The following is a 43511-nucleotide window of genomic DNA, read 5'->3' on the forward strand; positions in this document are numbered from 1 at the left end:
GGCCCAGGACATGCCCGCAGCCAGCGCAGCGGTTTCCAGCATGGAAGCTCCTCGCGACCGAGCGCGCGTTCAACTTCCGGTGAGTGTAACGCCAGCGGCGGTCAGGGGCCTTCCTTGCCGTCCGGGCCGTACCAGGGCAGCGCCTCCTGGGGTGTCAGGATGCCCGTGGGCTCGGCCGCCCGGTAGCCGGGCAGCTGCTCCAGCCGGCGCGCAAAACCGGGGTCGGACAGCAGCGACAGCAGCCCCTGCATCCACGGCGCGGTCTGGTCGTTCTTGCGGATCGCCAGGTAGTAGGCCTCGTGCGTGAGCGGCACGAACGTCAGCCCGCGTGCCTCGGCGTTCATGCGCAGGCCAAAGCCCACCTGGGCGCGCCCGGCGTGTACAGCTTCGGCCACCTTTTCGTTGCTGAACTCGGTTTCCTCGTAGCCCGTGATCTGGTCGGGATACAGGCCATGCGTGGCCAGCAACTGGTCGAACAGCATGCGCGTGCCCGAACTGCGCTGGCGGTTCACAAAGCGCGCGCCGGTACGCGGCAGGTCGCGCAGGTCGCGCAGTTCGCGGGCCAGGTCGGGTGCCACGATCAGCCCCTGCTCGCGCCAGGCCAGGCGCACCAGCCGCACGGTGGCCGGGCGCAGCCACTTGCGCAGCGTCACGTGCGCCACCGAGCCGGCGGTCTGGATCGGCGACACATAGAAGCCGGCCAGTTCGGACTGGCGCTCCTGCAGGCAGACCAGCGCCTCGACACTGCCGCAGAACACGGTATCCAGCTGCAGCGGCATGGGCTTTTCGCGCAGCGCCGCCGACAACGTTTCAACGGCCGGATCGTGGCTGCCGGAAAAATGCAGCACCGTTTGCGGCGCCGCCGCATCGTCGAGTTCGCTCAGGAATTCCGCCATGGCCCGCTGCATGGCCGGATCGATGGTTTCGCGCAGGCGCAGTTCGGCCCGCAGCAGGCGTTCGCCAAAGCGCGTCAGCGATGCCCCCCGGCCGCGCTCCATGTCGAGCATGGGCCGGCCCAGCATGTCTTCCCAGGTGCGCATCACGCCCCAGGCGTGACGATAGGACAACCCGATTTCCTGTGCCGCGCGGTGCAGCGACCCCGTTTCGCGCACTGCCTTGAGCAGCTGGAACACCTTCCCGTTGGCACGCGGGTTGTCATCGGCGGCGATCACCGGAAACAGGTCGAAACGGAATGTCATATGTTCTGCCTTGCATAACTGCGCGACTATGTGGCTCGATGACAAGCGTTTGCCCCGGTTTCCACGACGATTCCGGGCATTCTCCACGGCAATCGTCGCGATGGCAATTATGATACGTTCAGCATAAGTACAGACGCACGGCGCCAGCGCAAGTACAGCGCAAGGCACATCGGCCGGCTTAGCTGGCGGGTGCCGATTCCAGGCGGGGAAGCTGGGGCAGGTCGGAGGCCACCTCGGCAATCATGCGGCGCAGCCACATCACGTCCGGGGCGGCATGGCAGCGCTCGTGCCAGAGCTGGTAGAAGCGCATGCGCGGGAACTGCACCGGCGACGGCACCATGCGGATCGGCAGGTACTGCGCATAGTGGGCGGCAAACTGGCGGCCCGTGGTGAACACCATGTCGGTTTTCATCAGCACATAGGGCACCAGGCCAAAGTACGGCAGCGTGACCTGGATATTGCGCTTGTAGCCCTGCTCTGCCAGCGCCTGGTCGATCATGCTGCGCTGCATCGACGCATACGGCGCGGGCGCCAGGTGCGGCATTTCCAGGTAGTGGCGCAGCGTCAGCCCGTGGCGCGCCAGCGGGTGCTGGGCGCCCAGCATGCAGACCACCTCGTCGTCGAACAGCGGCGAGATGTGCAGGTGCTCGGGCGGCGACAGCCAGTTGCCCACCACGATGTCCAGATGGCCCTGCTCCAGCGCATCGAGGAAATCCGTCGACTGCGTCATCGGATGCACGAACAGCTTGGCGCCGGGCGCCAGCCGGCGCACGCGCTCGACGATATTGGGCAGGAAGAACGCATCCAGGTAGTCGGGCGCGCCCAGATGGAACGTGCGCGTGGTGGTGGCAGGATCGAACTGCTGCGGCGGGCGGGCGATGCGATCCATCGCCGCCAGGCTCTGTTCGGCCAGCAGCAGCAGTTCGCGGCCGCGCTCGGTTGGCACCATGCCGCTCTTGCCGCGCACCAGGATGGCGTCACCGGTGATTTCGCGCAGCCGCTTGAGCGTGTTGCTGATGGCCGGCTGCGACTGGCCCAGGCGGACGGCGGTGCGGGTCACGCTCTGCTCGGTGAGCAGGGTGTGCAGTACCCGCAGCAAATAAGTATCGAGATGGTCGCGTCCGTGCATGGCAGATGCCACCGTGCTCTTTTGGCAGGCGCGGGTGGCGTGGGGGAAGGGAACGGCGCATAGTGTAAGACAGCCACCCCGGATGCGGTCAAATCCGGCCTCTCGTCCGGATGCACTACGGGTAGACCCGTAGATCGGCGCCAGGCCGCTCCGGGGCAGCGATTGCGGGGATGCGGCGCCCGCCGGCACGCGCCTTGATGGGGCATATCACATGGGCCAAATATTGCAGGAAAAGACCCGGTGCTATGTTTCCGCCATCCCCGAAAGAGAGAAGACCATGGAGACGCAAACCATCCGCTTTTTCCACCGCGGCCAGGTCCAGGAAGTATCCGACGCCCCCGTGACACGTACCGTGCTGCAGTACCTGCGTGAAGACGTGCGCTGCACCGGCACCAAGGAAGGCTGCGCCGAAGGCGACTGCGGTGCCTGCACCGTGGTGATCGGCGACCTGAAGGCCGACGGCAACGTCGAATTCAAGGCCGTCAACGCCTGCATCCAGTTCCTGCCCACCCTGGACGGCAAGGCCCTGATCACCGTCGAGGACCTGCGCCAGGCCGACGGCGCCCTGCACCCGGTGCAGGAGGCGATGGTCGAGTGCCACGGCTCGCAGTGCGGCTTCTGCACGCCCGGCTTCGTGATGTCGCTGTGGGCGCTGTACCAGCAGCACACGCCCGGCGGCGAACCGCCGGCACGCCAGGAAATCTGCGACGCGCTGACCGGCAACCTGTGCCGCTGCACCGGCTACCGCCCGATCGTGGACGCCGGCCAGCGCATGATGGCCCTGCCCGCCCCGACGGCCAGCCGCCTGAACCCGAAGCAGATCGCCGACACCCTGCGCAACCTGAAGCGTGGCGAGACGTTCCACTACAACGTGAAGGGCCAGCACTTCTACGCCCCGCGCACCGCTGCCGAATTCGGCGCGATCAAGGCTGCCGAGCCCAATATCCGCATCCTGGCCGGCAGCACCGACGTGGGCCTGTGGGTCACGAAGCAGTTCCGCGAACTGGGCAACCTGCTCTACGTGGGCCAGGTGGAAGACCTGAACACGATTGCCGAGCGCGATGGCTTTGTCGAGATCGGCGCCGCCGTGACGCTGGAAAAGGCCTACGCCGCGCTGAACGTTGCCCATCCGGAGCTTGAGGAATTGTGGAAGCGCTTTGCGTCGCTGCCGATCCGCAATGCCGGCACGCTGGGCGGCAACGTCGCCAACGGCTCGCCGATCGGTGATTCGATGCCCGCCCTGATTGCGCTGGGCACCGAGGTGGTGCTGCAGCATGGCAGCGTGCGCCGCACGATGCCGCTGGAAGACCTGTACCTGGCCTACCAGAAGACGGCCATGGTCGAGGGCGAATTCGTGGCCGCGCTGCGCGTGCCGGTCAAGGGTCCGCAGCATTTCCGCACCTACAAGCTGTCGAAGCGTTTCGACGAGGACATCTCCGCCGTGTGCGCCGCGTTCGGCATCACGGTGGAGAACGGCATCGTCACCGCCGCGCGCATCGCGTTCGGCGGCATGGCAGCCACGCCGAAGCGCGCCGCACTGGCCGAGGCTGCGCTGACCGGACAGCCCTGGAACGAAAGCACCGCCCGCGCCGGCATGACCGCGCTGGGCCAGGACTACACGCCGCTGAGCGATATGCGTGCCACCGCCGACTATCGCAGCCGTGGCGCCGCCAACCTGCTCTATCGCTTCTGGCTGGAAACGCGCGATGGCGCGCTGCCCGCCGCCATGGTCAATGTCCGCGCAATCGGGGCCGGAAACCCCATGGGCGCCGCTGAAACCGTGAGCGCCTGAGGAGAGCCCGCATGAACAAGCAAACCGAACCCTTCCTGCTCGACGCCAGCGTGGCCGCCGAATCCACCCCGGTGGTCGGCATCTCGCGCCCGCACGAATCGGCCCATCTGCATGTGGCCGGCACCGCCACCTATACCGACGACATTCCCGAGCTTGCCGGCACGCTGCATGCCGCGCTGGGCATGAGCACCAAGGCCCACGCACGGCTGAAGACGGTCAACCTGGACCGCGTGCGCAAGGCGCCCGGCGTGGTGGCCGTGCTGACCGTGGACGACATTCCCGGCGTCAACGACTGCGGCCCGATCATCCACGACGACCCGATCCTGGCAAAGGACGTGGTGCAGTTCATCGGCCAGCCAATCTTTGTGGTGGTGGCGTCGTCGCATGACGCCGCGCGCCGCGCCGCCCGCCTGGCCGACATCGACTACGAAGACCTGCCCCCGGTGCTGACACCCGAGGCCGCCCATGCGGCCGGCAGCTACGTGCTGCCGCCGATGCACCTGACGCGTGGCGAACCGGTCAAGCACCTCGATGGCGCCAGGCATCGCGACAGCGCGAAGATCCATCTCGGCGGCCAGGAACAGTTCTACCTGGAAGGCCAGATCGCCTACGCCGCGCCGCGCGAAAACGACGGCATGCACGTCTGGTGCTCGACGCAACACCCGACCGAGATGCAGCACGCCGTGGCCCACATGCTGGGCTGGCACGCGCACCAGGTGCTGGTGGAATGCCGGCGCATGGGCGGCGGCTTCGGCGGCAAGGAATCGCAGTCGGCCATGTTCGCTTGCTGCGCGTCGCTGGCGGCCTGGAAGCTGCTGTGCCCGGTCAAGCTGCGTCCGGATCGCGACGACGACATGATGATCACCGGCAAGCGCCACGACTTCACGTTCGACTTCGACGTGGGCCACGACGACGCCGGCCGCATCGAGGGCGTGCGCGTGGAGATGGTGTCGCGCGCCGGCTTCTCGGCCGACCTGTCGGGCCCGGTGATGACCCGTGCCATCTGCCACTTCGACAACGCCTACTGGCTGCCGAACGTGCAGATCGACGGCTACTGCGGCAAGACCAACACGCAGAGCAATACCGCCTTCCGCGGCTTCGGCGGCCCGCAGGGCGCGTTTGCCATCGAGTACATCCTCGACAACGTGGCGCGCAACGTGGGCAAGGACTCGCTGGAAGTGCGCCGTGCCAACTTCTACGGCAAGGGCGAGCGCAACGTCACGCCGTACGGCCAGACCGTGGAAGACAACGTCATCCACGAACTGATCGACGAACTGGTGGCAACGTCCGAATACCAGGCCCGCCGCGCCGCCACGCGCGAATTCAACGCCAAGAGCCCGGTCCTGAAGAAGGGCATCGCCATTACGCCGGTCAAGTTCGGCATCTCGTTCAACGTGGCGCACTACAACCAGGCCGGCGCGCTGGTGCACGTCTACAACGACGGCTCGGTGCTGGTGAACCACGGTGGCACCGAAATGGGCCAGGGCCTGAACACCAAGGTGGCAATGGTGGTGGCACACGAGCTTGGCATCCGCATGGAACGCGTGCGCGTGACCGCCACCGATACCAGCAAGGTTGCCAATACGTCGGCCACGGCGGCATCGACCGGCGCCGACCTGAACGGCAAGGCCGCGCAGGACGCCGCGCGCCAGATCCGCGAACGCCTGGCAGCCTTCGCCGCCCGCAAGGCCGGCGTGGCGCCCGATGCCGTGCGTTTCAACGACGACCTGGTGATCGCCGGCGAACTGCGCCTGTCGTTTGGCGACCTGGCCCGCGAAGCCTACGTGGCTCGCGTGCAGCTCTGGTCGGACGGCTTCTACACCACGCCCAAGCTGTACTGGGACCAGAAGGCGCTGCATGGCCGCCCGTTCTACTACTACGCCTACGGGGCTGCGTGCTCCGAGGTGATCGTCGATACGCTGACCGGCGAATGGAAGCTGCTGCGCGCCGATGCGCTGCACGATGCCGGCAAGTCGCTGAACCCGGCCATCGACATCGGCCAGGTGGAAGGCGCGTTCATCCAGGGCATGGGCTGGCTGACCACCGAGGAACTGTGGTGGAACCAGAACGGCAAGCTGATGACGCACGCCCCGTCGACGTACAAGATCCCGACGATCAACGACTGCCCGGAAGACTTCAACGTGCGGCTGTTCCAGAACAGCAACGTCGAGGACAGCATCCACCGGTCCAAGGCCGTGGGAGAGCCGCCGCTGCTGCTGCCGTTCTCGGTGTTCTTCGCCATCCGCGATGCCATTGCGGCCGTGGGTGACTACCGGGTCAATCCGCCGCTGCGCGCGCCCGCCACCAGCGAAGCGATCCTCGATGCCGTGGAAGCCGTGCAGGCCGTGATGGCTGCGCAGGCCGCCGGGACCGAAGCCGTACCCGCCTGACGCCAGTCAGGCCAGACAGTCAGCCAGAGAGACACCATGCAGGACGCCCCGCTCAAACCGTTCCGCTTCGCCGATGCCTCCCGCTGGGTGCGCGCCGGCGTGCCCGTGGCGATGGTCACCATCGTCGACGTCAAGGGCTCCGCGCCGCGCGAGCCGGGCATCCGCATGCTGGTCACGGCCAGCGACCTGGTTGGCACCATCGGCGGCGGCCATCTGGAATGGCGCGGCATGGATATCGCGCGGGCGATGCTGGCCAACCGCCATGTGCGCGGCAATCCCCTTCGCCGCATCGAGCGCATTCCGCTGGGCCCGGCGCTGGGCCAGTGCTGTGGCGGCGTGGTGAAGCTGGCATTCGAGGTGCTGGGCGAAGCCGACCTGGCCTGGCTCGACGCCGTCGAAGCGGCTTTCCGGGCCGGTCGCGCGCTGCAACGCACGGTGCCGCTGGCTGGTGCGATCACGGTGGACGCCAGCCGCGCGCTGCTGCCGACGGCAGTGCTGCAGGCCGACGACAGCTGGACCGACACGCTGGTGCCCGACGAAATGCACGTGGTGCTGTTCGGCGCCGGGCACGTGGGCCACGCGCTGGTCAAGGTGCTGTCGACGCTGCCTTGCCGCGTGCATTGGGTGGACGAACGCGACACGCTGTTCCCGGGCGGCCTGCCCGACAACGTGGCGGCCGAAGCCACCGACACGCCCGAAGCCGTGGTCGACCAGGCGCCGCCCGGTTCGTACTTCATCGTCATGACGCACAGCCACGCGCTGGACCAGCAGCTCTGCGAGCGGATCTTCCGCCGCACCGATTTTGCGTATTTCGGGCTGATCGGCTCGAAGACCAAGCGCGCCCGGTTCGAGCACCGCATGGTGGAGCATGGCGTGGACCCGGCGCGCCTGCCGGAGATGACTTGCCCGATGGGCGTTGCGGGCATCACCGACAAGGCTCCGGCTATGATTGCGGTTGCCATCGTCGCCCAGCTTTTGCAGGTTCGCGAGCAGCGCATCGCCGCGCTGCGCGCCAACCGGCTGGAGACGGTGCTTCCGTAACAGCACAGCCGCGATCCGGCTGTCAGTCATAGAAAAGAGGCCCCATGACCATCGATGCCGCGCTGGCGGACAAGATCCGCCGTACCCCCAAGGCCGAACTGCACGTGCATATCGAAGGCACGCTCGAACCCGAGCTGATCTTCCGGCTGGCCCAGCGCAACAGCGTCAAGCTGGCCTACCCCGACGTGGAGGCGCTGCGCGCGGCCTACGCGTTCACCGACCTGCAATCGTTCCTGGACATCTACTACGCCGGCGCCAGCGTGCTGCTGACCGAGGAAGATTTCTTCGACATGACGATGGACTACGTCAAGCGCGCCGTTGCCGACAACGTGCGCCATGCCGAGATCTTCTTCGATCCGCAGACCCATACCGAGCGCGGCGTGCCGATCGGCACCGTGATCGACGGTATTTCGGACGCGCTGGCGCAAGCCCGCACCGAATACGATTTTTCCAGCAGCCTGATCCTGTGCTTTCTGCGGCACCTGCCCGAAGAAGACGCGTTCGCCACGCTGGAGGCCGCGCTGCCCTACCGCGACCGCTTTGTCGGCGTTGGCCTGGATTCGTCCGAACGCGGCAACCCGCCGGAGAAGTTCGCGCGCGTGTTCGCCAGGGCGAAGGAACTGGGCCTGCACCTGGTGGCGCATGCCGGAGAGGAAGGCCCTGCCCAGTACGTGACCGACGCCCTGGACATCCTCAAGGTCGAGCGCATCGATCACGGCGTGCGTGCGATCGATGACGCGGCGCTCGTGCAGCGCCTGGCGCGCGAACGCATCGCCCTGACCGTGTGCCCGCTGTCGAACCAGAAGCTGAAGGTCTATCCCGACCTGCGCGACCATTCGCTGAAGCAGCTGCTCGATGCCGGCGTGGCCGTGACGCTGCACTCGGACGATCCGGCTTACTTTGGCGGCTACATGAACGCCAACTGGGAAGCCACGTTCGACGCGCTGCCGCTGGACGCGGCCGATGCCCACAAGCTGGCCCGCAACAGTTTTGAAGCGGCCTTCCTGCCCGACACGCAGAAGGCCGAATTCCTGGCGGAGGTCGACCACTTCTGGTCGGCCACGCCCATGTCCCCGCCCGCAACGGCTCACGTGAGTACCACGAGCTAAGCGGGCGCATATCCAGAACGCCGGATGCCGCGCCCGCTGCCTGCATGGCACGGGCGGGGCGCCGGCCGCCCCGAGACAAGACGATGACGACGACTTCCCCCGCTTCCCGCACCAATGGTGCCGTCACCCGCGCCATCCGCGGCCGCATCCTTCATTTCCTGCGCGACCCGCAGTTCCATGACGATGCCTATCAGTATTGGGAAGACGGCCTGCTGATCGTGACGGCCGGCCGTGTTGCCGCCGTCGGTTCGTACGACAGCCTGGCGGGCGAGATGCCCGCCGACGCCGAGGTGATCGACCATCGCGGCAAGCTGATCGTGCCGGGCTTCATCGACACGCACATCCACTATCCGCAGACCGATATCATCGCGTCGCCGTCGCCGGGCCTGCTGCACTGGCTCGACACCTACACGTTCCCCGAGGAACGCCGCTTCAGCGACGCCGCCTACGCACGCGGCGTGGCCGACTTCTTCACCGACGAACTGCTGCGCAACGGCACCACCACGGCCATGGTCTGGAGCACCGTGCATGCCGCCTCGGCCGACGGCCTGTTCGCCGCCAGCCAGGCGCGCAACATGCGCATGATCACCGGCAAGGTGATGATGGATCGCAACTGCCCCGAATTCCTGCGCGACACGGCCGAGTCCGGCGCACGCGAGTCGGCCGACCTGATTTCGAAGTGGCACGGCAAGGATCGCCTGGCCTACGCCATCACGCCGCGCTTTGCGCCGACGTCCACGGAAGCGCAGCTGGCCGCCTGCGGCGAGCTGGCCCGTGCCCACGACGACGTCTTTATCCAGACCCACGTGGCCGAAAACCGCGACGAGGTGAAATGGGTGGCCGAGCTGTTTCCCGACGCCCGCAGCTACCTGGACGTCTACGACCGCTACAACCTGCTGCGCCCGGGCGCGTTCTACGGGCACGCGATCTACCTCGACCCCGAGGATCGCCGCCGGCTGGCCGACAGCGGCGCGGCGGTGGCCCACTGCCCCACGTCGAACCTGTTCCTGGGCAGCGGCTTTTATGATTTCCACCAGTCCGACGCCAACCGCCTGAACGTGACACTGGCCACCGACGTGGGCGGCGGCACGTCGTTCTCGATGTTCCGCACGATGAACGCGGCCCACAAGGTGGCGCGCATGGGCGGCTATCACCTGACCGCCCTGCGCATGTTCTACCTGGCCACGCGTGCGGCGGCCGAGGCACTGGGCTGGCAGGACCGCATCGGCAGCTTCGAGCCGGGCTGCGAGGCCGATTTCCTGGTGCTGGACCCCGAGGCCACGCCGCTGATCGCGCGCCGCAGCCACCGCTCGGAAACGCTGGAGGAACAACTGTTCGCGTTTGCGATGCTGGGCGACGACCGCGTGATCGACAGCGTCTACATCATGGGCGAGGAGACGGCCGACGTGCCGGTGGCAGCCTGACCACACGGCCTTGCCGGCAAGGGGCTTTCCGGGCGCATGCGAACGGAAAGCCCCTTTTAGAGGCCATGTATTGACCGGAATCAACACAATCGTCATCAAACCCTTCTAGCCTGTCGCATCCGTGCGCCCTCAAGACTGGGCGCCACCGCATTCCGACTCGCTGGACCATCGATGACTGCCCGATCCGACACCCTTTCCGCTGCCGATGCCCAAGACATCGGCGCGGCGGCCGCCCCCGGCCAAGCCCGCCAGACTCACCAGAACCGCCCTGCCGGCAACGTTCCGCTGCCGGAACCCATCGCCTTCGAGGCACCGTTCCCCAATCGCAAGACCATCCGCAGCTGGCTGATCCCGCTGGGCCGCCGCAGCACGCCACGCGCGCTGATGCTGTTCGCGTTCGACTACGCGCTGTTCGCGGCCGTGCTGGCCGGCGTGGTACTGCTGTCGGCGTGGTGGGCCAAGGTGGGCCTGGGCGTGCTGGCCGGCCTGATCATCGCGCGGCTGTTCATCATCGGCCACGACGCCTGCCACCAGAGCCTGACCGACAACCGCAGCCTGAACAAATGGCTGGGCCGGCTGACCTTCCTGCCCTCGCTGACGCCTTACAGCCTGTGGGAAGTGGGCCATAACGTCGTGCATCACGGCTACACCAACCTGAAGGGTTTCGACTTTGTCTGGGCGCCCTACTCGCTCGAGGAATTCCGCGCGCTGCCGCGCCGCCGCCGTGTGATGGAGCGCATCTACCGCAACGGCGTTGGCGCCGGGCTGTACTACCTGATCGAGATCTGGTGGTTCAAGCTGTTCTTCCCGAGCAAGCGCCAGATGGCCACGCGCCGCCCGATCTTCATGTGGGACTGCACGCTGGTGGCCGCGTTCGGCGCGCTGTGGATCGGCGCGCTGGCCTGGCTGGCCATCGCCACGGACCAGTCCGTGCTGCTGATGATCGGCACCGGTTTCGTGCTGCCATTCCTGGTCTGGAACACCACGGTCGGTTTCGTGCTCTACGTCCATCACACGCATACAAGCGTGGCCTGGTACGACACCAAGCCGATGTGGGCCAAGGCCCAGCCGTTCGTGTCGACGACCGTGCACCTGCGCTTCGGCATGGGCATTGGCGCGGCGCTGCATCACATCATGGAACACACGGCGCACCACGTGGACATGAGCGTGCCGCTGTACCAGCTCAAGCGCGCGCAGGCGCTGCTCGAACACGCGCTGCCGGGCCGCATCATCATCGAGAACTTCTCGTGGCGCTGGTACTTCCAGACCGCCCGCCGCTGCAAGCTCTACGACTTCAAGGCCCTGTGCTGGACCGATTTCCGCGGTCGCCAGACCAGCGAGAACAGCCCCGTGCCGGCCTGAGAATCATTCGCAAAGACATCGCAAAAAAGCCAGATTGATGGACATTACCCATCGGTCTGGCTAAAATGCGGGCTTCCATTGGGGAGTAGCCGCCCTGATCTCACCGCGCCGCGCAATGCGGCACCCGGAAGACAGGGGCGTACGTCAACAGACTTGACCAAATGCCGGTTCGGCAGGCGGTTATGGCGTGCGCAGCCCAGGACCTTGTGTCCGGCGCCTGGCGAGACCGATGACCATACCTTTCTGGCCGGGCCGGGAAAGGTATGTGTCATTGGCATCTCGCGAGATGCGTTTGCGGCCCGGTTATTGCACCTATAAAAATGGAATCGTTCCTCGTCTCCACAGGTATCGTCGCACTCGCCGAAATGGGCGACAAGACGCAGTTGCTGTCGCTCGTGCTGGCCGCGCGGTATCGCAAGCCTCTCCCCATCATCCTTGGCATCCTGATCGCCACCCTGGTCAACCACGGCTTTGCCGGCGCGCTGGGCGGCTGGATTACCGGCGTGCTGGGCGCCAACCTGCTGCGCTGGATTCTTGGCCTTGGCTTTATTGCGATGGCAGGCTGGATGCTGATTCCCGACAAGCTCGACGACGCCGAGGAAGCCAAGCCGGTCAAGGGCGCGCTGGGCATCCTGGGCACCACGATCGTGGCGTTTTTCTTTGCCGAGATGGGCGACAAGACGCAGATCGCCACCGTAGCCCTGGCAGCGCGCTTCCATGGCGAAGTGCTGGCCGTGGTTGCCGGCACCACGTTCGGCATGATGCTGGCCAATGCACCGGCCGTGCTGCTGGGCGACCGCTTCGCCAACAAGATGCCGATCGCGCTGGTCCACAAGATTGCGGCGGCCATCTTCCTGGTGCTGGGCCTGCTGGCGCTGTTCAACGTGGGCGGCTGATGCCACATCGGCAGCACAAATAAAAAAACGGGGCCGAAGCCCCGCTCAAACCCTCGCCGGTCCGGTACAGCCGGCTGCTGACTGCGCAGCCTCCGGACCGTCGATCACCGATGCCCGGTCAAATTAGTTGGTCGTCTTTGCGCCGCCCTCGAACCACTGGCCCAGCAGGGCACGTTCGTCGTCCGTGATCTGGGTGACGTTACCCAGCGGCATGGCCTTCTGCTGCACGGCCTGCTGGTAGATCAGCTGGGCGTGCGACTTGATACCGTCGGCGCTATCGAGCTTGATGCCCTTGGCGGCCGTCGGCATCATCTTCGGCTGCTCGGCATGGCACTGCACGCAGCGCGTGTTCATGATTTCCTGCACCTTCACGAAGCTCACGGCCGTTGCGGCGGCGTCGCCGTCAGCGCTCTTGGCGACTTGCGGACGCGGCTGCGGGGCGATCAGGAATGCCACCAGGCCCAGGCATGCCACACCGGCGGCCGGCCACGCGATGTTGATCTTGCCCTTGTGCTTCAGGATGAAGAACTGACGGATCATCACGCCAGCCAGCATCACCATGATCAACACCAGCCAGTTGTTCTTGGCCGCGTACGTCATGCTGTAGTGGTTGGACAGCATCGCGAACAGCACCGGCAGCGTGAAGTACGTGTTGTGCACGCTGCGCTGCTTGCCGCGCTTGCCGTGGATCGGGTCCACCGGCTGGCCGGCCTTCAGTGCCGCCACCACCTTGCGCTGGCCCGGAATGATCCAGAACAGCACGTTCGCGCTCATGATCGTGGCGATCATCGCGCCGGTCAGCAGGAATGCCGCACGGCCCGCGAAGATATGGCAGGCCACGAAAGCTGCCACGGCCACATACACGGCCACCAGGATGCCCACGGTCCGGTCGCTCTTGCCGAAGATGCGGCAGATCGCGTCATAGACCACCCAGCCAACGATCAGGTACGTCACGGCAAAGCCCACGGCGGCGCCGGGCGACATGTCGTAGACGTTCTTGTCGATCAGGAACGTGCTGGCGTTGAACAGGTACAGCACCACCAGCAGCGCAAAGCCGCTCATCCACGTGGAGTACGACTCCCAGTAGAACCAGTGCAGGTTCTCGGGCAGCGACTTCGGTGCGGTCAGGTATTTCTGCGGGTTGTAGAAGCCGCCACCGTGCACGGCCCACAGTTCGCCATCGACGCCCTTGTCCTTCAGGCCGGTATCGATGGGACGCGTCAGGCTGTTGTCCAGCCAGACGAAATAGAACGACGAACCGATCCAGGCGATCGCCGTAATGACGTGCAGCCAACGCAACAGCAGATTGGCCCAGTCGAGAATGTAGCCTTCCATGACTTGTCTCCTTGTTCCCGTCCGCCTTGACTCAGCTGCCGCGGTAGGTCGAGTACGACCACGGCGACACCAGCAGGGGCACGTGGTAGTGCGCGTTCGTGTCGGCAATGCCGAAACGCAGCGTCACCACATCAAGGAATGCCGGCTCGGGCAGTTTCACGCCCTGGGCACGGAAGTAGGCGCCAGCGCCGAAATCGAGTTCGTAGACGCCAGGCTGCAGGTCGGCCCCATCCAGCAGGGGCTGGTCGGCACGGCCGTCGTGGTTGGTCTGGATCGACTTCAGCGTCTCGCGACGATTGTCGACAATTTTATGCAGGGTAACCGACATGCCGGCACCGGGCGTACCGGCGGCAGTGTCGAGAACGTGAGTGGTCAAGCGTCCCATCCTGTTCTTCCTTTGGAGTGTGGGTTGTGAGGGGCGCCGCTGCCTTCACTAGCACCATTTGTGGGAAATGGTGCCCGCTCGGTACGTGTTTCAACGCATCCCGGCGCTGGATTGGTGCGAGGCGACAATGCGCCTGCCCTATCCTGATGACAACTCGGTAAATACCCGTAGTTGTCGGAAACCTGGGTCGGTTTTGTTGACAATGGTGCTTGCATATCCAAATAATTGTCAACAATTTTTAGATCGGCGAAGCCAAATGATCGATATCAAGACCCTTGATGTTGATGTGTGAACGGCTCGTTACGATCGCTGACCATCGCCTCTCCTGCTTTTACGAGTGCCCAGCATGTCCAAGAATCTCAAGCTGATTGCCGCCGACGCCCTGCCCGCGCCCACCGATAACAAGCCCGCCCGCAAGGGGTCGGTGGAAGAGCGCATGTATCACGAGATCTACGACGCGATCATGGAGCACCGGCTGCCGCCCCGGACCAAGCTGACCGAGCATTCGCTTTGCGAAATCTATGCCACCGCACGTCACACCGTGCGCAAGGTGCTGTCGCGCCTGGCCGCCGACGGCATGGTCGACTTGGAGCCGAACCGCGGCGCGTTCATTGCCAGCCCGTCCACCGACGAGGCCCATGACATGTTCGAGCTGCGCCAGATGCTGGAACGCGCGGTGCTGGAAAAGCTGGCCGCCATGCCCAACGTGCGCAGCGTGATCGCCCCGCTGCGCAAGATGGTGAACGACGAGCGCCAGGCCTTCCTGACCCACGAGCGCCCGACCTGGATCCGCCTGTCGGCCGAATTCCACACCGCGCTGGCCGAGCTTTCCGGCAACGAACTGCTGGTGACGATGATGCGCCGGCTGGTGTCGCGCACCACGCTGATGATTGCCAGCGTGGAAGCCCCGGGTCACAACGCCTGCTCGTTCGACGAGCACGACGACATTCTCGACGCACTGGAACAGGGCGATGCCGCACTGGCCCAGTCGCGCATGGCGCACCACCTTGGCGCCTGCGCGGACCGCGTGCAGCCGGACGAGCCCGGCAACTTCGATCTTCGCACCGTGCTGGGCCGCTCCACCTAGCACGATGTTCCCGCCGCCGGGCAACAGAGTCCCCTGTTGCCGATGCAGGCCCACCGGTTTTCCGTCGCTGATCAAGCCCGCCAGAGGCGCGACTGAAACCGGACAAGAACCGCCAACAATCGCCCACGACAAGAGGCGACGACAAGGCGGTCAAGGGTGGAACCCGGCGCGCGTTCCCATCGAAACCAAAGGAGAGGAGACACACCCATGAATTCCGCAAGCACCACGGTCCCCACGGATCTGACAAACGAGCGGCTGCCCTCCGGGCGGTTGCTGGCGCTGGGCCTGCAGCACGTGCTGGTGATGTATGCCGGCACCGTTGCCGTCCCGCTTATCGTCGGCGGCGCGCTCAAGCTCCCGAAGGACCAGCTGGCCTTCCTGATCAATGCCGACCTCTTCGCGGCGGGCCTGGCAACGCTGATCCAGGCCTTCGGATTCTGGAAGTTCGGCATCCGCATGCCCGTGATGATGGGCGTCACGTTCGCATCGGTGGCGCCAATGATCGCCATCGGCAACGATCCCAACGTGGGCCTGCTCGGCATCTATGGCGCGGTGATCGCGTCCGGGGTGTTCGGGATACTGATTGCGCCGATGATGGGGCGCATGCTTGGACTGTTTCCGCCCGTCGTCACGGGTACGGTGATCACGCTGATCGGCGTGTCGCTGATGCGCGTGGGCATCAACTGGGCCGGCGGCGGCCAGCCCACCACCCGCGCCGTGATCGACGGGGTGGTCAAGGAGGTGCCGAACCTGGCCTATGGCGATCTTGGCAACCTTGCCATCGCCGGCCTGGTGCTGGTGGTGGTGCTGTTGCTCACGCGCTTCGGCCGTGGCCTGGTGGCCAACTGCGCGGTGCTGCTGGGGATCATCATCGGCACGCTGGTGGCCATGGCCATGGGCAAGGTGTCGTTCGAAGGCCTGCATGAAGCCAGCTACGTGGCCGTCATCACGCCGCTGCACTTCGGCATGCCGACGTTCCAGCTGACCGCCGTGCTGTCGATGTGCATCGTCATGCTGATCACGCTGGTGGAATCCACCGGCATGTTCCTGGCCCTGTCGGACATCACCGGCCGCAAGCTGAGCACCAGGGACCTGACCGCCGGCCTGCGCGCCGACGGCCTGGGCACCGTGATCGGCGGCGTGTTCAACACGTTCCCGTACACGTCGTTCTCGCAGAACGTGGGCCTGGTCACGGTGACCGGCGTGCGCTCGCGCTACGTGGCGGCGGCCGGCGGCGTGATCCTGATCGCCTTCGGCCTGTTCCCGAAGATGGCGCACGTGGTGGCTTCGGTGCCGCAGTTCGTGCTGGGCGGCGCGGGCATCGTGATGTTCGGCATGGTGGCAGCCACGGGTATCCGCATCCTGGGTGCCTGCGACTTCAACCGCAACCGCCACAACCTGTTCATCGTGGCGATTTCGATCGGCTTCGGCATGATCCCGACCCTGTCGCCGACGCTGTTCCAGTACCTGCCCAAGTGGACCGACCCGTTCACGCACAGCGGCATCGTGCTGGGCACGATCGTGGCCGTGGCGCTGAACCTGTTCTTCAACGGCATCCAGTCGGCCGAGGAAGCCATGCGCAGCGCCGCCGCGAACACCCACGGCACGGAGTAACGCCGCTTGCGAACCAGGAACAATTAACCCTCGACAATCGGACTCGACAATTTCGCGCAGACAATCCGCAACGCTTTGCGCGCCGTTTGTCAAGTCCTTCGGCGGAACTCTGGCACGCGCTTTGCGTAAGCCAGTGCGCTCCGGGTTCCGGCCAGGCCCTCGCCCGATCAAGCGGGTCGGGGGCAGCAGTTTGGATTTCTCTCCTGAAGCAGACACAACGAGATGACACACGATAACTATCCACGCGATCTCATTGGCTATGGCGCACAGCCACCGCACGCCCGCTGGCCGGGCGGTGCGCGTATCGCGCTGCAGTTCGTGCTCAATTACGAGGAAGGCGGCGAGAACTGCGTGCTGCACGGCGACGCCGCATCCGAGCAGTTCCTGTCCGAGATCGTCGGCGCCGCGGCCTATCCCGCCCGGCACATGAGCATGGAAGGCATCTATGAATACGGCTCGCGTGCGGGCGTCTGGCGTATCCTGCGCGAGTTCGAACGCCGCAAGCTGCCGCTGACGATCTTCGGCGTGTCGATGGCCCTGCAGCGCCATCCCGAGCTGACGCGCGCGTTCGTAGAGCTGGGCCACGAGATCGCCTGCCACGGCTGGCGCTGGATCCATTACCAGAACCTGGACGAAGCCACCGAGCGCGAGCACATGCGCATCGGCATGGAGATCATCAAGGAACTGACCGGCGAAATGCCGCTGGGCTGGTACACCGGCCGCGATAGCCCCAACACGCGCAAGCTGGTGGTGGAGCACGGCGGCCTGCTGTACGACGCCGACTACTACGGCGACGACCTGCCCTTCTGGACCGAAGTGGAAGTGACCGGCGGCGAGAAGAAGCCGCACCTGGTGGTGCCGTACACGCTCGACTCCAACGACATGCGCTTTGCCACGCCGCAGGGCTTCAACACGGGCGAGCAGTTCTTCCAGTACCTGAAGGACGCGTTCGATGTGCTGTACGCCGAAGGCGACCCCAGCGGCCAGGACCAGCCGAAGATGCTGTCGGTGGGCATGCACTGCCGCCTGCTGGGCCGCCCGGGACGTTTCCGCGCGCTGCAGCGGTTCCTGGACTACGTGCAATCGCACGACAAGGTATGGATCTGCCGGCGCGTCGACATCGCGCGCCACTGGATCGACACCCACCCGTACCGGAGCCAGGCATGAGCCAGAACACCTACACCATCACCCAGCTGAATGCGATGCCCGAAGCCGAGTTCATCAAGGTACTCGGCGGCATCTACGAACACTCGCCGTGGTTTGCCGAAGCGGTCGCGAAGCAACGCCCGTTTGCCAACGCCGCCGAACTGGCCGCCGCGCTGCGCAGCGCGGTCGACGCAGCCGGCCAGGACGCCCAGGTCAAGCTGGTGCGCGCCCACCCGGAACTGGCCGGCAAGGCCGCGGTGCGCGGCGAACTGACCGCCGAATCCACGCGCGAGCAGGCCGGAGCCGGCCTGGACCAGTGCACGGCCGAGGAATTCCAGCGCCTGCAGGACCTGAACACGGCCTACAACCGCAAGTTCGGCTTCCCGTTCATCCTGGCCGTGCGCGGCTACGACCGGCACGGGATCATCGACGCTTTTGCAAGGCGTATCGAGAACGAGCCGGCGGTGGAGTTGCAAACATGCATCAACCAGATTCACCGCATTGCGCAGTTCCGCCTGAACGACTTAGTATCCGCCTGAAAAAAAATCCACGGCAGTAAAGAGAGAGAGAAATTCAGGAACGTTCAGCGACTCAGCATCGCTGTAAAACAGGTACCTCGGCCGCGCCGGTTCGCACTGCACCGGCAGACTTCCGTGCACGGCCGGGGTACCACGCAGAAGAAGACCCCGTCAGGGTCCCGGCACACAAGAAAACGTTCTGAGCAGCATCACAACCACGGAGGTCTTACATGACGAAGCAGTACAAGCCGGCTCTCAAGCTGGCGGCAATCGCGGCTACCCTTTTTTCCGGCGCAGCCATGGCCCAGTCCAGCGTCACGCTGTACGGCCAGGCTGATATGTTCGTCGGCGGCATCAAGAACCCGGGCAGCAATGACCGTGCGTTCGTGGCCAACTCCGGGGGCATGCAAACCTCGTACTGGGGCATCAAGGGTACCGAGGATCTGGGTCTGGGCACGAAGGCCATCTTCGACCTGAACGGCTTCTTCCGCACCGACAGCGGCAGCGGCGGCCGTTTCAACGGCGACTCGATGTTCAGCCGTAACGCCTACGTCGGCCTGCAGAACGACCGCTACGGCGCCGTCAAGCTGGGCCGCAACACCACGCCGTACTTCGTGTCGACGATCCTGTTCAACCCGCTGGTTGACTCGTACGTCTTCAGCCCGATGATCTTCCACACGTACTTCGGCGCCAACAACGGCACCGTGTACGACCCGGGCATCATCGGCGATTCGGGCTGGAACAACTCGATCGTCTACTCGACGCCGAACTTCGGCGGCCTGACCGCCAACTTCATCTACAGCTTCGGCGAATCGGCCGGCAACTCGAGCAAGAACAAGTGGGGCGGCAACGTGACCTACTTCTCGGGCCCGTTTGCGGCAACGCTGGCCTTCCAGCAGGTCAAGTTCGACAACACCCCGTTCGACCTGACCAACCCGCCGACCACGCCGAACGCGAATACGCCGTACATCGTTGGCTTCGACAAGCAATCGGCCGTGCAGGCTGGCGCGTCGTATGACTTCAAGATGCTCAAGGTCTTCCTGCAAGGCCAGTACATCAAGACCAACGTGAACGCCAACGCCAACGGCGACATCAAGCACATCGACGGCCAAGGCGGCGTTTCGGTGCCGGTGGGCGCCGGCAACGTGCTTGCGTCGTACTCGTACGGCCGCGTGCTGAACGAACTGTCGAGCTTCAAGCGCAACACGTTCGCGCTGGCGTACGACTACAACCTGTCCAAGCGCACCGACGTCTACGCTGCGTACTACTACGACAAGATCACGGGCCTCGAGCACGGCGACAGCTTCGGCGTGGGCGTCCGCCACAAGTTCTGATCCTGCTGTCGGCATCACCGCAGAACTGAAGCCTGCCCGTCGCGGCAGGCTTTTTCTTGCGCGCAACAGTCTCTCTTGCGCCACAATGCTGCGCCGCAGCGCGGTCTTGCGCAGATGCAGCAGGATCGGAAGCCATTGCTCCATAGGCCGATTCAATTGGCGACTCCCCCCCGTTCTACCTAGATTGGTCTTCCGGACTGTGTGCCGGACCACGTAAACCAGGACGAGTGAGGTGACGCATGCGGCGCTATGTGAAATCCCGATCGGAACTGATGGCCATCCTGAGCCAGTGCCTGGATAACAACCCGGAATGCGGTGAGGTGGAATTGCATGCGATGCGCGTGCATTCGCCGGACCACACCGGTTGCAACTGGAGCGCTGAGGTCGATTTTCGCCAGGACACCTTCGACGATCTGGCACAGCAGATGGCCGCGGCCCGTTCGATCATCGTGGTGATGCGGGAGCAGTACAACGTGTTGCAATAGCCAGGAGTATTGGCTGGCGCGCACGCCAACCGTGCGTACTGACCCGCCGACGCGCTGACACCCCGGCAGACGTGCCAGCGCACCGACAAAAAAACCGGGCCGCGAGAGACTCTCGCGGCCCGGTTTCCTTTTGCGACCATCAGATCTGCAAAACTCGCAGATCGGATGCAGTGCTTAGCGGATCGCGCCAGCCTCCGCCACGGCCACGGCCGTCATGTTGACGATGCGGCGGGTGGTGGCCTGCGGGTTCAGGATGTGTACCGGCTTGGCGGCGCCCAGCAGGATCGGGCCCACCGTCACGCCCTGACCGCCCGTCATCTTGAGCAGGTTGAACGCGATGTTGGCGGCATCCAGCGTCGGCATGACCAGCAGGTTGGCGCTGCCGGCCAGCTTGGTGGTCGGCAGGAAGTGGCGGCGCACGTCCTCGTCCAGCGCGGCGTCGCCCTGCATTTCGCCTTCCACTTCCAGTTCCGGCGCCACGCGCGCCAGGATCGCGGCTGCGTCGCGCATCTTGCGTGCCGACGGACGCGTGGACGAACCGAACATCGAGTGCGACATCATGGCCACCTTCGGATGCAGGCCGAAGCGTGCGATTTCCTTGGCGGCCAGTTGCGTGATCGCGGCCAGTTCCTCGGCGCTCGGGTCATCGTTCACGAACGTGTCGGTGATGAACAGCGTGTGCTTTTCCAGCATCAGCGCGTTCATGGCGGCGAACACCTTGGCGTCCGGGGCCAGGCCGATCACGTCGCGCACGTGTTCGAGATGGGCCTCGAAGCGGCCGACGGTGCCGCACAGCAGCGCATCGGCGTCGCCCATGTGCATCAGCATCGTGCCGATCAACGTGTTCGAACGGCGCAGCGCCACCTTGGCCATGTCCGGCGTCACGCCATCGCGGCCACGCAGCGCGTGGTATTCCTCGTGATAGGCGCGATAGCGCGGATCGTCTTCCGGATTGATCAGTTCGAAGTCGACACCGGGGCGCAGGCGCAGGCCGGCCTTCTCGATGCGCATCTGGATCACGTGCGGACGGCCGATCAGGATCGGACGGGCCAGGCCTTCGTCCACCACGCCCTGCACGGCGCGCAGCACGCGCTCTTCCTCGCCCTCGGCGTAGGCCACGCGCTTGGGCGCGGCCTTGGCGGCCGAGAACACCGGCTTCATGATCAGGCCGGTGTGGTAGACGTAGCTGGTCAGCTGCTGGCGGTAGGCTTCCAGGTCCTTGATCGGACGCGTCGCCACGCCCGACTCTTCCGCAGCCTTGGCCACTGCCGGGGCGATCTTCTCGATCAGGCGCTGGTCGAACGGCGTGGGGATGATGTAGTCAGGGCCGAACTTCAGTTCGCGGCCGCCGTAGGCCGCAGCAACGGCATCGTTCAGTTCGGCTTCGGCCAGCTCGGCGATGGCCTTCACGCAAGCCAGCTTCATTTCTTCCGTGATCTTCGTGGCGCCGCAATCGAGCGCGCCGCGGAAGATGTACGGGAAGCACAGCACGTTGTTCACCTGGTTCGGATAGTCCGAACGGCCGGTGGCGATGATGCAGTCCGGACGCGCGGCCTTGGCCACTTCCGGGCGGATTTCCGGTTCCGGGTTCGCCAGCGCCAGGATGATGGGCTTGTCGGCCATGGTCTTGACCATGTCGCCGCTCAGCACGCCCGCGGTGGAGCAGCCCAGGAAGACGTCGGCGTTCTTGACGATATCGGCCAGCGTGCGGTCGGCCGTGTCCTGCGCGTAACGGGCCTTGTTGGCTTCCATGTTCGCGTCGCGGCCCTGGAAGATCACGCCCTTCGAGTCGACCACGAAGACGTTCTCGCGCTTCACGCCCAGGCTCACCATGGTGTCCAGGCAGGCAATGGCGGCAGCGCCGGCGCCCGACACGGCCAGCTTGACCTTGGCGATGTCCTTGCCCACCACCTTCAGGCCGTTCAGCAGTGCCGCGGCCGAGATGATGGCCGTGCCGTGCTGGTCGTCATGGAAGACGGGGATGTTCATGCGCTCGCGCAGCTTCTTCTCGATGTAGAAGCACTCGGGCGCCTTGATGTCTTCCAGGTTCACGCCGCCCAGCGTGGGTTCCAGCGCGGCGACGATTTCCACGATCTTGTCCGGATCGCGCGCATCGAGTTCGATGTCGAACACGTCGATGCCGGCGAACTTCTTGAACAGGCAGCCCTTGCCTTCCATCACCGGCTTGCCGGCCAGCGGACCAATGTCGCCCAGACCCAGCACGGCAGTACCGTTGGTGATCACCGCCACCAGGTTGGCGCGCGAGGTGTACTCGGCGGCCATCGCGGGATCCTTGTGGATCTCCTCGCAGGCGTAGGCCACGCCCGGCGAGTAGGCCAGCGACAGGTCGCGCTGGTTGGACAGCGCCTTGGTGGCCGTTACCTGGATCTTGCCCTTGGTCGGGCTGCGGTGGTATTCCAGCGCGGCCAGACGCAGTTGCGCTTCGGGGCTGTTCGGGGCATGTTGCGGTGCATCACCGCTGGTCTTGCTGCTCATTCTGCTTGTCCGGAAAGAGAAGGCGAAAAAAATCGAGCAGCCATTCTAGCCCAGCCATCCCGAGCCGGAAGGCCTTTGCAATGGTCCGGACAGTGTTTTTACGGCGCGGAGGCGAAAAACGGCTTTTACCTTACGGTAGCGAATACGATTCGCCCCTCGGCGCGTCTTGCCGGTGGACGAATGTCGACGAATGCATGCCGGTTTTCCGCTACTTCTGGTCCTTCTGGACTTCCAGCGTGATGCGCTGCGGCCGTCCGCTTTCGCCCGGGAAATTGGCAAACGCGCTGCGGATCATGTAGGGCATCACGGCCGTCAGGTTGCCGCCCTCGGTGGTGTTGCGCGCCGTCACCTGGTAGACCCGCTTGCCGCTGGCCGCATCCTTGAAGAAGACCCTCAGGTTGGAGAACGTCACCGGCACATCGCGCACCACGGTCTGGGGCGGCCAGTAGCCCGGCCCCCAGCCATACGGCCCCCACGGCCGATACCAGCCATACGGCCCCCAGTACGGCCCGTACGGTCCATACCAGGGATCGGGGTAGACGGTTTCCGCCACGCGCACGAAGCCGGGGGCGGCGTCGTAGTCCATCGTCACCAGGTAACGTGCCTGCCTGGGCGGCGCCTGTTCGAAGCCGATGCCGGACAGGACCTGGGACAGCCACAGCTCGTAGGTCTGGCGATCAAGCTGCGCGTCCTGCTGCGGCGCGTGATCGAATGCGTAGGTACGCGGCGCGTCATTGCTCCATGCCGCGTCGCGGAACGCGGTCACCTCGGTGGTGACGGTGCTGGCGCAGCCCGACAGCCATAGCGCGCCCAGCGCCAGCCATACACCCAGGCCACCCCGGCCACGCTGCCTTCCCCAGGAAACCGCTGCTTGCCACATCGCCATACCTCGTTATTTTTGGTTCGGTCACGTTTCCTCAGACACGATCGGGGCGGCCGAATTCCCACGCCGGCCCCGGTGCAACGCAGGCCTGAAACCGCTTGGCTACAATGGGGGCTTCAGGGCCGGTTCTCGCCGTTCAAGGCCCGCCGCCCCCGGTCACCCGAAGACAGGATCTCCCCATGCTGCGTACCGACACGCCCGTTACCGTCTACCGCAAGGACTATACTCCGCCCGCGTTTGCCATCGATCATGTCGACCTCGTGCTCGACCTCGACCCGCAGCGCACCATCGTCACCAGCACGTTGAAGTTGCAGCGCACCGGCGCCGCCGATGCCCCGCTGGTACTGAGCGGCGAGGCGCTGGAGCTGATTGGCATCAAGCTCGACGGCCAGCCGTTCGGCAACTGCCGCGCCGAAGACGACACGCTTACGCTTGCTGGCCTGCCCGCGCAGGGCACGCTGGAAATCACGGCGGCCTGCAACCCGGCAGCCAACACCACGCTGTCGGGCCTGTATGTCTCGAATGGCAACTTCTTTACGCAGTGCGAGGCCGAAGGCTTCCGCCGCATCACGTATTTCCTGGATCGTCCGGACGTGATGACCACCTACCGCGTGACGCTGCGCGCCGACCGTGCCGCCTGCCCGGTGCTGCTGTCCAATGGCAACCTGCTGTCGCAGGGCGATCTGCCCGATGGCCGCCACGAAGCCGTCTGGGAAGACCCGTTCCGCAAGCCGTCCTATCTGTTTGCGCTGGTGGCCGGCAAGCTGGAACGCATCGAAGAGAAGATCGTGTCGGCGTCGGGCAAGGAAAAGCTGCTGCAGGTCTGGGTGGAGCCCCAGGACCTGGACAAGACGCGCCATGCCATGGATTCGCTGATCCATTCGATCCGCTGGGACGAGCGGCGCTTCGGCCTGGAGCTTGATCTGGACCGCTTCATGATCGTCGCCGTCAGCGATTTCAACATGGGCGCGATGGAGAACAAGGGCCTGAACATCTTCAACACGAAGTACGTACTGGCCAATGCGCAGACCGCCACCGACGTGGACTTCGCCAATATCGAATCGGTGGTGGCGCACGAGTACTTCCACAACTGGACCGGCAACCGCGTGACCTGCCGCGACTGGTTCCAGCTGTCGCTCAAGGAAGGCCTGACCGTGTTCCGCGACCAGGAATTCTCGGCCGACATGATGGGCTCGGAATCGGGCCGTGCAGTCAAGCGCATCGAGGATGTACGCGTGCTGCGGCAGGTGCAGTTTCCCGAGGATGCCGGCCCGATGGCCCACCCGGTGCGCCCCGACAGCTACGAGGAAATCAACAACTTCTACACGGTCACGGTCTACGAGAAAGGCGCCGAGGTCGTGCGCATGTACCAGACCCTGCTGGGCCGCGACGGCTTCCGCCGTGGCATGGACCTGTACTTCCAGCGCCATGACGGCCAGGCCGTGACCTGCGACGACTTCCGCGCCGCCATGGCCGACGCCAACGGCCGCGACCTCAAGCAGTTCGGCCTCTGGTACAGCCAGGCCGGCACGCCGGTGGTGACGGCCCGCACGCAATGGGATGGCACTGCCGGCACCCTCTCGCTGACGCTGACGCAGCGCTGCCCCAAGGTCGGCATCGAGACCAAGGCCGGCTCGCCGGACAAGCAGCCGTTCCATATCCCGTTCGCGCTGGGCCTGATCGACGCCGCCGGCAACGACCTGCCGCTGCAGCTCGACGGCGAAACCCAGGCGGCCGGCGCCACGCGCGTGCTCGATTTCACGCAGGCCGAACAGACCTTCCGGTTTGTGGGCCTGCCCAAGGGCGCCAAGGCCCCGCTGCCTTCGCTGCTGCGCAATTTCTCGGCGCCGGTGATCGTCGACTACGAATACACCGATGCCGAGCTGACCTTCCTGCTGGCGCACGACAGCGATGCGTTCAACCGCTGGGAAGCCGGCCAGCGCCTGGCAACGCGTGCGCTGCTGCAACTGGTGGCCGACGTGCAGGCCCAGCGCGAACTGAAGCTCGATCCGGCGCTGGTGGCGGCCTTCCGCACCGTGCTGACCGATGGATCGCTGAACCCCGCGTTCCGCGAGCAGGCCCTGATGCTGCCGGCCGAGGCCTATCTGGCCGAGCGCATGGGCGTGGCCGATCCGGCCGCCATCCATCATGCCCGCCTGTTCATGCGCGAAGGGCTGGCCCGCACGCTCAAGGCCGAATGGCTGGCCGCCTACCAGGCCAACGCCACGCCGGGCGACTACAGCCCCGATGCCGACTCGATGGCAAAGCGCGCGCTGCGCAACCTGGCGCTGGGCTACCTGGCCGACAGCGGCGACGCCGACATGCAGGCGCTGGCCGACCAGCACTACCAGCAGAGCGGCAACATGACCGACCGCTTTGCCGCGCTGTCGGCGCTGGTCAACAGCTTCGCGCCGGGCCGCGAGCATGCCCTGGCCGATTTCTACGAGCGCTTCGAGGACGACGCGCTGGTCATCGACAAGTGGTTCTCGCTGCAGGGCATGCAGCGCGGCGAGGTGGGCCCGCACGCCGGCAAGCGCACGATCGACACGGTACGCGCGCTGATGGAGCACCCCGCCTTCAACCTGCGCAACCCGAACCGGGCGCGGTCGCTGATCTTCAGCTTCTGCTCGGGCAATCCGGCCCAGTTTCACGCCGCCGACGGCTCGGGGTATGCCTTCTGGGCCGACCAGGTGCTGGCGCTCGACGCCATCAACCCCCAGGTGGCCGCACGGCTGGCGCGGGTCATGGATCGCTGGCAAAAGTACGAGATCCCGCTGCGCGACCGCATGCGCGCGGCGCTGGAGCGTGTGGCGGCGGCGTCCACGCTGTCGCGCGATGTGCGCGAAATCGTCAGCAAGGCGCTGGCAAGCTGATGTGTCCTCCAAGGCGCACGGCGGGCCGAAAACGGCCTGTCCGTAGCGCCGGCCCTGTAGAATGGCGCCCATCCAAGGAGAACCCACCATGACACGCATCAGCCTCACCCGCTATCTGGTCGAGGAGCAGCGCAAGCACAACACGATCCAGCCGGAACTCCGGCTGCTGATCGAGGTGGTTGCGCGCGCCTGCAAGGCCATTTCCAACGCCGTCAGCAAGGGCGCCCTCGCGGGCGTGCTGGGCTCGGCCGGCACTGGCAACGTCCAGGGCGAAACGCAGCAGAAGCTCGACGTGATCGCCAACGAAGTGCTGCTGGACGCCAACGAATGGGGCGGCCACCTGGCGGCCATGGCATCCGAGGAAATGGACTCGTTCTACGAGATCCCGAACCGCTACCCGAAGGGCGAATACCTGCTGCTGTTCGATCCGCTCGATGGCTCGTCGAACATCGACGTGAACGTGTCGATCGGCACGATCTTCTCGGTGCTGCACATGCACAAGCCGGGCGAGACCGTGACCGAGAGCGATTTCATGCAGCCGGGCACGCACCAGGTGGCGGCCGGCTACGCCGTGTACGGCCCGCAGACCACGCTGGTGCTGACCGTCGGCAATGGCGTGCACATGTTCACGCTGGACCGCGAGGCCGGCAGCTTCGTGCTGACCCAGTCGGACGTGAAGATCCCGGAAGACACCAAGGAATTCGCGATCAACATGTCCAACATGCGTCACTGGGCACCCCCGGTGCGCCAGTACATCGACGAATGCCTGGCCGGCGACGAAGGTCCGCGCGGCAAGAACTTCAACATGCGCTGGATCGCGTCGATGGTGGCCGATGTGCACCGTATCCTGACGCGCGGCGGCATCTTCATGTATCCGTGGGACAAGCGCGAACCCGAGAAGCCGGGCAAGCTGCGCCTGATGTATGAAGCCAACCCGATGGCGTTCCTGGTCGAGCAGGCCGGCGGCGCGGCCACCAACGGCCACGAGCGCATCCTGGACGTCCAGCCCACCAAGCTGCACCAGCGCGTGTCGGTGGTCCTGGGTTCGAAGAACGAGGTGGACCGCGTCACGCGCTACCACCAGGAAGCGGCCAGCAAGGCCTGATCCGCCGGCACCCCTGCGGAACTTCCATGCAAACAGGGCGCCCCGGCGCCCTGTTTTCTTTGGTTCTTCGGAGAATTCCGGCTTCGGCCTTCCCCGTCCCTTCCGCCGCACCTTCCGCCGTCCCTTCCGCTTCCGGCAGCCGTCAGAGGGCGATCTGCCACTGCATGCGCCACGTGGCCGAATCGCCCGCGGCCAGGCTGCGCAGCCCCGTGCCCTCCCAGCCGCGCAATGCCAGGTTGACCGCATCGGCCACATGCGACACCGGCTCCAGGCACACGAAATCGCACCCGCCCGGTGCATGCAGCACCAGGTGATCCAGTTCCTCGCCGGCCCGCAGCGTCAGCGTGGCGCCGTCGGGCCGCTTCAGCGTCGCCATGCGTTTCCAGCCGCTGTAATAGACGCTCAGATCGGTCTCCGGCAGATGGCGCTCACGCAGGAAGCGCTCGCGATCCCCCACCACCGTACGGCCCGTGGCGACGCCGCCTGCGTCGGCCGGCCACATGTGCAGCGCGTCGAACTGCAATCGCATGCCCGGCACCCGGGCAAAGAACGGATGAAAGCCGCCGCCAACCGGCATGGCCGTTTCGCCATCATTACGGATCATCAGTTCGGCTTCGAGGCCGTCTCCGGTCAGCCGCAGCGTCTGCCGGGCATGGATCGGCCAGGGCCAGTCGCCGCCGGCCGGTGCGTGGACCAGCGTCATGACGATGCAGTCGCTGGCCTGCTCGATGACTGCCCAGGCGCGCGCATGGCCGAAGCCGTGCATCGCATGGGCCTGTCCCGGATGGGCGGGCAGATCGCTGTCGCGACCGTCCCAACGAAACCGGCCCTCGCGGATGCGGTTGGAGAACGGCAGCAAGGGATAGCTGCCGGCCTTGGGCCACTGGAAGGCGTCGAAACCTTGTTCCAGCGCCTGCCACGGCATCGGCGCCAGCCATTCGATGAGGTGACCATCGGCTCGCGTGGTACCGAACGACGCCATGCGGCCGCCGGCGGCCGGGGCGACCGTCAGCGTATGCGCGCCCGATTGCAACGTATGAAGGGGGCCGGGTGGAAGCCAGGGCATGTCAATCCTCGACAAGTCGACTCCCCTCTCACACGCGGGAGAAGGGAAAAACCGCTTACTTTAGCAACACCTCGGGCAGCCACAGCGAGAACGCCGGCACATAGGTCACCAGCAGCAGCGCGGCCACCAGCGCACCGTAAAACGGCCAGATCGTGCGCATGACCTGCCCCACCGACACGCCGCCAATCGCGCAACCCACGAACTGCGTGGTACCCACGGGCGGCGTATTGAGCCCCAGCGCGCAGTTGATCAGCATCAGCATGCCAAATTGCACCGGGCTCATGCCGTAGTGCATGCAGATCGGCAGGAAGATCGGCGTGCAGATCAGGATGGTGGCCGCCATGTCCAGGAACGTGCCCAGGATGAACAGCATTACGTTCACCATCAGGAAAATCACCCACGGGCTGGTGGACACCGAACTCAGGAACTGGCCGGTCAGCTCGGCCACGCCGTAGAGGCTGATCATGTAGCCGAACGTGGCTGAAATGCCAATCAGCAGCAGCACCACGCCGGTCGTCTTCACCGCCTTGGCCGCCGCCTTGATGAACTGCTCCTTCGTCAGCGAGCGGTACAGGAACACGGTCAGCGTCAGCGCATACAGCACGGCAACGGCGGCCGATTCGGTGGCGGTGAACACACCCGACAGGATGCCCGCCAGGATCAGCACCACCACGAACAGGCCCGGCAGCGCGGCGGCCAGCGAATGGCCCACGATCTGCCAGCCGGGGAACGTGCCGGACGGATAGCCGCGGCTGCGCGCCACAAAGTAGGCGGCCGCCAGGTTGCAGATCGTCAGGATCAGCGCCGGCAGCACGCCGGCCAGGATCAGCGCGGCAATCGACACCTTGCCGCCCGCGGCCAGCGTGTAGATGATCATGTTGTGGCTGGTCGGCATCAGCGCGCCCACCAGTGCCGCGTGGGTGGTCACGTTGACCGCGTAGTCGGCGTGGTAGCCCTCGCGCTTCATCATCGGGATCATCACCGCGCCCATGGCCGACACGTCGGCCACCGGCGAGCCCGAGACACCGCCAAACAGCGTGCAGGCCACCACGTTGGACATGCCCAGCCCGCCGCGCACATGACCGGCCATCGACTTGGCGAAGTTGACGATGCGGTCGGCAATGCCGCCGTACAGCATCAGCTCGCCCGCGAAGATGAAGAACGGGATCGCCAGGAACGAGAACGCGTTCATGCCCGACGTCATCTGCTGGAACACCACCGCCAGCGGCAGGCCTTCGTACAGGATGGTCGCCACGGCCGACAGGCCGATGGCGAACGCCACCGGCACCCCGAGGATCAGGAAGCCGAAGAAGCAGACGGTAAGAATGATCAGTGCCATGCCGGCTCCACTTCCGTGCCTTTCAGCACTGCAATGATGTGTTCGATCGAAAACAGCACGATCAGCGCGCCCGCGATGACGGGCGGCACGTAGCGCCAGCCCTCGGAAATGCCCAGCGTCGGCAGCTTGTAGTCGGCCACCGAGTGCGCCAGAAACGCGCAGTTGTATGCCATGACGGCGCCGAACACGCCCACCAGCACGTGGATCAGGATTTCCAGCTTGGTGCGCAGGTGATCGGGCAGCAGAATGAGCAGCGATTCCAGGCCGATATGGCCGGCGTCGCGCACGCCCACGGCGGTACCGAGCATCGTCACGTACAGCACCAGCAGCATCGCGATGGATTCGGCCCAGGTGGGCGTGTCGTTCAGCACGTAGCGGCCGAAGACCTGGTACAGCACCGCAACCACGAGCAGCAGCAGGCCGAAGACGCCCAGGCCCAGACAGGCGCGGGCCAGCGTGGCGCAAAAACGGGTGTAGGCATTGGCGCGCACGGCGCCCGCATCAGCAGCGGGCCCGTGAGCGCCATCCGCCGGCGTGGCCGGCGTGGGGGATGGCGAAAGCATGATGGATTCCCTGCAACCTGACGTCGGCGGATTACTTCGTTTCCTGCGTGCGGCGCACCAGGTCCTTCATCTGCGCGCTGGTGATGAAGCGGTCGTACACGGGCTTCATCGCGGCCTGGAACGATGTCTTGTCCACCTGGATGATCTGCACGCCGGCGGCCTCCACCAGCTTGCGCGACTTCAGCTCGCGCTCGTCCCACAGCTTGCGCATGTAGGGCACCGAGTCCCTGGCTGCCTGGCGCACCATGGCCTGGTCGTCCTTCGACAGGCGATCCCAGGCCACCTTCGAGAACATCAGCATTTCTGGTGCCATCGAGTGCTCGGTCAGCGAGTAATACTTGGCGACCTCGAACTGGCGCGAGCTTTCGTAGCTGGGCCAGTTGTTCTCGGCGCCGTCGACCAGGCCGGTCTTCAGCGCGGTGTAGACCTCGCCCCACGGCATCGGCGTGGCATTGGCATGCATGGCTTCGAGCAGCGACACCCAGAGATCCGACTGCTGCACGCGGATCTTCATGCCCTTGGCGTCGGCCAGGGTCTTGATCGGCCGCTTGGTGGTGTACATCGAGCGCGACCCGCTGTCGTACCACGCCAGCCCGATAAAGCCGTTCTTCTCGCACGACTTCAGGATGTCTTCGCCGATCGGGCCGTCCAGCACATGGCGCATGTGCTCGGTGGAACGGAACAGGAACGGCATCGTCGGCACGATGGTGGCTTCGCAGATATTGTTCATCGCGGCCGAATTCACACGCACCATCGACAGCGCACCGATCTTGGTCTGTTCGATGGCATCCTTCTCGCTGCCCAGCGCGCCTTGCGCGAAGACCTTGATCGACATCTTGCCGTTCGAGCGCTGCTTGAGCAGATCGCCCATGTAGCGCACGGCCTGCACGGTCGGGTAGTCGTCGGGATGGATGTCGGCGGAACGGAAATCCGCGGCGTGCGCGCCGACCGGCATCGCCACGGCTGTTGCAAGTGCGGCCATCAGGGTACCCAGGCGGGTACGCGCGAAGTGTTTTTGAAACATGTGTCTTGCCTCCAGTGTTATCAGAGTTATTCGTCGTTCAAGTCAACACATTGCCCGGCCCGCCTGGCTCGGCGGGCCGTCTTCGGAACCTGATCAGTCGCGCAGCACGGGCTCGGACGTGCCGCGCACGCCGGGACGCAGTGCCACCACGGCGCCGGACAGCGGATCGGTGTCGTCGGTGCGGATCGACGTGACATAGAGCGTGTCGAGGCCGCTGCCGCCGAACGCGCACATGGCGGGCTTGGCAAATGGCACCGCCAGGCTGCGGTCCAGCCGGCCATCGGGCGTGAAGCGATGCACCTGGCCGGCATCGTTGCCGCAGATCCAGTAGCAGCCCTCGGCATCGACGGCCGCGCCATCGGGCCGGCCCGGGTAGCGATTCATGTCGATGAACACGCGGCCATTGGCCGGTGTGCCCGTATCGATGTCGTAGTCGTACGCCCACACCGCCCGCCGGGCCGGATGCGAATCCGACACGTACATCGTGCGGCCATCGGGGCTGAAGGCCAGGCCGTTCGGCGTGATCATTTCGTCGCGGATCATGTCCAGCGCACCCGTGCGGGCATCGAATCGATACAGCTTGCCGTCGGTGGCGGCCAGCGACATGTCCATCACCATCGTGCCGGCCCAGAAACGGCCCTGCCGGTCACAGCGGCCGTCATTGAAACGCATGCCGTCGCGCGCGTGCGCCACCGTGGCCACCCGCTGCGGCGCGGGGGCGCGCTGCCCCGCCACCAGTTTGCCGATTCGGAATATTCCGGTTTCCATCGCCAGCAGCCAGCCGCCGTCGGCCGTCATGGCCATGCAGCCGGCCATCTCGGGTACTGCCCAGTGGTCGGTGCGGCCGCTGGCCGGATCGAAGCGCCACAGCGTGCGATTCGGGATATCGGTCCAGTACAGCGCGGCTTCAGTGGCGTGCCAGACGGGGCTCTCGCCCACGCCGCAGCGCATGTTCCCGATGCGTTCGAAAGTGTCGGACATGGCTGTTGCCCCTTAATCGCCGAACGGGCCGGCCTTGACGAAGGCCCCACCCTGGTACCAGCCGGCCGGATCGTCCGCAGGCAGTGGCGGCACCGACTCCACCTTGGCGCGGAACGGCTCGGAAGACTCCACGGGCCTGAAGCCCAGGCGCGCGGCCTTGCTGTTGTCCCACCAGCTGTCGCGATTGGCCGAAGCGCCATAGACAATCAGGAATCCGACATTCGGCACGAAGATGGCCCGCTTGATCAGTTGCTCCAGGTCGTCATAGCCGAGCCAGGTGACCATCATGCGGCGATCCCTGGGCTCGGGAAACGACGATCCGATACGCAGCGCCACGGTGTCGATGCCGTAGCGGTCGCTGTAGAAGCTGCCCATCTGCTCGCCAAACGCCTTGCTGACGCCGTAGTACCCATCGGGCCTGGCGGGCGTATCGGCATCGAGCACCTCTCCCTGCCTGTAGTAGCCGATGACGTGATTCGAGCTGGCAAAAACGATGCGACGCACGCCATGGCGGCGCGCGGCTTCGTAAATGTTGTACGTGCCCTGGATGTTGGCGGGCAGGATTTCCTCGAACGGCCGCTCCACCGACACGCCGCCAAGATGAACGATAGCGTCGACGCCTGCCACCAGCGCATGGACGGCTTTGGCGTCGGAAAGATCGCACGTGACCACCTCTTCCTGCTCGCCGGCTTCGCCCAGGCTGGCGATATCGGAAACGCGCACCACATCGGCATAGCGCTTCAGTCGGTCACGTAGGACTTTTCCGAGATTGCCGGCGGCGCCGGTCAGGAGGATGCGATGGCAACGGGTAGGGACGCCGTCGAGCGGGTCTTGGGAGGTCTGAGACATGGTGTCGGGCTGCACAGGTGCGCGGTACCAGCTCATCGCGCACAAATGGCTGAATTGGGTGTTATTGATCTGTCGTCATACAACGCAACTGGAATCTAATCGCCCGCACCATTCCGGTCAAGATGAGATCGCCTCAGTAAATTCCCTAGAAGTTTTAAGATGCAGACATGCAGACGTTAATTGCTGCCCTGCGGATTTCTCTCACGCATTCGGCTGATATTTTCCATTTCGCCGTCCTCGAAAACGCTTGCCAAAATCCCCGCCAATCGGCCACGGAACATGATTTCTCGTTGAATTTAAATAACTTACGTGAAACTGACAAAAGTTTGCTGCAATGCAAATTAAGCAAATACCGAATTCGAAAATGCACCAGGCTGGAGCGTAATTGAGTGGTATTTGATACTGGAATCCAGTGTTGCTGATCCACCCAATGTCTCGTCCTATGTCTTGCCTTGTTATTTTTCTGTAAGGTACGATGTCATAGGACATCAGATCACATCGATTGCCTTTCCCAATCGATTTGGACTGCACGTCCCGGCGCCTGGGAATCACTTCCCGGCGCGCCTCCCATGCCCGCCGGTGAAGGGAATGCACAAGCCGATCCACTTCGGCAACAGAAGTCGAACAAGCATTTGGCACCGGCTCTTCCGCAGCAAAAACGAAATAACAAGCCAGGATGGAGACCAACATCATGAAGCGAGCCCTTGCGCCCTTCGTCGCCACAGCAGCGCTAACAGCCATCGGGGCCGCGGCACCCGCCCAGGCCCAGTCCAACGTCACGCTCTACGGCATCGTCGACACCACGATCCGCTACACCACGAACGAGAGCGCCGCCGGCAACGGCAAGCTGCAGATGACGGACGGCGTGCTGACCGGCAGCCGCTGGGGCCTCTATGGCGTGGAAGACCTGGGACGCGGCTACCAGGCGCTGTTCGTGCTCGAATCGGGCTTCTCGCCCGATGCAGGCCAGAGCCTGCAAGGCAACCGCCTGTTCGGCCGCAAGGCGTATGTCGGCATGCAGGGCGACTTCGGCACGATCACGCTGGGCCGGCAATTCACGGTGATCCACGAGGTCATCGCCAGCTACGACGCCATGGCGCTTGCCAACCTTGCCATCGTCGGCTTCCAGGGCGGCAACTACACCGGCGGCGTACGCCAGGACAACATGGTCAAGTACGCCGGTAAATTTGGCGGCTTCACGATTGCAGCCCAGCATGCGTTCGGCGAGCAACCGGGCAGCGTGGCACGATCGTCGTCGACAGGCGGCAGCCTGACCTACGCGGCGGGTCCGTTCATGGTGGCCGGTGGCTACCAGATCATGAAGGACACCACGAGCTACTACGGCGTGACCGTGCCGAACAGCGACCAGAAGGTCTGGACGCTCGGCGGCACGTACACCGCCGGCCCGGCAACGATCTACCTCGGCTACACGAACAGCAACGTCGACAACGCCGGCTACAAGAACCAGGCCGGCTACCTTGGCGCCAAGTATCAGTTCGATCCGGCATGGTCCCTGATCGCGATGGGTACGTACGACCACCTCAAGCATGCCGGCGATTCGGGCAACCGCTTCACTGGGGCGTTGATGCTCGACTACGCATTCAGCAAGCGTACCGACGTCTACCTGGAAGCCGACTACACGACGCTGACCGATGCCTGGCGCACGCTCGGCGCGCAGCCAACCTTCCAGACGCCGTTCTATGGTCACGGCAGCCGCGTGGGCGTGATGGCCGGCCTGCGTCACAAGTTCTGACGCCCTGATCCGCAAGCCGCCACACCGCTTGCGGTCAATCCGGAAAAGGGGGCGGCTTCGCCCCCTTTTTGCCTCAAGCGATCCCCCACGCCTGTGCGATCCTTACGCCTGTTGTTGCAGCGCTGCCCAGGCAGCGGCGGCAACGTTCCGGGCGGCCCGCCCTGCAGGATTCCCAAAAAATCCGCACGAGGGGCTTCACAAACCCGGAAGTCACTGATATGATCGCTGGCTCTATCCGATTCGACGCAACGCAGCAACGGCGCGGATCGCAGCGATAGAACAGGTTTTGCAAGTCAGGTTTCGCCGGTGTAGCTCAGTTGGTAGAGCAGCGCATTCGTAATGCGAAGGTCGTAGGTTCGACTCCTATCTCCGGCACCATCACTTGAAGTAGGAAGGGCAACCCATTCGGGTTGCCCTTTTTGCTTTGGTGCCTGCTTACCGTGGCGTCAGCTAAATCGGCTTTGTCTCAATAACATTTCGAGAGACGATGCGGGCCGGTCACGACACCACGCGCGGATGGCAGGCCAGCTGCCATGCATCGCCCATGCTGGTGCGCATCGGCACGAATCCATCGCACCCCAGCATCTGCAGCACCACGGCTTCCATGCGTTCGACTGACGCCGACCTGGGCAGATGCGCGACGACGCCACACGGCTCCAGCGACGCCGGGACGTGCAGCCACATGTTGTCGGACAGCAGCAGGATGCGCGCGCGGGGCAGCGTCTGATGCAGCCGGCGCAGCAGGTACCAGTTGTCGCTGGTGTCACCGGACATGCCATACACCACGATGGACGTTTCGAGGCCGGGCTCCAGCGCCTGGATGCCAGCCGGATCCAGGGCCCGCACCGCGCCAACGCCCGGCATCCGCTCCAGCAGCCGTTGCATGCCCAGACGCACCAGCGGTTGGTCTTCGATTACGAGTGCGGTCATGTTGCGTCTCCCGAAGTGTCTGGTTTTGATACGGGAGACTCAGCAAACGGCGTGCCAGACAATTTCTGCCCGTCACGCGGATCGCGTGCAACCATCAAATTGGCGTAAATGCCATGCGCGCTGCGGCTTTGGCGCTTCCGCGCGCCCGCGCACGGAAGGCAAGGCGCAAAGCATGCAGGCGCCTGGATGTTACGGGTGACGTAACGTGTCACCCCGGGGACGTAACGGGCCCCCTCCAAACCGATCTTCCGGACAACACGGCGAACCGGGTGCCGGCCCGCAGCAACCGGCCCGTGACGGTTCCTGTCTGCCCGGCCTCGCCCGAATCAGGTCACCGTGATGCGGTCTTCGATCACCCGTACCTGCCCGCCGGTCTTGTCTTCCATGACCTTCAGCACCTTGTGGCCCACCTGCAGGGTCACGCCGCCATGGATGCGGCGACCCACCGCGATCACCGCATCGTCCGACGGCTTGATCTGCTCGCTCAGCCGCGCGATCTCGGCGTCGAGTTCGAACAGGTCGCGATTGATCTTGTACATCGTGGCGCGCGCCTTCTCGCGGACATCGCCCTGTGCGCGCTCCGGATTCTTGGCGAAGAAGGCCACCAGTTGCTGCAGCTTGGCCTGGTCGTCGAGCACCTTGCGGCGGCGCGCTTCCAGTTCGGCCTTCTGCTGATCCGCAAACGGGTTCAGGCCAACCTGCACGGCCGTGGCCGATCCGGCGGGTGCGCCCAGGGTTGCCACGCTGACCGATTGCAGCGCGCGGGTACGGCCGCCGCTGATGCTGCCCTGGGATGTGGGGGTGCCAACCACCACGCGTTCGCCCGCCGACACATCGCTCTGGCGGATGCCGCTTTCGACCACCACCTCGGTCTCCGCCTCGACGATCGCGTTCTGGATATAGCGCGCATGCACCGCGCCCTTGGTGCGCACGCTGGCTACGTCGTTGGGGTCGCCACCGTGGGCGGAGTCTGCCTTGCCGATGATGCCACCCTTGACGATCACGTCACCGCCCGCCTCCACATGGGCCGCCTCGATGGTGCCCTGCACCACCACATCGCCGGTGACACGCACCGACATGCCCGTACGGATATCGCCCGACACACGCAGCGATCCATCGAAATTGACGTTGCCCGAATGCAGGTCCACGGCGTCCACGTCCACCACGGGGCTGACGATCACGCCGTTCGGCAGCACGCGCGGCGATCCGGCGATCACCGCCAGCAGCAGGTTCGGGTCGTTGGGGTCTGCGGCCACACCGGTCAGGTCTGCCGCATAGGGGGTATCCACCACGGGTTCGGCGGCAATCGGCTTGCCCAGCACGTCCATGCCGTCCTTGCCGGATCTGGCCGGAGTGCGGCGCATCAGCGCCGTGCCGGGATTCACCAGCAGCAGGCTGCCAAGGTCGCGCAGGTCGACGCGCTCGTCCTCGTTGTCGGCCTGTGCCGGCCGCTTCTGCTGCACCAGGCTGTCGAAGCGGGCCGTCTCGCCCTGCACGGGTGCCACGCCGCGCGCGATCTCGCGACCTTCGCAGCTGCCTGCCTCCAGCGCCACGCCAATGGCCGCCGAATCGAGCAGCGCCACCACGCCCATCGACGCCGCAGCGGCGGCAATATCGCTTTCCTCGATGATGCGGCCGCCTTCGGGCGGCATCAGCGTCAGCAGCAGCTGCAGCTTGTCGGCGGTAATCTCCAGTTCGAAGGCGCCGTCCAGCACCGTGCCGATCACCGCATCGATTTCACGGTCGGTCAGCTGGCACTGGGTCAGGAATCCGGTCACGGCGGCCTGGTCCAGGCGCGCCCCCTGCCAGCCGTGCTCGGCCAGCGATGCTTCCAGCGCCGCCCGGTCCGGCGGCAACCGGCCGGTTTCCGGCGTAAAACACGCCCTTACCTGATCGCCCGGCTGGTTGAGTTCCAGGCGTAATCCCACGTCCGCGTTCATGGCTCCCCGCTTTCTCGTTCTGCATGGCGCCATGCCGGCTGGGGTTCGTGCCCCGGGTCCTTCCGCTTGGACGGCCGTACCTGCGCCAACTCTGCTTGTCGTGATCGAAGGTTTAACGGCAGGCACGCGAGTGAGCTTTAGCCCACAAAAGTAGGGGGCGGTGTCTTGACGGGGTTTTCGGTAAACTGTCGGCCTTTCCGAAGCATCCACAGCCCCATCCGCCGATGTCCAGCACCCACGAAGTCCGTCCCGGCCAGTCCGTCGAACTGCTCAAGGAACTCCATATCCTGACGCGCGACGGCAAGATGAACCAGGACAGCCGCCGCAAGCTCAAGCAGGTCTATCACCTGTTCCAGTTCATCGAGCCCCTGTTGCGCGAGGTAAAGGACGCCAAAGGCGCCGTGTCGCTGGTGGATCACGGCGCGGGCAAGTCGTACCTGGGTTTCATCCTTTACGACCTGTTCTTCAAGGACCTGAAGGACAGTTCGCATATCTTCGGCATCGAGACACGCGAGGAACTGGTCACCAGTTCGACCGCACTGGCGGAGCGCCTGGGTTTCCCGGGGATGTCGTTCCTGAACCTGTCCGTGGCCGATTCGATCACTTCGCCGGCACTGCCCGAAACCGTCGATGTCGTCACGGCACTGCACGCGTGCAACACCGCCACCGACGATGCCATCCGCTTCGCGCTGGCAAAGCGCGCGCAGCATATCGTGCTGGTGCCCTGCTGCCAGGCCGAAGTGGCTTCGGTGCTGCGCAAGCACAAGGGCCGCCTGCTGGCCGGCAATCCCATGACCGAAATCTGGCGCCACCCGCTGCATACGCGCGAATTCGGCAGCCAGCTGACCAATGTGCTGCGGTGCCTGCAGCTTGAGGCGCATGGCTACCAGGTCAGCGTGACGGAACTGGTCGGCTGGGAACACTCGATGAAAAACGAACTGATCGTCGCCCAGTACAAGGACTTGCCGCGCCGGCGTCCGGCCGAGCGGCTGCAGCAGGTGCTGGAATCCGTGGGGCTGGAGGAACTGGGCGAGCGCTTCTTCACGTCCACCGCTCCTGCCACGCCTGCATAAGCAGGGACGCGGCGTCGCGCCGCGTCCGTCAGCGTTTCAGGGTCACCGCCTCAGCGTCAGAGGTCGCTCTTGCCGGCCATCCACTTGAGCCATCCCGCGTGACCCAGCGCGCGCAGGGTTTCCATGTTGCGCTCGTAGATGTCTTCGGCCTCGGGAAAGGCCTCCGCCGCGCGGGCGATGCTGTCCTCGCGCAGCAGATGCAGGATCGGATATGGCGCGCGGTTCGTGTAGTTCTCGATATCGTCCGGCGCCGTGCCTTCGAACTGGTATTCCGGGTGGAAGCTCGCGATCTGCAGCGTGCCGTCCAGCCGCAAGCTGCCAAGCAGCCGGTCGGCAAAATACAGGAAATCGTTGTACGCCAGGAAGTCGGCCAGCGCGTGCGGCACGATCAGCAGCGTGGTATCCACCTGTTCCGGATCGGCCTCCGCCAGGCCCTTCAGCTCGCGCTCCAGGTCGTCCAGCACGTCCTCGTCGCGCGTGGCCTGACTCACCACGTACCGCACCTGGCCCTTCACATGCACGCTCTTGGCGAACGGGCACAGGTTCAGGCCAATCACGGCACGCGTGAGCCAATGGCGCACATCGGCGACGATGCGCTCATCTTGCGGTCGGACGGCCTGGTCGGTCATCGTCACTGCCCTTTCTCGATGTGCAGCGCCACCGCTTCGGCCACTTCGATACCATCGATGGCCGCCGAGTAGATCCCGCCCGCATAGCCGGCGCCCTCGCCGGCCGGATACAGCCCGCGCACGTTGATGCTCTGGTAATCGTCGCGATTGCGGCGGATGCGCAGCGGCGACGACGTGCGCGTTTCCACGCCCGTCAGCACGGCATCGTGCATGGCAAACCCGGCAATCTTCTTGTCGATCTCGGGCAGCGCCTCGCGGATGGCGTTGATGATGTAGTCCGGCAGCGACGTGCTCAGGTCGGTGGGCGTCACACCCGGCTTGTACGACGGCTCGACCGAACCCAGCGACGTGGACGCACGCCCGGCAATGAAATCGCCCACCAGCTGGCCCGGCGCACGATAGTCGCTACCGCCCAGTTCGAATGCGCGCTCTTCCCACTTTCGCTGAAATGCGATGCCTGCCAGCGGGCCGCCCGGGAAATCCTCCTCGGGCGTGATCCCCACCACGATGCCGGCGTTGGCGTTGCGCTCGGCACGGTAATACTGGCTCATGCCATTGGTCACCAGGCGCCCCGGCTCGGACGCCGCTGCCACCACGGTGCCGCCCGGGCACATGCAGAAGCTGTACACGGCACGGCCGTTGCTGGCGTGGTGCACCACCTTGTAGTCGGCGGCGCCCAGCAGCTTGTTGCCCGCGAACTTGCCAAAGCGGCTGCGGTTGATCAGGCCCTGCGGGTGTTCGATGCGGAATCCCAGCGAGAACGGCTTGGCTTCCATGAACACGCCCCGGTCATGCAGCATGTGGAACGTGTCGCGCGCGCTGTGTCCCACGGCCAGGACCACGTGGTCGCACGGCAGGTAATCACCGTTGGAGAGCTTCAGTCCGCGCACCTGGCCGTTGTCGATATCGATATCGTCGACCCGCGTCTCGAAGCGGATTTCGGCGCCCAGCTCCAGCATTTCGGCACGCATCTTCTCGACCATGCTCACCAGCCGGAACGTGCCGATGTGGGGCCGCGCCTTGTACAGGATGTCTTCAGGCGCACCGGCGCGCACGAATTCTTCCAGCACCTTGCGGCCGTAGTGCTTGGGGTCCTTGATCTGGCTGTAAAGCTTGCCGTCCGAGAACGTGCCGGCGCCGCCCTCGCCGAACTGCACGTTCGACTCCGGGTTCAGCACGCTCTTGCGCCACAGGCCAAAGGTGTCCTTGGTACGCTCGCGCACTTCCTTGCCACGTTCCAGGATGATCGGACGATAGCCCATCTGCGCCAGCAGCAGGCCGGCCAGCAGGCCGCACGGGCCCAGGCCGATCACCACCGGACGCGACTTCGGGCCGCCCTCCGGCGCCCTCGCCACGAAGTGGTACGTCATGTCCGGCGTGACGCTCCAGTTCGGTTTGCGCTGCATGCGCTTGACTGCCGCGGCCTCGTCCTTGACCTCGATGTCGATGATGTAGGTCAGCTTGATATCGTCGCGCTTGCGGGCATCGTGCGCGCGGCGGAACACCGTAAATCCGACAAGGCCGTCGCCCTTGACACCGATCTGGTCCAGATGGCTGCGCACGGCAGCTTCGAGATCGCTCTCGACGTGATCGAGCGGCAGTTTGACTTCACTGAGACGTAGCATGGGGTACCGATTCTTCTGCGGCCTGGATGTCTGGTGGCCGGGCGTTACCCAGCAGGAGGCCAGAACGGCCGAGCCGCGATTTTAGCAGCGACCACAGCCCCGGGCGCGCCGCGGGCGTGACGATCCGCAACCGCACCGGCCCCTGCGCCACCAACTGATGCCAACCTGCCGCATCCATCACACCCACGGCGCCGGCACACAGATCCTGCGGCACCTGGCACACCTGCCCGGCCAGCCAGCGCGGCGCGCCCGCGACCGCCACCCGGCCTTGCTGGACATGCACGACCGCTCCGGCCTTCAGGTGCAGGCTCAGGCACTGGCCGGCGGCCAGGACAATCGTCTGGATATCTCCGGAAAGGGTCTGTGGGGATGTCATGGCGGCACTCCTTGTGCAAATGAAAAACGTGCCACCAGCGTATCGGCGCGCCCGCCAGGCCAACAGGCACAAGCCTTTGCAGGCCCGACCAGAACAGATGCAAAACTTTGGCCCTGTTACGATACAGCGACGTACCATCTGTATCTGTTCCAGAGATCGCGCACGCGCGATGATGCCGCCATGTCCGCCATTGCCCCACCGGTTGCCCCGGCAGCCTCCGCCGCCCGCCCCGCTCCGCCAGCCTCGTCAGGCCCGCTCTACCAGCAGCTGGCGGGCCACTATCGCCAGGCGATAACGGCCGGCACACTGGTGCCCGGCGATCGCATGCCGTCGGTGCGGGCGTTGATGGGCCTGCATGCCGTGAGCCTGTCCACCGCGCTGCAGGCATGCCGCGAACTGGAAGCCGCCGGCCTGCTCGAAGCGCGGCCTCGTTCGGGCTACTTTGTCTGCGCACCGGCGCAGCCGGCGCTGGCGCCCATCGAGGAGCCTGTTCCCGGCCTGCCGGACCCGGCGCAATACGTCGGCATCCACCAACGGATTTCGGCCATCCTGGCCCGCAGCAAGCAGCATCGGATCAACCTTGGCGGCGCCTGCGGAGCGCCCGAGCTGTATCCGACCGATGCCCTGCGCAATGCGGCCGTGCGCGCCCTGCGCCGCTGCCCGGAGCTGTTCGGCACCTCGGTCGATTCCGATGGACACCCGGCCTTCCGGGCGGCACTGGCGCGGCAGGCGCTGCGGTCGCGCATCAACGTCTCGCCAGAGGAAATCGTGGTCACGCACGGCGCCACCGAGGCGCTGACGCTAGCCCTGCGCGCGGTGGCCGGCCCCGGCGATGTGATCGCCGTGGAATCCCCCACCTACTACGGCCTGCTGCAGATCCTGGAAAGCCTGGGCATGCGCGCACTGGAGATCCCGTGCAGCCCGCAGACCGGCATCTCGCTCGAGGCGCTTGAACTGGCCGCCCAGACCTACGCCAATATCAAGGCCGTGTGCGTGGTGCCGAACCTGCAGAATCCACTTGGCTGCGTCATGCCCGATGCGCACAAGCAGCGGCTGGTGGCGTGGTGCGCCGCGCGCGGCATCGCCATGATCGAGGACGACTGCTGTTCGGCCACGTTCGACGAGGACGCCCCGCTGCCGGCCGCCAAGGCGTGGGACACCACGGGCACGGTGATCCATTGCGCGTCGCTGCACAAGGTGCTGGCGCCCGGCATGCGGCTGGGCTGGATCACGGCCGGCAAGTGGCAGGCCCGCGTGGAGATGCTGAAGTTCGGCCTGTCGCGCCCCAACGAGATGCTGACGCAGATCGCGGTGGCCGAGTACATGGGCACCGGCGCCTTCGACCGCCACCTGCGGCGTCTGCGCACGCAACTGCGCGTGCAGCGCGAATGGGTGGCGCAGAAGGTGGCCACGACCTTCCCGTCCGGCACGCGGCTCACGCTGCCGCGCGGCGGCCTGCACCTGTGGGTGGAAATGCCCGGCGGCGTATCGTCCGAAGCCGTGTTCGAGCAGGTGCTGGGCGACGGTATCCGCGTGATGCCGGGCGCCATGTTCTCGAACTCGAACCGCTTCAACCATTTCCTGCGGCTGAACTGCGGCAACCTGCGTACCCCGGAACTGGAACGCGCGCTCGACACCGTGGCCGCGGCGGCACGCCGGCTGGCGGGCTGAGACAGCCCGGATGGCACGACCGCCAGGCCGCTGACACTGGCTGACACTGGCTGTGGCTGGCCCAGACTGGCGGGGGGGGGGGGGCGCCC

The 43511-nt window shown here is 65.4% G+C and carries 36 protein-coding genes, 1 tRNA gene and 1 riboswitch (1 of these 38 only partly in view); of the genes, 19 read left to right on the forward strand and 18 right to left on the reverse strand.

What is annotated here, in order from left to right; all coding sequences use genetic code 11:
* The 3 genes from A9J21_RS20530 to A9J21_RS20540 all read right to left on the reverse strand — a co-directional run.
* On the reverse strand, positions 1-42 hold the start of the coding sequence (locus tag A9J21_RS20530) for a DUF4126 domain-containing protein (protein WP_066739002.1). 582 nt of this gene lie to the left of the window's left edge; only the first 42 of its 624 coding nucleotides appear in the window; it begins with the start codon at positions 40-42; its stop codon lies beyond the left edge, outside the window.
* 59 nt (positions 43-101) lie between these two features.
* On the reverse strand, positions 102-1199 hold the full coding sequence (locus A9J21_RS20535; RefSeq protein WP_066739003.1) for a substrate-binding domain-containing protein: 1098 nt from the start codon (positions 1197-1199) through the stop codon (positions 102-104).
* Positions 1200-1377: 178 nt separating this feature from the next.
* On the reverse strand, positions 1378-2328 hold the full coding sequence (locus A9J21_RS20540) for a LysR substrate-binding domain-containing protein (protein WP_066739004.1): 951 nt from the start codon (positions 2326-2328) through the stop codon (positions 1378-1380).
* 277 nt (positions 2329-2605) lie between these two features.
* Between A9J21_RS20540 and xdhA the strand changes: the two genes are divergently transcribed.
* The 7 genes from xdhA (at position 2606) to A9J21_RS20575 (ending at position 12342) form a co-directional block, all read left to right on the forward strand.
* Complete coding sequence (gene xdhA / locus A9J21_RS20545) at positions 2606-4120, forward strand: xanthine dehydrogenase small subunit (RefSeq protein ID WP_066739005.1); 1515 nt, start codon at positions 2606-2608, stop codon at positions 4118-4120.
* An 11-nt stretch (positions 4121-4131) separates the two neighbouring features.
* A complete protein-coding gene (gene xdhB / locus A9J21_RS20550; RefSeq protein ID WP_066739006.1) occupies positions 4132-6510 on the forward strand; it encodes a xanthine dehydrogenase molybdopterin binding subunit in 2379 nt (792 codons plus the stop codon).
* A 36-nt stretch (positions 6511-6546) separates the two neighbouring features.
* Complete coding sequence (xdhC, locus tag A9J21_RS20555; RefSeq protein ID WP_066739007.1) at positions 6547-7551, forward strand: xanthine dehydrogenase accessory protein XdhC; 1005 nt, start codon at positions 6547-6549, stop codon at positions 7549-7551.
* Positions 7552-7595: 44 nt separating this feature from the next.
* Complete coding sequence (locus tag A9J21_RS20560; RefSeq protein WP_066739008.1) at positions 7596-8660, forward strand: adenosine deaminase; 1065 nt, start codon at positions 7596-7598, stop codon at positions 8658-8660.
* A gap of 83 nt (positions 8661-8743) precedes the next feature.
* Positions 8744-10084 carry a guanine deaminase gene (guaD, locus tag A9J21_RS20565; RefSeq protein ID WP_066739009.1) on the forward strand — a complete coding sequence of 447 codons (1341 nt, stop codon included), beginning with the start codon at positions 8744-8746 and terminating at the stop codon, positions 10082-10084.
* Positions 10085-10255: 171 nt separating this feature from the next.
* Entirely contained in the window at positions 10256-11446 is a 1191-nt protein-coding gene (locus A9J21_RS20570; protein WP_066739010.1) for a fatty acid desaturase, read from the forward strand.
* 68 nt (positions 11447-11514) lie between these two features.
* A riboswitch (yybP-ykoY riboswitch) is annotated at positions 11515-11699 on the forward strand.
* 67 nt (positions 11700-11766) lie between these two features.
* Positions 11767-12342, forward strand: a complete 576-nt coding sequence (locus A9J21_RS20575; protein WP_066739011.1) for a TMEM165/GDT1 family protein — start codon at positions 11767-11769, stop codon at positions 12340-12342.
* 123 nt (positions 12343-12465) lie between these two features.
* On the opposite strand, the gene A9J21_RS20580 is transcribed toward A9J21_RS20575, so the two are convergent.
* Positions 12466-13677, reverse strand: a complete 1212-nt coding sequence (locus A9J21_RS20580) for a urate hydroxylase PuuD (RefSeq protein ID WP_066739012.1) — start codon at positions 13675-13677, stop codon at positions 12466-12468.
* A gap of 31 nt (positions 13678-13708) precedes the next feature.
* Complete coding sequence (uraH, locus tag A9J21_RS20585; RefSeq protein WP_066739013.1) at positions 13709-14062, reverse strand: hydroxyisourate hydrolase; 354 nt, start codon at positions 14060-14062, stop codon at positions 13709-13711.
* A gap of 346 nt (positions 14063-14408) precedes the next feature.
* Here uraH and A9J21_RS20590 point away from each other — a divergent pair, with 346 nt between their 5' ends.
* From A9J21_RS20590 to A9J21_RS20615, 6 genes are all read left to right on the forward strand, one after another.
* Positions 14409-15149, forward strand: coding sequence for a GntR family transcriptional regulator (locus A9J21_RS20590; RefSeq protein WP_066739014.1), 741 nt, complete (start codon positions 14409-14411; stop codon positions 15147-15149).
* Positions 15150-15356: 207 nt separating this feature from the next.
* Positions 15357-16763 (forward strand): nucleobase:cation symporter-2 family protein, encoded by a 1407-nt coding sequence (locus tag A9J21_RS20595; protein WP_066739015.1) that lies wholly within the window; start codon positions 15357-15359, stop codon positions 16761-16763.
* Between the two features lie 222 nt (positions 16764-16985).
* The gene (puuE, locus tag A9J21_RS20600) at positions 16986-17930 is read left to right on the forward strand and encodes an allantoinase PuuE (protein WP_066739016.1); all 945 of its coding nucleotides are present in this window, start codon (positions 16986-16988) and stop codon (positions 17928-17930) included.
* On the forward strand, positions 17927-18448 hold the full coding sequence (gene uraD, locus A9J21_RS20605; RefSeq protein WP_066739017.1) for a 2-oxo-4-hydroxy-4-carboxy-5-ureidoimidazoline decarboxylase: 522 nt from the start codon (positions 17927-17929) through the stop codon (positions 18446-18448). Before puuE ends, uraD begins: the two co-directional genes overlap by 4 nt.
* Before the next feature lie 209 nt (positions 18449-18657).
* Positions 18658-19761, forward strand: a complete 1104-nt coding sequence (locus A9J21_RS20610) for a porin (RefSeq protein WP_066739018.1) — start codon at positions 18658-18660, stop codon at positions 19759-19761.
* 239 nt (positions 19762-20000) lie between these two features.
* Positions 20001-20246, forward strand: a complete 246-nt coding sequence (locus tag A9J21_RS20615; RefSeq protein ID WP_029051014.1) for a hypothetical protein — start codon at positions 20001-20003, stop codon at positions 20244-20246.
* A gap of 174 nt (positions 20247-20420) precedes the next feature.
* Here A9J21_RS20615 and A9J21_RS20620 read toward each other — a convergent pair whose 3' ends face one another.
* Positions 20421-22742 (reverse strand): NADP-dependent malic enzyme, encoded by a 2322-nt coding sequence (locus tag A9J21_RS20620; protein ID WP_066739019.1) that lies wholly within the window; start codon positions 22740-22742, stop codon positions 20421-20423.
* 208 nt (positions 22743-22950) lie between these two features.
* The gene (locus A9J21_RS20625; RefSeq protein WP_197497538.1) at positions 22951-23622 is read right to left on the reverse strand and encodes a DUF4136 domain-containing protein; all 672 of its coding nucleotides are present in this window, start codon (positions 23620-23622) and stop codon (positions 22951-22953) included.
* A gap of 182 nt (positions 23623-23804) precedes the next feature.
* On the opposite strand from A9J21_RS20625, the gene pepN reads away from it, so the two are divergent.
* The gene (gene pepN, locus A9J21_RS20630; RefSeq protein WP_066739020.1) at positions 23805-26498 is read left to right on the forward strand and encodes an aminopeptidase N; all 2694 of its coding nucleotides are present in this window, start codon (positions 23805-23807) and stop codon (positions 26496-26498) included.
* Between the two features lie 88 nt (positions 26499-26586).
* Complete coding sequence (locus A9J21_RS20635) at positions 26587-27603, forward strand: class 1 fructose-bisphosphatase (RefSeq protein WP_066739021.1); 1017 nt, start codon at positions 26587-26589, stop codon at positions 27601-27603.
* Between the two features lie 142 nt (positions 27604-27745).
* On the opposite strand, the gene A9J21_RS20640 is transcribed toward A9J21_RS20635, so the two are convergent.
* From A9J21_RS20640 to A9J21_RS20665, 6 genes are all read right to left on the reverse strand, one after another.
* Positions 27746-28669 (reverse strand): aldose 1-epimerase, encoded by a 924-nt coding sequence (locus tag A9J21_RS20640; RefSeq protein ID WP_066739022.1) that lies wholly within the window; start codon positions 28667-28669, stop codon positions 27746-27748.
* Between the two features lie 55 nt (positions 28670-28724).
* Positions 28725-30008, reverse strand: a complete 1284-nt coding sequence (locus A9J21_RS20645) for a TRAP transporter large permease (protein WP_066739023.1) — start codon at positions 30006-30008, stop codon at positions 28725-28727.
* Positions 29999-30571 (reverse strand): TRAP transporter small permease, encoded by a 573-nt coding sequence (locus A9J21_RS20650; RefSeq protein WP_082926536.1) that lies wholly within the window; start codon positions 30569-30571, stop codon positions 29999-30001. The genes A9J21_RS20645 and A9J21_RS20650 overlap by 10 nt, the downstream gene beginning before the upstream one ends.
* A gap of 31 nt (positions 30572-30602) precedes the next feature.
* On the reverse strand, positions 30603-31595 hold the full coding sequence (locus A9J21_RS20655) for a TRAP transporter substrate-binding protein (protein WP_156546043.1): 993 nt from the start codon (positions 31593-31595) through the stop codon (positions 30603-30605).
* 93 nt (positions 31596-31688) lie between these two features.
* On the reverse strand, positions 31689-32576 hold the full coding sequence (locus A9J21_RS20660; protein ID WP_066739025.1) for an SMP-30/gluconolactonase/LRE family protein: 888 nt from the start codon (positions 32574-32576) through the stop codon (positions 31689-31691).
* A gap of 12 nt (positions 32577-32588) precedes the next feature.
* Positions 32589-33425 (reverse strand): NAD(P)-dependent oxidoreductase, encoded by an 837-nt coding sequence (locus tag A9J21_RS20665; protein WP_066739041.1) that lies wholly within the window; start codon positions 33423-33425, stop codon positions 32589-32591.
* Between the two features lie 691 nt (positions 33426-34116).
* Here A9J21_RS20665 and A9J21_RS20670 point away from each other — a divergent pair.
* Both A9J21_RS20670 and A9J21_RS20675 read left to right on the forward strand, forming a co-directional pair.
* A complete protein-coding gene (locus A9J21_RS20670) occupies positions 34117-35178 on the forward strand; it encodes a porin (protein WP_066739042.1) in 1062 nt (353 codons plus the stop codon).
* A gap of 302 nt (positions 35179-35480) precedes the next feature.
* Positions 35481-35556: transfer RNA gene (locus A9J21_RS20675), tRNA-Thr, on the forward strand.
* A gap of 120 nt (positions 35557-35676) precedes the next feature.
* Here A9J21_RS20675 and A9J21_RS20680 read toward each other — a convergent pair.
* Positions 35677-36108: a response regulator transcription factor gene (locus A9J21_RS20680; protein WP_066739026.1), complete on the reverse strand. Its 432-nt coding sequence runs from the start codon at positions 36106-36108 to the stop codon at positions 35677-35679.
* A 326-nt stretch (positions 36109-36434) separates the two neighbouring features.
* Positions 36435-38048, reverse strand: coding sequence for a DUF342 domain-containing protein (locus A9J21_RS20685; RefSeq protein WP_066739027.1), 1614 nt, complete (start codon positions 38046-38048; stop codon positions 36435-36437).
* A 224-nt stretch (positions 38049-38272) separates the two neighbouring features.
* On the opposite strand from A9J21_RS20685, the gene A9J21_RS20690 reads away from it, so the two are divergent.
* Positions 38273-39121, forward strand: coding sequence for an SAM-dependent methyltransferase (locus tag A9J21_RS20690; protein WP_066739028.1), 849 nt, complete (start codon positions 38273-38275; stop codon positions 39119-39121).
* 56 nt (positions 39122-39177) lie between these two features.
* Here A9J21_RS20690 and A9J21_RS20695 read toward each other — a convergent pair whose 3' ends face one another.
* The 3 genes from A9J21_RS20695 to A9J21_RS20705 are packed head-to-tail and all read right to left on the reverse strand — an operon-like array spanning position 39178 to position 41751.
* A complete protein-coding gene (locus A9J21_RS20695; protein WP_066739029.1) occupies positions 39178-39750 on the reverse strand; it encodes a DUF1415 domain-containing protein in 573 nt (190 codons plus the stop codon).
* Between the two features lie 2 nt (positions 39751-39752).
* Positions 39753-41375: an NAD(P)/FAD-dependent oxidoreductase gene (locus A9J21_RS20700; protein WP_066739030.1), complete on the reverse strand. Its 1623-nt coding sequence runs from the start codon at positions 41373-41375 to the stop codon at positions 39753-39755.
* Complete coding sequence (locus tag A9J21_RS20705) at positions 41359-41751, reverse strand: hypothetical protein (protein WP_066739031.1); 393 nt, start codon at positions 41749-41751, stop codon at positions 41359-41361. The genes A9J21_RS20700 and A9J21_RS20705 overlap by 17 nt, the downstream gene beginning before the upstream one ends.
* Before the next feature lie 180 nt (positions 41752-41931).
* Here A9J21_RS20705 and A9J21_RS20710 point away from each other — a divergent pair, with 180 nt between their 5' ends.
* Positions 41932-43422, forward strand: a complete 1491-nt coding sequence (locus A9J21_RS20710) for a PLP-dependent aminotransferase family protein (protein WP_082926537.1) — start codon at positions 41932-41934, stop codon at positions 43420-43422.
* Positions 43423-43511 lie beyond the last annotated feature (89 nt).

Source organism: Cupriavidus sp. D384 (genome assembly GCF_001652915.1).
Classification (GTDB): domain Bacteria; phylum Pseudomonadota; class Gammaproteobacteria; order Burkholderiales; family Burkholderiaceae; genus Cupriavidus.

What these genes read in the sequence shown, in the direction of transcription:
- A9J21_RS20655 (WP_156546043.1), bottom strand. Translation starts at nt 31,595, where the DNA reads ATGTTTCAAAAACACTTCGCGCGTACCCGCCTGGGTACCCTGATGGCC.
- A9J21_RS20685 (WP_066739027.1), bottom strand. Translation starts at nt 38,048, where the DNA reads ATGAACGCGGACGTGGGATTACGCCTGGAACTCAACCAGCCGGGCGAT.
- A9J21_RS20650 (WP_082926536.1), bottom strand. Translation starts at nt 30,571, where the DNA reads ATGCTTTCGCCATCCCCCACGCCGGCCACGCCGGCGGATGGCGCTCAC.
- A9J21_RS20535 (WP_066739003.1), bottom strand. Translation starts at nt 1,199, where the DNA reads ATGACATTCCGTTTCGACCTGTTTCCGGTGATCGCCGCCGATGACAAC.
- A9J21_RS20620 (WP_066739019.1), bottom strand. Translation starts at nt 22,742, where the DNA reads ATGAGCAGCAAGACCAGCGGTGATGCACCGCAACATGCCCCGAACAGC.
- A9J21_RS20595 (WP_066739015.1), top strand. Translation starts at nt 15,357, where the DNA reads ATGAATTCCGCAAGCACCACGGTCCCCACGGATCTGACAAACGAGCGG.
- A9J21_RS20540 (WP_066739004.1), bottom strand. Translation starts at nt 2,328, where the DNA reads ATGCACGGACGCGACCATCTCGATACTTATTTGCTGCGGGTACTGCAC.
- A9J21_RS20665 (WP_066739041.1), bottom strand. Translation starts at nt 33,425, where the DNA reads ATGTCTCAGACCTCCCAAGACCCGCTCGACGGCGTCCCTACCCGTTGC.
- A9J21_RS20695 (WP_066739029.1), bottom strand. Translation starts at nt 39,750, where the DNA reads ATGACCGACCAGGCCGTCCGACCGCAAGATGAGCGCATCGTCGCCGAT.
- A9J21_RS20645 (WP_066739023.1), bottom strand. Translation starts at nt 30,008, where the DNA reads ATGGCACTGATCATTCTTACCGTCTGCTTCTTCGGCTTCCTGATCCTC.
- A9J21_RS20590 (WP_066739014.1), top strand. Translation starts at nt 14,409, where the DNA reads ATGTCCAAGAATCTCAAGCTGATTGCCGCCGACGCCCTGCCCGCGCCC.
- A9J21_RS20660 (WP_066739025.1), bottom strand. Translation starts at nt 32,576, where the DNA reads ATGTCCGACACTTTCGAACGCATCGGGAACATGCGCTGCGGCGTGGGC.
- A9J21_RS20670 (WP_066739042.1), top strand. Translation starts at nt 34,117, where the DNA reads ATGAAGCGAGCCCTTGCGCCCTTCGTCGCCACAGCAGCGCTAACAGCC.
- A9J21_RS20710 (WP_082926537.1), top strand. Translation starts at nt 41,932, where the DNA reads ATGTCCGCCATTGCCCCACCGGTTGCCCCGGCAGCCTCCGCCGCCCGC.
- uraD (WP_066739017.1), top strand. Translation starts at nt 17,927, where the DNA reads ATGAGCCAGAACACCTACACCATCACCCAGCTGAATGCGATGCCCGAA.
- A9J21_RS20610 (WP_066739018.1), top strand. Translation starts at nt 18,658, where the DNA reads ATGACGAAGCAGTACAAGCCGGCTCTCAAGCTGGCGGCAATCGCGGCT.
- A9J21_RS20625 (WP_197497538.1), bottom strand. Translation starts at nt 23,622, where the DNA reads ATGTGGCAAGCAGCGGTTTCCTGGGGAAGGCAGCGTGGCCGGGGTGGC.
- xdhA (WP_066739005.1), top strand. Translation starts at nt 2,606, where the DNA reads ATGGAGACGCAAACCATCCGCTTTTTCCACCGCGGCCAGGTCCAGGAA.
- uraH (WP_066739013.1), bottom strand. Translation starts at nt 14,062, where the DNA reads ATGGGACGCTTGACCACTCACGTTCTCGACACTGCCGCCGGTACGCCC.
- A9J21_RS20690 (WP_066739028.1), top strand. Translation starts at nt 38,273, where the DNA reads ATGTCCAGCACCCACGAAGTCCGTCCCGGCCAGTCCGTCGAACTGCTC.
- guaD (WP_066739009.1), top strand. Translation starts at nt 8,744, where the DNA reads ATGACGACGACTTCCCCCGCTTCCCGCACCAATGGTGCCGTCACCCGC.
- A9J21_RS20615 (WP_029051014.1), top strand. Translation starts at nt 20,001, where the DNA reads ATGCGGCGCTATGTGAAATCCCGATCGGAACTGATGGCCATCCTGAGC.
- xdhC (WP_066739007.1), top strand. Translation starts at nt 6,547, where the DNA reads ATGCAGGACGCCCCGCTCAAACCGTTCCGCTTCGCCGATGCCTCCCGC.
- A9J21_RS20700 (WP_066739030.1), bottom strand. Translation starts at nt 41,375, where the DNA reads ATGCTACGTCTCAGTGAAGTCAAACTGCCGCTCGATCACGTCGAGAGC.
- A9J21_RS20575 (WP_066739011.1), top strand. Translation starts at nt 11,767, where the DNA reads ATGGAATCGTTCCTCGTCTCCACAGGTATCGTCGCACTCGCCGAAATG.
- A9J21_RS20635 (WP_066739021.1), top strand. Translation starts at nt 26,587, where the DNA reads ATGACACGCATCAGCCTCACCCGCTATCTGGTCGAGGAGCAGCGCAAG.
- pepN (WP_066739020.1), top strand. Translation starts at nt 23,805, where the DNA reads ATGCTGCGTACCGACACGCCCGTTACCGTCTACCGCAAGGACTATACT.
- A9J21_RS20560 (WP_066739008.1), top strand. Translation starts at nt 7,596, where the DNA reads ATGACCATCGATGCCGCGCTGGCGGACAAGATCCGCCGTACCCCCAAG.
- A9J21_RS20640 (WP_066739022.1), bottom strand. Translation starts at nt 28,669, where the DNA reads ATGCCCTGGCTTCCACCCGGCCCCCTTCATACGTTGCAATCGGGCGCG.
- A9J21_RS20580 (WP_066739012.1), bottom strand. Translation starts at nt 13,677, where the DNA reads ATGGAAGGCTACATTCTCGACTGGGCCAATCTGCTGTTGCGTTGGCTG.
- A9J21_RS20705 (WP_066739031.1), bottom strand. Translation starts at nt 41,751, where the DNA reads ATGACATCCCCACAGACCCTTTCCGGAGATATCCAGACGATTGTCCTG.
- A9J21_RS20570 (WP_066739010.1), top strand. Translation starts at nt 10,256, where the DNA reads ATGACTGCCCGATCCGACACCCTTTCCGCTGCCGATGCCCAAGACATC.
- puuE (WP_066739016.1), top strand. Translation starts at nt 16,986, where the DNA reads ATGACACACGATAACTATCCACGCGATCTCATTGGCTATGGCGCACAG.
- xdhB (WP_066739006.1), top strand. Translation starts at nt 4,132, where the DNA reads ATGAACAAGCAAACCGAACCCTTCCTGCTCGACGCCAGCGTGGCCGCC.
- A9J21_RS20680 (WP_066739026.1), bottom strand. Translation starts at nt 36,108, where the DNA reads ATGACCGCACTCGTAATCGAAGACCAACCGCTGGTGCGTCTGGGCATG.